Annotated in this window: 66 protein-coding genes (2 of these 66 running past the window's edge); 41 read left to right on the top strand and 25 right to left on the bottom strand. The window is 34.4% G+C overall.

All coding sequences use genetic code 11. From position 1 onward, the window contains the following. Window positions 1-224, top strand: partial view of a cation-translocating P-type ATPase gene (locus tag ACIP9C_RS14400; protein ID WP_401011655.1) — the final stretch only. The gene continues 2380 nt to the left of window position 1, outside the view; only the last 224 of its 2604 coding nucleotides appear in the window; its start codon lies off the left edge, out of view; its stop codon occupies window positions 222-224. Between the two features lie 183 nt (window positions 225-407). On the opposite strand, the gene ACIP9C_RS14395 is transcribed toward ACIP9C_RS14400, so the two are convergent. Next, window positions 408-1361, bottom strand: a complete 954-nt coding sequence (locus tag ACIP9C_RS14395) for an SDR family oxidoreductase (protein WP_401011653.1) — start codon at window positions 1359-1361, stop codon at window positions 408-410. Between the two features lie 140 nt (window positions 1362-1501). Here ACIP9C_RS14395 and ACIP9C_RS14390 point away from each other — a divergent pair, with 140 nt between their 5' ends. Further along, window positions 1502-1663 carry a hypothetical protein gene (locus ACIP9C_RS14390; protein ID WP_401011651.1) on the top strand — a complete coding sequence of 54 codons (162 nt, stop codon included), beginning with the start codon at window positions 1502-1504 and terminating at the stop codon, window positions 1661-1663. Window positions 1664-1885: 222 nt separating this feature from the next. Then, a complete protein-coding gene (locus ACIP9C_RS14385) occupies window positions 1886-2848 on the top strand; it encodes a nucleoside hydrolase (RefSeq protein ID WP_401011649.1) in 963 nt (320 codons plus the stop codon). A gap of 33 nt (window positions 2849-2881) precedes the next feature. Here ACIP9C_RS14385 and ACIP9C_RS14380 read toward each other — a convergent pair whose 3' ends face one another. Genes ACIP9C_RS14380 through ACIP9C_RS14370 form a run of 3 tightly spaced genes read right to left on the bottom strand, consistent with a single transcriptional unit; the run spans window position 2882 to window position 6648 of the window. Further along, window positions 2882-4003 (bottom strand): Ger(x)C family spore germination protein, encoded by a 1122-nt coding sequence (locus ACIP9C_RS14380; RefSeq protein WP_401011647.1) that lies wholly within the window; start codon window positions 4001-4003, stop codon window positions 2882-2884. Further along, entirely contained in the window at window positions 3990-5111 is a 1122-nt protein-coding gene (locus tag ACIP9C_RS14375; protein ID WP_401011645.1) for a GerAB/ArcD/ProY family transporter, read from the bottom strand. The genes ACIP9C_RS14380 and ACIP9C_RS14375 overlap by 14 nt, the downstream gene beginning before the upstream one ends. A 16-nt stretch (window positions 5112-5127) precedes the next feature. Next, on the bottom strand, window positions 5128-6648 hold the full coding sequence (locus ACIP9C_RS14370; RefSeq protein ID WP_401011643.1) for a spore germination protein: 1521 nt from the start codon (window positions 6646-6648) through the stop codon (window positions 5128-5130). 441 nt (window positions 6649-7089) lie between these two features. Between ACIP9C_RS14370 and ACIP9C_RS14365 the strand changes: the two genes are divergently transcribed. The 12 genes from ACIP9C_RS14365 to ACIP9C_RS14310 all read left to right on the top strand — a co-directional run bounded on the left by ACIP9C_RS14365 (window position 7090) and on the right by ACIP9C_RS14310 (window position 15619). Continuing rightward, window positions 7090-7311 carry a transcriptional regulator gene (locus ACIP9C_RS14365; protein WP_401011641.1) on the top strand — a complete coding sequence of 74 codons (222 nt, stop codon included), beginning with the start codon at window positions 7090-7092 and terminating at the stop codon, window positions 7309-7311. Further along, complete coding sequence (locus tag ACIP9C_RS14360; RefSeq protein ID WP_401011639.1) at window positions 7308-8567, top strand: Y-family DNA polymerase; 1260 nt, start codon at window positions 7308-7310, stop codon at window positions 8565-8567. The genes ACIP9C_RS14365 and ACIP9C_RS14360 overlap by 4 nt, the downstream gene beginning before the upstream one ends. Window positions 8568-8578: 11 nt before the next feature. Next, window positions 8579-8920 (top strand): YolD-like family protein, encoded by a 342-nt coding sequence (locus ACIP9C_RS14355; RefSeq protein WP_401011637.1) that lies wholly within the window; start codon window positions 8579-8581, stop codon window positions 8918-8920. Then, window positions 8913-9260, top strand: a complete 348-nt coding sequence (locus ACIP9C_RS14350) for a YhjD family protein (protein WP_401011635.1) — start codon at window positions 8913-8915, stop codon at window positions 9258-9260. Before ACIP9C_RS14355 ends, ACIP9C_RS14350 begins: the two co-directional genes overlap by 8 nt. Window positions 9261-9492: 232 nt before the next feature. Next, the gene (locus ACIP9C_RS14345; RefSeq protein WP_401011633.1) at window positions 9493-10323 is read left to right on the top strand and encodes a polysaccharide deacetylase family protein; all 831 of its coding nucleotides are present in this window, start codon (window positions 9493-9495) and stop codon (window positions 10321-10323) included. 99 nt (window positions 10324-10422) lie between these two features. Beyond that, on the top strand, window positions 10423-10977 hold the full coding sequence (locus ACIP9C_RS14340; RefSeq protein ID WP_401011631.1) for an RNA polymerase sigma factor: 555 nt from the start codon (window positions 10423-10425) through the stop codon (window positions 10975-10977). 6 nt (window positions 10978-10983) lie between these two features. Further along, a complete protein-coding gene (locus ACIP9C_RS14335; protein ID WP_401011629.1) occupies window positions 10984-11877 on the top strand; it encodes a DUF3298 and DUF4163 domain-containing protein in 894 nt (297 codons plus the stop codon). Window positions 11878-12114: 237 nt separating this feature from the next. Then, window positions 12115-12507: a hypothetical protein gene (locus ACIP9C_RS14330; protein ID WP_401011627.1), complete on the top strand. Its 393-nt coding sequence runs from the start codon at window positions 12115-12117 to the stop codon at window positions 12505-12507. Between the two features lie 83 nt (window positions 12508-12590). Further along, window positions 12591-13379 (top strand): hypothetical protein, encoded by a 789-nt coding sequence (locus ACIP9C_RS14325; protein WP_401011625.1) that lies wholly within the window; start codon window positions 12591-12593, stop codon window positions 13377-13379. Then, a complete protein-coding gene (locus ACIP9C_RS14320) occupies window positions 13357-14154 on the top strand; it encodes a hypothetical protein (protein ID WP_401011623.1) in 798 nt (265 codons plus the stop codon). The genes ACIP9C_RS14325 and ACIP9C_RS14320 overlap by 23 nt, the downstream gene beginning before the upstream one ends. Continuing rightward, the gene (locus tag ACIP9C_RS14315; protein ID WP_401011621.1) at window positions 14154-14939 is read left to right on the top strand and encodes a hypothetical protein; all 786 of its coding nucleotides are present in this window, start codon (window positions 14154-14156) and stop codon (window positions 14937-14939) included. Before ACIP9C_RS14320 ends, ACIP9C_RS14315 begins: the two co-directional genes overlap by 1 nt. Before the next feature lie 20 nt (window positions 14940-14959). Beyond that, complete coding sequence (locus ACIP9C_RS14310; protein WP_401011619.1) at window positions 14960-15619, top strand: ATP-binding cassette domain-containing protein; 660 nt, start codon at window positions 14960-14962, stop codon at window positions 15617-15619. Between the two features lie 39 nt (window positions 15620-15658). On the opposite strand, the gene ACIP9C_RS14305 is transcribed toward ACIP9C_RS14310, so the two are convergent. Both ACIP9C_RS14305 and ACIP9C_RS14300 read right to left on the bottom strand, forming a co-directional pair. Next, on the bottom strand, window positions 15659-16180 hold the full coding sequence (locus ACIP9C_RS14305) for a hypothetical protein (protein WP_401011617.1): 522 nt from the start codon (window positions 16178-16180) through the stop codon (window positions 15659-15661). Between the two features lie 124 nt (window positions 16181-16304). Beyond that, complete coding sequence (locus ACIP9C_RS14300) at window positions 16305-17258, bottom strand: TDT family transporter (protein ID WP_401011615.1); 954 nt, start codon at window positions 17256-17258, stop codon at window positions 16305-16307. Between the two features lie 131 nt (window positions 17259-17389). Here ACIP9C_RS14300 and ACIP9C_RS14295 point away from each other — a divergent pair, with 131 nt between their 5' ends. Continuing rightward, window positions 17390-18202: a LysR family transcriptional regulator gene (locus ACIP9C_RS14295; RefSeq protein WP_401011613.1), complete on the top strand. Its 813-nt coding sequence runs from the start codon at window positions 17390-17392 to the stop codon at window positions 18200-18202. A gap of 131 nt (window positions 18203-18333) precedes the next feature. Beyond that, window positions 18334-19074, top strand: a complete 741-nt coding sequence (locus tag ACIP9C_RS14290) for a lysozyme (RefSeq protein WP_401011611.1) — start codon at window positions 18334-18336, stop codon at window positions 19072-19074. Window positions 19075-19808: 734 nt separating this feature from the next. On the opposite strand, the gene ACIP9C_RS14285 is transcribed toward ACIP9C_RS14290, so the two are convergent. Together ACIP9C_RS14285 and ACIP9C_RS14280 are read right to left on the bottom strand one after the other, a co-directional pair. Further along, a complete protein-coding gene (locus tag ACIP9C_RS14285; protein WP_172771354.1) occupies window positions 19809-19928 on the bottom strand; it encodes a YjcZ family sporulation protein in 120 nt (39 codons plus the stop codon). A gap of 191 nt (window positions 19929-20119) precedes the next feature. Then, window positions 20120-20266, bottom strand: a complete 147-nt coding sequence (locus ACIP9C_RS14280) for a YjcZ family sporulation protein (RefSeq protein ID WP_401011609.1) — start codon at window positions 20264-20266, stop codon at window positions 20120-20122. 466 nt (window positions 20267-20732) lie between these two features. Here ACIP9C_RS14280 and ACIP9C_RS14275 point away from each other — a divergent pair, with 466 nt between their 5' ends. Next, a complete protein-coding gene (locus ACIP9C_RS14275) occupies window positions 20733-21212 on the top strand; it encodes a GNAT family N-acetyltransferase (RefSeq protein ID WP_401011607.1) in 480 nt (159 codons plus the stop codon). 140 nt (window positions 21213-21352) lie between these two features. Here the strand turns inward: ACIP9C_RS14275 and ACIP9C_RS14270 are convergent, their stop codons facing one another. From ACIP9C_RS14270 to ACIP9C_RS14260, 3 genes are all read right to left on the bottom strand, one after another. Further along, complete coding sequence (locus ACIP9C_RS14270; RefSeq protein ID WP_401011605.1) at window positions 21353-21679, bottom strand: gamma-type small acid-soluble spore protein; 327 nt, start codon at window positions 21677-21679, stop codon at window positions 21353-21355. A gap of 291 nt (window positions 21680-21970) precedes the next feature. Continuing rightward, complete coding sequence (locus ACIP9C_RS14265) at window positions 21971-22828, bottom strand: manganese catalase family protein (protein ID WP_401011603.1); 858 nt, start codon at window positions 22826-22828, stop codon at window positions 21971-21973. A 38-nt stretch (window positions 22829-22866) separates the two neighbouring features. Then, a complete protein-coding gene (locus ACIP9C_RS14260; RefSeq protein ID WP_401011601.1) occupies window positions 22867-23376 on the bottom strand; it encodes a DUF3231 family protein in 510 nt (169 codons plus the stop codon). 157 nt (window positions 23377-23533) lie between these two features. Here ACIP9C_RS14260 and ACIP9C_RS14255 point away from each other — a divergent pair, with 157 nt between their 5' ends. The 4 genes from ACIP9C_RS14255 to ACIP9C_RS14240 all read left to right on the top strand — a co-directional run bounded on the left by ACIP9C_RS14255 (window position 23534) and on the right by ACIP9C_RS14240 (window position 25780). Then, window positions 23534-23743, top strand: coding sequence for a hypothetical protein (locus tag ACIP9C_RS14255; RefSeq protein ID WP_401011599.1), 210 nt, complete (start codon window positions 23534-23536; stop codon window positions 23741-23743). Window positions 23744-23942: 199 nt separating this feature from the next. Continuing rightward, entirely contained in the window at window positions 23943-24083 is a 141-nt protein-coding gene (locus ACIP9C_RS14250) for a hypothetical protein (protein ID WP_401011597.1), read from the top strand. Between the two features lie 87 nt (window positions 24084-24170). Further along, a complete protein-coding gene (locus tag ACIP9C_RS14245; protein WP_401011595.1) occupies window positions 24171-25016 on the top strand; it encodes an MBL fold metallo-hydrolase in 846 nt (281 codons plus the stop codon). A gap of 530 nt (window positions 25017-25546) precedes the next feature. Further along, window positions 25547-25780 carry a hypothetical protein gene (locus tag ACIP9C_RS14240; RefSeq protein WP_401011593.1) on the top strand — a complete coding sequence of 78 codons (234 nt, stop codon included), beginning with the start codon at window positions 25547-25549 and terminating at the stop codon, window positions 25778-25780. 517 nt (window positions 25781-26297) lie between these two features. On the opposite strand, the gene ACIP9C_RS14235 is transcribed toward ACIP9C_RS14240, so the two are convergent. From ACIP9C_RS14235 to ACIP9C_RS14215, 5 genes are all read right to left on the bottom strand, one after another. Further along, window positions 26298-27296: an NADP-dependent oxidoreductase gene (locus ACIP9C_RS14235; protein WP_401011591.1), complete on the bottom strand. Its 999-nt coding sequence runs from the start codon at window positions 27294-27296 to the stop codon at window positions 26298-26300. A 38-nt stretch (window positions 27297-27334) separates the two neighbouring features. Next, window positions 27335-27628, bottom strand: coding sequence for an ArsR/SmtB family transcription factor (locus ACIP9C_RS14230; RefSeq protein ID WP_401011733.1), 294 nt, complete (start codon window positions 27626-27628; stop codon window positions 27335-27337). Between the two features lie 344 nt (window positions 27629-27972). Then, window positions 27973-28164 (bottom strand): hypothetical protein, encoded by a 192-nt coding sequence (locus ACIP9C_RS14225; protein ID WP_401011589.1) that lies wholly within the window; start codon window positions 28162-28164, stop codon window positions 27973-27975. A gap of 17 nt (window positions 28165-28181) precedes the next feature. Then, the gene (locus tag ACIP9C_RS14220; protein WP_401011587.1) at window positions 28182-28724 is read right to left on the bottom strand and encodes a hypothetical protein; all 543 of its coding nucleotides are present in this window, start codon (window positions 28722-28724) and stop codon (window positions 28182-28184) included. Window positions 28725-29216: 492 nt separating this feature from the next. Continuing rightward, window positions 29217-29654: a general stress protein gene (locus ACIP9C_RS14215; RefSeq protein ID WP_401011585.1), complete on the bottom strand. Its 438-nt coding sequence runs from the start codon at window positions 29652-29654 to the stop codon at window positions 29217-29219. A 622-nt stretch (window positions 29655-30276) separates the two neighbouring features. Between ACIP9C_RS14215 and ACIP9C_RS14210 the strand changes: the two genes are divergently transcribed. Next, a complete protein-coding gene (locus tag ACIP9C_RS14210) occupies window positions 30277-30534 on the top strand; it encodes a RusA family crossover junction endodeoxyribonuclease (RefSeq protein WP_401011583.1) in 258 nt (85 codons plus the stop codon). Then, window positions 30522-30689 carry a RusA family crossover junction endodeoxyribonuclease gene (locus tag ACIP9C_RS14205; RefSeq protein WP_401011731.1) on the top strand — a complete coding sequence of 56 codons (168 nt, stop codon included), beginning with the start codon at window positions 30522-30524 and terminating at the stop codon, window positions 30687-30689. Before ACIP9C_RS14210 ends, ACIP9C_RS14205 begins: the two co-directional genes overlap by 13 nt. A gap of 32 nt (window positions 30690-30721) precedes the next feature. Here the strand turns inward: ACIP9C_RS14205 and ACIP9C_RS14200 are convergent, their stop codons facing one another. The 4 genes from ACIP9C_RS14200 to ACIP9C_RS14185 form a co-directional block, all read right to left on the bottom strand. Beyond that, window positions 30722-30985 (bottom strand): hypothetical protein, encoded by a 264-nt coding sequence (locus tag ACIP9C_RS14200; RefSeq protein WP_401011581.1) that lies wholly within the window; start codon window positions 30983-30985, stop codon window positions 30722-30724. A 1146-nt stretch (window positions 30986-32131) separates the two neighbouring features. Continuing rightward, window positions 32132-32338: a hypothetical protein gene (locus ACIP9C_RS14195; protein WP_401011579.1), complete on the bottom strand. Its 207-nt coding sequence runs from the start codon at window positions 32336-32338 to the stop codon at window positions 32132-32134. A 330-nt stretch (window positions 32339-32668) separates the two neighbouring features. Next, complete coding sequence (locus ACIP9C_RS14190; RefSeq protein WP_401011577.1) at window positions 32669-33901, bottom strand: MFS transporter; 1233 nt, start codon at window positions 33899-33901, stop codon at window positions 32669-32671. Between the two features lie 80 nt (window positions 33902-33981). Then, window positions 33982-34611, bottom strand: coding sequence for a LysE family translocator (locus ACIP9C_RS14185; protein ID WP_401011575.1), 630 nt, complete (start codon window positions 34609-34611; stop codon window positions 33982-33984). A 700-nt stretch (window positions 34612-35311) separates the two neighbouring features. On the opposite strand from ACIP9C_RS14185, the gene ACIP9C_RS14180 reads away from it, so the two are divergent. The 6 genes from ACIP9C_RS14180 (at window position 35312) to ACIP9C_RS14155 (ending at window position 40812) form a co-directional block, all read left to right on the top strand. Next, complete coding sequence (locus ACIP9C_RS14180; RefSeq protein ID WP_401011574.1) at window positions 35312-35911, top strand: undecaprenyl-diphosphatase; 600 nt, start codon at window positions 35312-35314, stop codon at window positions 35909-35911. A 359-nt stretch (window positions 35912-36270) separates the two neighbouring features. Continuing rightward, the gene (locus ACIP9C_RS14175) at window positions 36271-36726 is read left to right on the top strand and encodes a hypothetical protein (protein ID WP_401011572.1); all 456 of its coding nucleotides are present in this window, start codon (window positions 36271-36273) and stop codon (window positions 36724-36726) included. A gap of 302 nt (window positions 36727-37028) precedes the next feature. Then, window positions 37029-38729 (top strand): hypothetical protein, encoded by a 1701-nt coding sequence (locus tag ACIP9C_RS14170; protein ID WP_401011570.1) that lies wholly within the window; start codon window positions 37029-37031, stop codon window positions 38727-38729. A gap of 389 nt (window positions 38730-39118) precedes the next feature. Then, window positions 39119-39532 carry a hypothetical protein gene (locus ACIP9C_RS14165; protein ID WP_401011568.1) on the top strand — a complete coding sequence of 138 codons (414 nt, stop codon included), beginning with the start codon at window positions 39119-39121 and terminating at the stop codon, window positions 39530-39532. 163 nt (window positions 39533-39695) lie between these two features. Beyond that, window positions 39696-40121 (top strand): acyl-CoA thioesterase, encoded by a 426-nt coding sequence (locus ACIP9C_RS14160; protein ID WP_401011566.1) that lies wholly within the window; start codon window positions 39696-39698, stop codon window positions 40119-40121. A gap of 223 nt (window positions 40122-40344) precedes the next feature. Then, window positions 40345-40812 carry a GNAT family N-acetyltransferase gene (locus ACIP9C_RS14155; protein WP_401011564.1) on the top strand — a complete coding sequence of 156 codons (468 nt, stop codon included), beginning with the start codon at window positions 40345-40347 and terminating at the stop codon, window positions 40810-40812. A gap of 150 nt (window positions 40813-40962) precedes the next feature. On the opposite strand, the gene ACIP9C_RS14150 is transcribed toward ACIP9C_RS14155, so the two are convergent. Both ACIP9C_RS14150 and ACIP9C_RS14145 read right to left on the bottom strand, forming a co-directional pair. Further along, complete coding sequence (locus ACIP9C_RS14150; protein ID WP_401011562.1) at window positions 40963-42582, bottom strand: hypothetical protein; 1620 nt, start codon at window positions 42580-42582, stop codon at window positions 40963-40965. Window positions 42583-42584: 2 nt separating this feature from the next. Continuing rightward, complete coding sequence (locus ACIP9C_RS14145; protein WP_401011561.1) at window positions 42585-43367, bottom strand: ABC transporter ATP-binding protein; 783 nt, start codon at window positions 43365-43367, stop codon at window positions 42585-42587. A gap of 202 nt (window positions 43368-43569) precedes the next feature. Here ACIP9C_RS14145 and ACIP9C_RS14140 point away from each other — a divergent pair, with 202 nt between their 5' ends. The 9 genes from ACIP9C_RS14140 (at window position 43570) to ACIP9C_RS14100 (ending at window position 52911) form a co-directional block, all read left to right on the top strand. Continuing rightward, complete coding sequence (locus ACIP9C_RS14140) at window positions 43570-44286, top strand: nucleotidyltransferase domain-containing protein (protein ID WP_401011559.1); 717 nt, start codon at window positions 43570-43572, stop codon at window positions 44284-44286. Window positions 44287-44399: 113 nt separating this feature from the next. After that, entirely contained in the window at window positions 44400-45719 is a 1320-nt protein-coding gene (locus ACIP9C_RS14135) for an SPFH domain-containing protein (RefSeq protein ID WP_401011557.1), read from the top strand. Between the two features lie 14 nt (window positions 45720-45733). Continuing rightward, window positions 45734-46837, top strand: coding sequence for a TFIIB-type zinc ribbon-containing protein (locus ACIP9C_RS14130; protein WP_401011729.1), 1104 nt, complete (start codon window positions 45734-45736; stop codon window positions 46835-46837). Between the two features lie 208 nt (window positions 46838-47045). Next, on the top strand, window positions 47046-47942 hold the full coding sequence (locus ACIP9C_RS14125; RefSeq protein WP_401011555.1) for a DegV family protein: 897 nt from the start codon (window positions 47046-47048) through the stop codon (window positions 47940-47942). A gap of 154 nt (window positions 47943-48096) precedes the next feature. Next, a complete protein-coding gene (locus tag ACIP9C_RS14120) occupies window positions 48097-49302 on the top strand; it encodes an EAL-associated domain-containing protein (protein WP_401011554.1) in 1206 nt (401 codons plus the stop codon). Window positions 49303-49646: 344 nt separating this feature from the next. Next, entirely contained in the window at window positions 49647-50399 is a 753-nt protein-coding gene (locus tag ACIP9C_RS14115; protein ID WP_401011552.1) for an SDR family NAD(P)-dependent oxidoreductase, read from the top strand. 244 nt (window positions 50400-50643) lie between these two features. Next, entirely contained in the window at window positions 50644-51375 is a 732-nt protein-coding gene (locus ACIP9C_RS14110) for a class I SAM-dependent DNA methyltransferase (RefSeq protein WP_401011550.1), read from the top strand. Between the two features lie 220 nt (window positions 51376-51595). After that, a complete protein-coding gene (locus ACIP9C_RS14105; RefSeq protein WP_401011548.1) occupies window positions 51596-52015 on the top strand; it encodes an NUDIX hydrolase in 420 nt (139 codons plus the stop codon). Window positions 52016-52059: 44 nt separating this feature from the next. Then, window positions 52060-52911, top strand: a complete 852-nt coding sequence (locus ACIP9C_RS14100) for a leucine-rich repeat domain-containing protein (RefSeq protein ID WP_401011546.1) — start codon at window positions 52060-52062, stop codon at window positions 52909-52911. Between the two features lie 88 nt (window positions 52912-52999). Here the strand turns inward: ACIP9C_RS14100 and ACIP9C_RS14095 are convergent, their stop codons facing one another. Next, entirely contained in the window at window positions 53000-53959 is a 960-nt protein-coding gene (locus tag ACIP9C_RS14095) for a TRM11 family SAM-dependent methyltransferase (RefSeq protein WP_401011544.1), read from the bottom strand. A gap of 351 nt (window positions 53960-54310) precedes the next feature. Further along, the gene (gene csaA / locus ACIP9C_RS14090) at window positions 54311-54640 is read right to left on the bottom strand and encodes a chaperone CsaA (protein WP_172771390.1); all 330 of its coding nucleotides are present in this window, start codon (window positions 54638-54640) and stop codon (window positions 54311-54313) included. A 323-nt stretch (window positions 54641-54963) separates the two neighbouring features. Here csaA and ACIP9C_RS14085 point away from each other — a divergent pair, with 323 nt between their 5' ends. Together ACIP9C_RS14085 and ACIP9C_RS14080 are read left to right on the top strand one after the other, a co-directional pair. Continuing rightward, window positions 54964-55386, top strand: a complete 423-nt coding sequence (locus tag ACIP9C_RS14085) for a MarR family winged helix-turn-helix transcriptional regulator (protein WP_401011542.1) — start codon at window positions 54964-54966, stop codon at window positions 55384-55386. A 73-nt stretch (window positions 55387-55459) separates the two neighbouring features. Continuing rightward, window positions 55460-56809 carry an MATE family efflux transporter gene (locus tag ACIP9C_RS14080; RefSeq protein ID WP_401011540.1) on the top strand — a complete coding sequence of 450 codons (1350 nt, stop codon included), beginning with the start codon at window positions 55460-55462 and terminating at the stop codon, window positions 56807-56809. Window positions 56810-56855: 46 nt separating this feature from the next. Here the strand turns inward: ACIP9C_RS14080 and ACIP9C_RS14075 are convergent, their stop codons facing one another. After that, window positions 56856-57671: the 3' portion of a serine hydrolase domain-containing protein gene (locus tag ACIP9C_RS14075; protein ID WP_401011538.1), read on the bottom strand. It continues 222 nt past the right edge of the window; only the last 816 of its 1038 coding nucleotides appear in the window; the start codon falls outside the window, past its right edge — the gene reads right to left on this strand; the stop codon is at window positions 56856-56858.

Raw genomic sequence — 57671 nt, 5'->3', positions numbered from 1 at the left:
AACAGTCGATCTTTGCCATCGGTGTATTTTCGAATAAATATACTTGGTTAGCGTTTTTAATCGGCTTTGTTGCTCTACATGTAGTATTATTTGTGCCATCTTTCACGGATATATTTGAAGTTGCCACATTAACTGGCGCACAATTAGGTTTTATTTATAGCTTATCGTTCTTACCGTTTTTAGTTAATCAATGGTACAAGCTATTGTTTGTAAGAAGTAAATAATGCACTTAATAAAAGTGCCAGGCACCGACATCAAATTCTTTATGCTCGCTAATCAAATAGCGGGCATTTTTTTATGTTGAAAATGATTTTAATCGCTTTATAGCATTTGTTGTATCGACCCAACAACGCATGGGGCATCCGATTGCAAACAAATTGGAATACTACATATTAGCAAAGCTTCAATTAAGAATTTGTTGATTCACCACCATCTACATGTAATACTTGCCCAGTAACATGTCTAGAATCATCAGATGCTAAATATACAAATGTAGGAGCAACTTCAAAAGGCTGGGCCATTCGATTAAATAAATTCGTTCCGTGTAATGCGTTTTCATCAGAGGAAAAGCTGGAAGGGATAAGAGGTGTCCAAATACGACCAGGTGCTATTGCATTTACTCGAATCTGCTTTTTTGCAACGCTTTTTGCTAAAGATCGAGTCCACCCTACGATGGCCCCCTTTGTAGCAGAATAGTCGATTAATAAAGGTTCTCCTGCATAAGCTACTACCGAAGCAGTTCCAATAATCGAGCTTCCTGCCTTTAAATAAGGAAGAGCAGCTCTTGTAGTATAAAAATGAGAATAAATGTTAAGTTTAAAAGTTTCGTCGAACTGTTCATCTGTTATTTCTGTGAGATCATTTTGCTGAAATTGAATACCAACATGGTTACATAAAATATCTAAGCGACCAAAAGTATTAACAGTTTCTAAAACGATGTCTGCACATTGTTTTTTATCACGAAGATCCCCAGGGAGCAGTAAACACTCCTTTCCCAACTCCTCAATTCTTTTTTTTGTTCTTAAAGCATCTTCGTGCTCATCTAAATAAGCAATTGCTACATTGGCTTCTTCTTTTGCAAAGGCAATGGCAGCGGCTGCTCCCATTCCACTATCACCCCCAGTAATTAGAGCGACTTTCCCTTTTAGTTTTCCACTACCCTTGTAATGAGGGTTTTCAATAATTGGTTTAGGCACCATTAAATTTTCTAACCCTGGTTGGCGGAATTGTCTTTGTTCAGGCTGAGTAATAGGCACTTCTTTATATTGAGTGATCTTGCCATACACAGGATATTGGGGATACGGGTCTTCTTTCTTGTTTTCTTCAAACCATTTTTGATATGTTCGAATTTGTTCAATCAATTCATGATAGTTTTTAGAATTCCAATCATTTGAATAATCATTATTAATAACGAATCACTCCTTATATTCATATACTATGTATGCTTGATTTTTTATGTGAAAACATTGAATTTTCAAGGGTGAAAGAGGGGAGTTATAGTATGATGATTGAGTTTTTTCCACAAATCACTAGGCTATTAGAAAATAAAGCGGGGGAATTGGAGGTTTATTATTTAAATTATTCTTGGTTAGCACCGAGTATAGGCGTTCGACCACCGTATTATTGTTATCCAATCTATCAGCCATATTTTGCACTGCTATAGGGTGTGTTTAGTTAACCTTTTCTGAAAATACGATTGCATTTTATTTACTATTAAATAAAGGTTGTAGGAGGCTTTAATAAGCACCCTCTATGTTAAATGGACTGCATGTAATACTTTCCTAATATACTTTGTACTATTTTTGATAAAAAGTTCAAAATAGGTGTCGCCTTAAGCATTTCAAGCCTTCTATAAGTGAGCTTTATTGGAAATAAAGGGGGCTCTTTGGTGAAAAAAGTGCTTTTATTTGGAGATATTGGCATTGATGATACAGCTGCGTTAATCTATGCTAGACTACATCAAGAAATCGAAATTGTTGGATTAGTTGCAGATTACGGAAATGTTTCTAGAGAAGTTGCAGTTGCCAATATTTTATTTTTGATGAAATTGTTTAATTTTCCTAAGGGAATCCCTGTTATTTTAGGGGCAGAAGTACCTTTAACTGGCGAACAACCAACATACTTTCCGGAAATTCATGGAGAACACGGGCTTGGACCAATCATACTAAATGAAGACTACGATTTTAAAACTGAAAATTTTTTGGAAATCGTAAATATCATTAAAAAATATAAGGATGAGCTGATCATCGTAAATATTGGTCGGCTCACCTCACTTGCCACGATGTTTATCTTCTACAAAGATTTAATGAAAAACGTGAAGGAATTTTATATTATGGGTGGCGCTTTTGGGGTTCCAGGAAATATAACTACTGTCGCTGAGGCGAATTTTCACGGAGACCCTTTTGCGGTAAATATTGTACTCACATCCGCTACGAATGTGACAATTATTCCTTTAAATGCAACACAAAAAGCTATTGTTACACCCGGCATGGTTGACTATATTGATCATTTTGGGAAGGCGAAAATCTTTAAACTATTAATGGAATATTATACGCGTTTTTATCAAAAAAGGGACCCCTCACTTTTAGGGAGTCCTCTCCACGATGCACTAACCATTATGGCTATCATTAGTCCTGACATGTTCACGTATGAGTCCTATCCTGTTACAGTCGTCGATAAACTAGATGGTCCTGCACGGGGGCAAAGTATTGCGGAAACCCGCCCCAACGAAAACCTAAAGAATGGGAAAAAAATGCATCGTATTGCATTTGATATAAATTATGAAAAGTTCTTTCATGATTTTTTGTCCGTTATGACTGGCCATCAAGTAAATAGGGAATTAAAATAATTTTGCTTTAACTACTGAACAACAACAATACAATTATTCAAAAACACCATTCCTTACGATAACAAAGTCGACCTTCACATTCACTTTGATGTCTTTATACATCTCATGCCATTTTTCTTTTGTTAGATTCGAGTTTCGCACTGTGCTTCTATATTTCTCTCCAAAACCAAAGACATCTGACTGGACTTCCTGACTTTGTGCAATTACTCTAGATATTTCCTTTGATAATTTTTTACTAATGGCCTTTTCAAGTTCTGCTACCTGTTTAGGATTGCCTAGATTTATTTCTTTGTGTATTTCTAATACTCTTGCCTTCATTTTGATGTTTAGGTCAAACTCTGTTTTAGAAGCATTAACTAATTTAATGTCTCTTTTAGATTGAATGGCATCAAAGGCTACAGGGATTTTTTCAGCTTTTTTCAATAATGTTGGGGTCACATCATCTTCTTGTAATGTTGTTTCAAAAATCCCTACCTTAAATGTATCTCTGACAACCTTGATGTAAAAGCTATCTTTCGCCGAGAGTTTGCTGACCATTTTGCCTTCTTTAAATAGGGCTACTCCACTTAATTCAACAAGTTCTTTATCTCTTTTTAATATAGGCATAGCTATATCTTTACCGGTCGTATAATAATCGTGCGCAATCTCATGAAGTGTTGGGGATATCATATACTCTTGTTTAATGTTTTGTTCTAAAAGCTTATATATATGCTGACCAATATCATCAATATTTTTATATTCGTATTTAAGTAATGGTGCTGTTTCGCCTTCTACGACAGCCATATACAAACCATTGCTTACGCTCGCATTTTCAAGGTTTGTATTAATGTAATAATGAATATCATCTTTCGCCACTTCTTCGCCAAACAATATGACCCTCATTTGACCGACCATAATCTTTTTAGCTAGCTTTCGATTAGATTTCATCCGACTCCCTTTACTAGTGGTATCCTCTGTTGTAAGGACTTCTACCTTACTCTGAAATTCGGGATTCACTTCACGAATAACGGCAGTCGTGGCTATTTTCTCTTCCTTTCCTACATCGTAGCCAACTAAAGTCGTTAAGCCCACTTGATCTAGAATATTGGTCTCTGCACAGCCATATAAAAAAATAAATAATAAAAGAAGAATAATAATGTGTCTAAGCTTTTTCATTTTTATGCTCCTTCTTTGATATGAATTTTTTTTTAAGTATGGCGATGAAAAATAAGAAAATCGGATAAACAAAGATGATATAAAAAGCTACTTTTCCGAAATACGTATTAATCGTATTGATTTGGGTGCGCGTTTGAATGAGTAATGAGGCTGTGAAAATAAGGATAGAGAAAATCCATACAAATTTCGTATTGCTTATATTTACTAGGCGTAGGGCTCCACGATAAGTAGCCCATAAATAAAGACAAAGATTTGGTAAAATAATCAACATCCAAAAACAAACCGCCACAAATTCAAATCTCTCCATAAAAGGAAAGCTGATAAAACTAAATAATGTCAATGTTGCCCATATCGTTTTAAGTAGCTTTCCTTCACTGTAGTAAGTAATGGAAACCAACATCACAGCTAGGTATATGGTGGTTGTAGCAAATAAACCCATATGTGTATACTTGCTGACGTTTTTTTTGTCTTTTATGAAGGGATAAATAATATTAAGTATTTCAAAGCCAATAATTGTAAACGTCATTGATTGTGCACCTTTTAATATTGAACTAAAGTTTGTCTCTAAAATAGGGAGTAGACTATCTACTGTTGAAAACTTCATTGGAAATATTAACATAGGTAAAATCCATAAAGAGAGTACGATACTAAAAAAAGAAACACCAACAATCACTCGAAGTCCACCAGTGAAGGCATATATAATGATTATTAGTAAAGTAGCTGATAGAAACCATGTACCTATACTAGGAAAAATCCATGCTTGAATCACTTCGATATAATTACGTAAAACAGACAAGAATGCTACAAAACAATAAGCTATATAAATGGCATTCAAAAAATTGCCTATCCACTTGCCAAAGATATCTTGTTGAATCCCATATAAATCATTTGAACCGTATATTTCTAATGTTTTTATCATACAAAAAGCAACGATATGTGTGGCAATACCAGCCAATAGAACTGAAATCCATGCATCATGTCCCGCATCTTTATATATAATACGTTGAAATCCCTGTATACCGACTCCTATTTGAGCACCATGGATGACAAAAAAGAGCAAGTAAGCATTTATCATATCTTTAGGACTAAGTTGTATAGGATTTTTCATTCATTTCACCTTCATTTCAACTTTCTTCCGGTTTTACAGGTTCAGGGTCGAATTTTTCTGGGTCAGATGGCCTTGTTAGGGCAGGTCTTTTTGCCGTTAATGGCATAGGCATTCTAATAACACTATCCCGCATTTCTCTCATTCTAGGCGGATAAAGTGGAGACATATATGGTGCACCTAAACTAGATTGACGTAAAAGGTGAATTAAAATAAAGCAAAAGGCCAGCATTATACCATAAAAACCCCAAAATCCTGCAAGTATAATAATTGGGAACCGAATAAGCCGAATAGCATTACCCATCATATAACTTGGTGAAGTGAACGATGCCAAGGCGCTTAATGCAATAATAATAAGTAATATATTGCTTGTAATACCTGCCTGTACGGCTGCCGTTCCAATTACGATACCACCCACAATACCGATTGTTTGTCCGATTTTTGTTGGTAATCGTGCCCCAGCTTCTCTTAGTAATTCAATAATAAACTCAAGAAGTAATGCTTCAAATATTGGTGGGAAAGGGACTAAAGCTCTGGACTCACTTAATGGAACTAAGAAAGCTTGAGGAATTACCTCATAATGAAAAGTTAACGCTGCAACGTAGATTGGTGTTAAATAAACAGATATAAAGAATGCAGTAAGGCGCAATATCCGAACAAAGGTAGCAATTTGCCATCTTAAGTTTTGATCTTCCTGACTCTGAAAAAATTCAGTAAAAGATTGAGGACAAACGATGGCCATTGAACTACCATCCACGATAATGCCTAGTTTTCCATCTAATAGACAATTGCAAAATCTGTCGGGCCTTTCAGTCAACAACATTTGAGGAAAGACGGACATTGAGTTATCGTCAATCATTTCAGCTAGAACCGCACTATCGAGTAACGCATCTATATTAAGATCTTTAATTCTTTGATGTAACGTATTCACCATTTGCTCGGAGGCAATACCATTCATATAGATAAGCGTGATGGAAGTATTTGTACGTTGTCCAACTTTTATTTTTTCAATACATAGATCAGGGTTGACTATGTAGCGACGAACTAAGGAAATATTCGTAGCAAGGCTCTCATTAAATCCAACCTGTGTTCCAATCACTTGTGATTCATTTTCAGGTGCCGACAATGACCGTGATTCTCGGCTTGCAATATTTGCTACTATTAGTTGTGCGAACTCATCTACATGGATAACAACAGACCCATTTACCATTGCTTCTATTGCTTCCTCTAGGAGACTGGTTACATTGACTTCAGGGATTGAGAGGTTATCCTTTATGCTTTCTGGTGTTTCATTTGTTTTGTTTTGTAAATTAGCTATAATATCATTGTTTAATGTCTGTTTATCCACTAAATTATCAATATAAATAAGGGTAATGTTAAGTGGAAGAGATTTTATAATTAAATCAGATGGATTATTCGTAGCGTCTTTTATTGACTGAATAAAACAATCTGTTGATTGGGCAATTCTCTCGGAATTTTCTTTAGGTATATGCACTTCTACAGGAGTTTTCTTTTTCCAGAAAGGTAGTTTAAATTTCATATTGAATTGTAGGCTCCTCACATTTCTTGCTTAGTTTTTAGAATAGACTTTAATAGGATGTTCTATACTTATTTCAATAATTTTCAATCATCCTATTATTAAGTAGGGGAGCACTTGAGATTAATTAGTATTGTGTGAATCCACATAACAAACATCTGAAAATGAGATTTTAGATACCGTTTAGTCATTTTACGCATGTCTACTATATATGGATAATCCAGGGACTTATTTGAGTAACTGGTCTTTTTTTGTTTCCAAAAATTTAATCTTGCCAAGATACAAACATTTGTTCTATCATGTATACAAACAAGTGTTCTTACGTAAGATAGGTAAAGGGGAAAATTATTGTGCCAATACTAATTAGGTAACCTGAAGCGAACAAAAATGGTTGCTATTGGATACAAAAATTTTTGAATGACTGGCACTGAGGAGGAAACTAAGATGAGAGAGCAACTGATTAAAGCTATGCACCGCAATCAACTAGTGAACATGATGTATATAGCGAAAGATGGTTCCGTGACAAAAAGGCGTATAAAAGTCATTAAAATTGTTGGCGATTCATTTCAAGCATTTTGTTTTACAAGACATGCAAGGCGTACTTTTTTAATCAGCAATGTTCTAGCCATTATTCCTATTGTTAGTAAGGGACGTGAAGTTGTATGAATTATGAGGGTATGCCAAATAAACCTATTATGTGTATCGATATGAAATGTTTTTATGCCAGCTGCGTAGCAATGTTACATGGGCTAGATATTCTTGAAACTCCAGTTGCAGTAGTAGCCAACTTTGACCAACCAGGCAGCGTAGTACTTGCCGCATCACCATTGATGAAAGAGAAATTTAAAATCAAAACTGGAAGTAGACGCTATGAGATACCAAAGCATCCTGATATTAGATTGTTTGAGCCAAAAATGAGCTTCTTTATTCAAATGTCGATGACGATTACAAAATTGCTTTCTAATTACGTACCGGTTGATGCTATACATGTGTATAGTGTGGACGAAAGCTTTGTTGATTTAACTGGTACTGAAAAACTTTGGGGCTCGCCTGAAGAAACAGCTAAGGAAATACAAAAAGCTATTCTTGATCAATTTAATGTACCTAGTGCAGTCGGAATGGGACCAAACATGTTAATAGCTAAATTAGCTTTAGACCTCGATGCCAAGAAAACTGGTTTTGCTAAATGGACGTATGAGGATATTCCAAAGAAACTATGGCCTGTACGACCTCTATCGGAAATGTGGGGCATAGGAAAACGAATGGAAGCAAATCTAAATGCTATGGGAATACAAACAGTTGGTGGTTTGGCTCATACAGATTTAGAAGAATTAGAAAAGCGCTTTGGTGTAATGGGCAATCAGCTCTATTACCATGCATGGGGAATAGATTTGTCCAAATTAGGAGAGCCGTTAATAACAAACGGCGCTTTAAGTTTTGGGAAGGGTCAAATGCTGATGAGGGATTATCACACACGAAAAGATATTTCGGTAGTGCTCCTAGAAATGTGCGAAGACGTAATGAAACGAACACGTGATGCAGGGTTTGTTGGCCGTACAATCAGCTTAGGTCTTTCATATAGTCATAATGCCATGACCAAAGGGTTTCATCGGTCTAAAACAATTGTAGTGCCAACAAGTGAAACGCTTGTGATGTATAAAACTTGTATTGAATTACTGGATGAACATTTTGCTGGAGAGCCAGCACGACAATTATCAGTCAGAATATCCAACCTAGAGAAAGAACATAGCATTCAATTGGATTTATTTGACGAACGTAAACCACAACGTCAAATCATTGGTCCTACAATGGATGCAATACGCAATAGGTTTGGAGCTACCTCAATATTAAGAGCAGTTTCTTATACAAAAGCTGGTACAGCTATTAAACGAGATCGCTTAGTTGGTGGTCATTTGGCATAGGAGTGATTGGAATGATAAAGGATAGAGGGAATATTAAATGGGCATCGATGATGTTACCAGAACATTTGGAGCTGCTTAGAGCGTGTAAACAAATAGAATATGTAGAGCCACCAAGAGAGCTAACGGATTGGGAGCTAGAAGAATTACAACAAACAATAAATCAAGCCTATAATCAGCAAATAAATATTAAGTTAGAAGTATGGATGGACAGTAAAACTACGCAATGGATTGGATTAATAAAATCGATTAATTTCAATACCAATGAACTTATACTGGAAACACTTATAAAAACTAAACGCATTCCTTTACAACATGTACAATCAGCACAATTGGAAGCTGATTATTATGATTAAAGCTGATGAGAGACAGTTATTACACAAATATTTGTTGCTGGAGTTAGCTGTGAAGTCATTGCAAATCGATTATAAAAAAACAGAACAATTTAAAATGAAAATAGTCTTTCTACCTTTAATGGATTCATTGCTTAAGGAACTACGTCAAGAATATTTCAGCCTCAAACGTCAGCTTGCACACCATCGCATACGAGTAGTAGGATGGCAGCCTGTAGATGAATACTTTAGTGATGTGCAAGTCGCGACGGCAGGTAATGATGTAGTGCTCCGTTACGCTAATCAGGCCCTTAAATCGCAAGTGGAAAAGTTGTTGATTAACCATATAAGCAATAACAAATGACAGGTACTCATTAGAGACCTGTTTTTTATAATAAAGAAGCCATTTAATTAGTAGCATTAACGGAATGGTACTATTTTTAATGTGTTATTTATAGATTGGCTGGGTAGAAAAATACTAAAGCGCAATTGCTACAAAAAAATTATATTTTTTTAAAATTAATTGAAACTTTTTCAACTCTCTTATTCTCTTCTATTTTATAAAGATTAATTTAAGAAAAGAAAGGTGTATTGGAATGAAAGGAAGGAAAAGAATTAGATGGGCTAGAATTGTGGCGGTTATTGTGTTCTTTACTATAATGCTAGGAACTAGTTATTACTTATTAGGTGGAAAAATCGAGGAGCATGGACAAGCTGAAAATTTTGTAAGTAATGAGGCAAGTTTTGTAGAAACCGAAGTAATAGCAGAAGAAATTGAACCTAATGTGGAAGTAATAGAAGAAGAAGAATCAATTGCATTAAATCCAGATGGAAAATACATAGCCCTTACATTTGATGATGGGCCGAGCTCAAAAGTAACACCACGGGTATTACAAACTTTAAAGCAGCATGACGCAAAAGCAACTTTCTTTATGTTGGGGAACAGAGTTGAAATGTATCCAAATATTGCGGCACAAGTAGCTGCTGAGGGTCATGAAATAGCAAATCACACTTTTAGTCATCCAAATTTAAAGAAATTGACGCAAAAAGAAATGATAGAAGAAATAGATAAAACAAACAATATTATTGAAATGGCAACAGGTATAACATCAACTTTATTTCGTCCTCCATATGGGGTATACAATCAAGATATTTTAAACTATACAACGTCAAATAATTATACTACCATTCTATGGTCTGTTGATTCACTAGATTGGAAAAGTCGTAATCCAACAACGATAAAAAAAGAAATTTTAAGTAATGTCACAAATAGATCTGTCGTATTAATGCATGATATTCATACAGCAACAGCAGAGGCTTTACCAGAGTTATTAATGTCACTAAAAAAAGAAGGATATGAATTTGTAACAGTATCGGAACTTTTAACGCTAAAAGAAGAAAAAGTCGATCCCTATTTTGGCAATTGATTGTGCCAGGAAACGAAACTAATCAATTAAAACATTCAAGATGTTTGTTCAATCATTCGTAGATTGCATTCCCTCGTATCATTAAAGGGAGGTGAGTCTTTGGATACGCAAGTAGTCGAAGAAAAATTTAACGAAATTTATGATAAAACTTATCATCAATGTTTAATATATGTCATTAGTAAATGCAATCATACGAGTGTTATTCCTGATATTATTCAAGAAACATATTTAGCGCTTTATCAAATACTAAAGGAAAAGGGACTCGATTACATTAAAAATCCAGAGGCCTATGTAATACGAATCGCTAAATCTAAAATCTACAACCATTATTCTTTAAAGGAAAAAGTAAAAAGTATCATACCGTTGTTTGATATAAATAAAGAAGATAAAGAATATAATCAGGCGGATATAAATAGTGAGCTATACGAAAATGAAATAGAGATTACATTAGAAAATAAAGAAGTGCTAGCGGATATTTGGCGCTTTTTGCAAACAAAACCACAAAAAGTGCAAAAGGTATTTTACCTATTTTATTATGCTGAACTATCAATTCCTGAAATTGCTCAATTACTGCATTTAAATCAATCCACGATAAAAAATCATATTTACCGCACCACTCACGAAATACGAAAAAAGTTTGGGAAGGACGGTTGAAGCTAAATGAAGGAGCATGAACGAAAAGTATTAAAACGTATTATTGAAGAAAACTTAGCAAATAAGGAAATGATACGAAAAAAAGTACTATCGATGGCAGAAAATAAAATAGGACCGAAGAAGAGAGTAACAATTATGAAAATGAAATCTATTGTAATTCCTTTAACGGCATGTCTTATATTTATGTTCTTTGTAAACTTAAGCCCTACATTTGCACTGGCGGTGTCAAAGGTTCCTGTACTAGGGGCTGTAGCTAAAGTGATTACAATTGATGAATATATAGAAAAGACGGATTATATTGATGCGCATATTAAAATTCCGCAATTCACTGATATAGGTAATCCATCAATAGAAAATCAAATCAATACGATGATTAAGGAAAAAATGGAGAGCCTTGCGGAGAAGGCAAAGCAAGACTCAGCGGAATTTAAGAAAAACTTCCTTGGGGAAGGGGAGGATGCCGAGGATATTGACTATACGCCTAGCGCATACAAATTTAATTACGAAGTGAAAAGTTCAAATGAACAGACTTTGTCATTTATCATTAATGAAACAGAAACAACGAACGGACTAACGTTTGTCACGAAATATTTTTATAATATTGACCTGAAAACAGGAAAAGAACTAACACTCGTTGATATACTTGGTCCAGATTACGAGAAAAAAGTAGATCCAGAGATTGAACGTCAAGTGAAAGAACGTGCGAAAGATGATGCAAATCTATTATGGTATTATGAGCAATACTATGCTTCTAAAGGAGCTGGCGGAATAGATGAGTATACATCTAAAAACTTCTATATCAATGAACAAGGGAACCCTGTCATCTTTTTCTACGAATATTACATTGCCCCACCATATGCAGGGCCGCAAGAATTTGAGATAAAACGCAAAGAATATTGAAACATATAGAGGAAGACTAGCTACTTATAAATAAAAAGTAGCTGGTCTTTTTGTATAACACGAAACAGTATAAAATGGAAAGAATAGTAACTTTATATCATTTGTTAATAAAATGTTAATTAAATATAGCGATTTTAACAAAAAATACTTTACTAAATAAACTGAATAATAGTAAAATTATAATAATTGAATGACCGAAAATAGTGAGAAACACATTACAATCCCAAGGAGAGCAAAATGAAGAAATCTAAACTTTTTGCTAGTATTGTAGCTGTTAGTTTGTTGACTATAGGGTTTGGTTCATTTGCAAATGCGTCCCCAACTTATCACGAATATTCAGGGAAAGTTCAAGTAATAAGTGATTTAGAAACTAATGATGCCGTTAAAGAAAATACGGGCAGTGCTTACAATTTAGTGTCGTATATACAGAGGGGCAAATTAGTGTCATGGGTAGAAAAGGGGACTAGAAATGTAACAACAAAAGAAATGTACTCAGAACGTAAGACTGTTCCAATGGATTATTTAGGAAATGCGAGTTCATTAGTAGGAGAAAAGGTTTATTTAAATATATCTACTTCAATAGGAACATTTGAATCAGTTGATACAGCAGGAACGTGGACACCTAATTAATCTAATAAAATATAAGATACTCAATTTTTGGTCATTCAATCAATTGATTGGAAATGGTGAAAGTTGAGGTGTTTGAGATGATTATGTATATTAGGCAAGAGTTTAAAAGAGCGTTGTTATCCAAAATGGGACTTATCACAATGGTATCCTCTATTTTACTAGTGTTTATTGGTATGCTGGAAGCATTAATATGGATTAATAGCGGGGTGATTTCGATTGTATACGCCTTTTTACAAGGCTATAACGCTGGTACTGCATCCTATATTGTCATTACATTTCCAATTATCGCATGCATGCCGTTCGTGAATTCCTATCGAACAGATATACAAACAGGATTCCATCATTATATACAATACCGTATGAAAAAAAGCCGCTATATGACAATTCGTTTAGCTGTCAATGCACTTGCCGGAGGGATAGCTGTTGCAATTGGCCCTATTATTGCTTTTACGTTTTTAATGGTTTTAAAACTTCTATTAAATGTACCAATGCTAAGACCCAGAGATCAATTAGAACCAGTACGTTTTTTTCAAAGTATGGGTGTAAGTTCACCAATTCTCATGATGATGATAATGATTGGAATTATGTTTTGTTGTGGGATGATCTTTGCAACACTAGGGTTAGGAATATCTGCGGTAATTCAAAATAAATATATTGCGTTATTCATACCGTTTATTTATTTAATTGTTTCAGTGACAGTATTGGCGAAAATTCACCCCGCATTAAATGCGATGGCATTGTTTGATGTGGATGTCATCGACAGATATAAAATTGGACAAACTTTTCTATATGGCGTAGTGCTTATTATAGTAGGGATGACACTATTTTTTATAGGAGGGGCAGCAAAGGTTGAAGAGCGATTTAAAGAGTAAAATACAGTTAAAGCTCCATGTATCTAAAAAGAGTATTATTTTCGTTTATATTGTGTTGATGTTATATTTCTATAATTTATTACTATCAACAAAATTAGTCGAAGGCAATATCTTTGATTTATTACTTCATCTCACAGAGTTTCATCCTCTTTTTTATGTTATCATGCCTGCATTTACATTGATGCTAATTTCATACTTATCAATAGGGAATGTGCAAAACTATTTGCTATTTCGTTTTTCTACAAAACGGCATTGGTATCATGCAAACCTTTTACGAGTAGCAAAGTCAGCTACATATTTCTGTCTAATGCTTGTTGCCATAATGGTACTTGAAGCTGTATTTATCTTAGATTTTAAGAATCAATGGAGTAATTATAGTGTTCAATACTATAAACATCATACTGAGCTATTAAGAAATAGCACACCTATTTTCTTAACTACGTTGTCAGTCATTCTGTTATGGTTGTTTTTAATATTTTTTGGACTGCTTTTTTACATAAGCTATGTATTTACAGGAAGGATATTATTAGCTTGTTTAGTCGTTCTTTTAGTCAACATGTTGAATATAGGTGTGTTTTTATCAAAAATAACGGCGATATCTGCCTATTTATTTTATGACCATATCAATATTTTTCAATATACTAGCACAATGTCTGAAATAGGAGAAGTTCCCTATATAATTCTACAGTATTGGATTGTGTTAATTTTAATACTATATTTCATTGGATTTTACATTATCAATAAAAAGGATATGTATATTGGAGAGAGAAAATAATGCTGAATAAATTGGTTTCCTACTATTTACGTTCTTTCTTTAACCTTACGTATATTCTATGTATCGTTGGCGTTTTTGTACTGAATGGTATTCTTGTTCATGCCTCATATGGCGATCTCATTCCAAATGGCTATGCAAATCAGATTGTATTTATGTTCTATATGCCTTTAAATATCCAATTCGACTTATTACGTTGGTTATTGATTTTTATACCTATCCTCCTATTTCTTAGTTCGTTTATTTTACGTGAGATGCGTGATCATCCAACATACCTCATTCTAAGAATGAAAAGTTACCGTCATTGCTTTCACAGTATGTTTATTGCCATTTGCATTAGTTTAGTTGGAACACTTGGAATAGGTTATGGGGTTACGGCAATAGTTGTTTTCTTATTAAATAATCAAATAGGGAATCAAAGTGACATAGGCTTATCTTTGTTCCTAAACACGAATGGATGGCAACTACTGTTAAATCATTTTACGCTATTTATCTTGACGTTATTGTTATTACTTATTGTCCACACTATTTTTTCGTTTATTATCCATAATGCTGTCTTCGCAATGTTCACCGTTATTATTAGTATGATTTCATCGGCTACTATCGGTTATTTGTTTCCATCCTTACTAAAGTTTTTACCGTTAACGTATTTCTTGCTCGGTTTGAGAGATATGCAGGAGGTAACCTTTACTTGGTCTAATAGTATAATCCTGCTATGTATCATTTTGTCCTATTGTGTGCTTTCTATGCTTTTTATTAATTTACGAGAAAAAATAGTTGGTGTTTGACTGAAAAGGGGGTTGTATAAATGACAATACTCGAAATACACAATTTATATAAAAAGATAAAGGGCCGTGAGCTGTTGAAAGATATAAACTTAGTCATTGATAAACCTGGAATATACGGGATTGTTGGAAGAAACGGTTCAGGCAAAAGTCTATTATTTAAGACGATTGCAGGGCTATTTGTTCCGAGTAGTGGCACTGTAAAAGTGTTCGGTGACATGATCGGGAAAGGCAATTTTCCAAAATCCTTTGGTGCACTGTTAGATACGCCGGGATTTCTGACACATTATTCAGGTTTTCAAAACTTAAAGATACTCGCCTCGATTCAAAACAAAATCAATGATAAGGATATTGAAAATGTTCTGACATTAGTTGGCCTCGATTTTAATGATAAAGGACCGGTTCGTAAATATTCGTTGGGCATGCGGCAAAGGTTAGGGATTGCACAAGCTATTATGGAAAAACCACAATTACTATTGTTGGATGAACCGATGAATGGACTGGATGAATCAGGTGTATCGGAAATGCGCGATATGATTCTTAACTTTAAAAAGCAGGAAATAACGATACTTTTAGCGAGCCATAATCCAGAAGATATTTCTTTACTTTGCGATGAGGTTTACAAAATGGATGCAGGGGAGCTAGCTCGTCATACTATTAATAAGGGGACACAGCTTATTTAAAAATACAGCATCCAGGAAAAGGATGCTGTTTGGGGTCATCTAATCTATCAATTCAACAAATTCCTGTATGTTTTTTTCAATACGGTCATTTATCTTTCTAATTGTTAATGGTGTTATTTGGTCAAACATAGTATGGAGCGGAATAATAGAAGCTTGAATTTCTTTGTTTTTGTCTAGGTCTTCACGGATAACAGTAAAGTTTGCTAAAGTGTTCGGATAATTATTTAGTAGAAATACTCGTTCAATCTTTTCAAAAAGCGCTAGCAAGGGCTCATCCTCAAAATACTTAGTACTGGCTTTAAGTGCTAGCCAACTTTTAGGTTGGGCGTAATAATAGGCACTCCACCAATAAAATTCAATAAGCGATTTACTGGCATGGTTATAATACGTATAAAATACAAATAACGCCTTTTGACCTTGGGATAATTGCATGTAAAATTGTTCTTTAAATTGGGTAGTATCCGTTTCATTCGATATGCCCTTTTTATAAAGATGAATAAGTGGCTCAAAGCATTGGTCGCTTAAGTCAGAAGCAGTTAAATTAAAACCTTGTTTTTTCATTTTTACCAACAAAATATTATCACACTCCCTACTTAAATTATACTACATTTGGAAATTACATATGAAAATAAATTAAAAGCAACCATATTAGGTTGCTTTCTTCGTTAGGATTCAACTGAACTAGTTAAATCGAATTTGCTCTAGCATCCATATATTGTTTTGTAAGATAAATAACATATTTATATAAAACATAAAAGACAATAATAAAAGCAATAATCGATTCCAAAATGGCAACCCAATGGAACAGTGCTGAAGTAAATCCTAGTTGGTTATAAAAATTGGTAGTTGCAGTAATGGCGGTTGCTGAAATGACTAAAGGAAATGTGAATCCAGCGTAGCTTGGATAAAACTCAATAGCTAGTAATTTTGGAAGCTGAGTCAAAATGAGAAAATATAGTCCTTGGGATAAGACAAATAGCAATGTGACAATTAGGACATTTTTATTATCAAAAGCATTTAAATAGCCTGTTAAACAAAGAGATCCTGGTGCCGCAATAATTGTAATAAGGGGAAGCGTAGAATCCTCCATATTTTTTATATTAAAGACACGGTGCAAAATTATTGGTAATAACACTAAATATAAAGATAATGCAATCCAGAAAATCCAACGGCCAAATGCAGGATAAAAATTACATGATGTAACAGTAATGACGCCTATGCCTACATAAGTAATAAACCAACTAGGATATACGTGATGGAGTTTTACTGATTTTGTTATTAAGAAATAGTGTGTGAAATAAGCCATTAACATAAAATGCATGATAACAATACCTAGCCATATATAAGACAAATAAGGTGTTAGCCAATCGACTTCAAGAAAATAAGTGCAAATAATCATCAATCCCATTGTAAAAGTGGGAGCTACTGAAGCCACAATCGGATTTTTTAAAAGAGAAAGTGTATGTTTAAATGTAAAGATGAGTTTAAATATTATTAAGCACATTAATACCATTCCAATAAAGCCAACTAAAATGCCAAATCTCGGCATTCCATCAGTTTTTATAAGATTTCCTAAAGAAACTAGTGCTAAAATTAAGCCACAAATAGGTATAGGAATGTTTTTAAGAAAGTTTTTCATTATGTTCCCTCCGGTTAATTAATTCAATTTTATCTTGTATAAACATTGTAAAGCGGATTATACTATTTGTGAAATTGATAATTTGGATACCAATTATTAATAAATCCAATAATTGAATCGGAGTGTTGAGTATGTTTCAAAGTTTAAAAACATTTGTGAAAGTATATGAAATGAAAAATTTTACAAAGGCAGCGGAAGAGTTATATCTATCACAACCAACAATATCCACTCAAATACTTAATTTGGAGAAAAAATTAAATGTGACCCTATTTACTAGAAAAGGGCGACATGAGATTATTCCAACTAGAGATGCTGATTTTCTATATAAACGAGCGCAAAGTATTTTAGATAACTGGGAAGATACAATAGAAACACTTAATAACAAAGAAATTGTCAGAACAAAATGCCGTATTGCCTGTTCTAATACATGTGGGATTTACTTTCTTCCAAATATAATGAAGTCTATTCTAGAGAACTTTCCGGATATGGATTTTTCATTACAATTGATGAATTCAGAAGAAGTAGTAAAACGCTTAAAACAAAATGAAGCGGATTTAGGGTTTATTGAAAAAATAGTGGATACAGGCAGCTTGAAGCGAAGTCTATTAAATGTAGATCAACTTGTATTAGCTGGTGATCCTGAATCTAGTTACTGGTTAAACCGTGAAGAAGATTCGGGGACGCAATTTTACTCGGATATGTATGTAAAAGAGAATAATGTAAAACCGATACATATTTATCTAAATAACAATGAAATGATAGCAGCGTTGTTAAAGGCTGGAATAGGACAAACCGTAATTTCTCAAAAAATTGTACCTGAGGGTGTTAATTGGCAAGCATTGTCTCCAAAATATACTCGAAACTTTTATTTTTTGGCGAAAGAAAACCAATTAAAAACAAGAATCAACGAGTTAGAAAAGTTTATTATGGATAGAAGTGCCTGACACTCGAACAATTCAGAATTGTTTGAGTGTCAGGCACGTGGGCTCAGTATATATGTGAACGTTCATTACATCGGGAATTGAATATGCTAGAGAAGGTGCAGAAATTTAAACTAGAGAGAGGAGGATATAATATGGAAATTTCAAATAATGCACTAACGCTCATTGCAAAATGGGAAGGGTTTCGCGCTGATGCTTATGTTGGTTCAGATAATGTTTGGACAATTGGCTATGGTACAACAAAATGGCCAAGTGGAAAATTAGTAGAAAAGGGGCAAACAATTTCAAGAGAAGAAGCGTGGGAGCTACTGAGAAAGCAAGCACAAGAGCATGCAAATACAATAGAATACTATGTTAATGTTCCTCTTAACCAAAATCAGTACGATGCCCTTGCAAGTTTCCAATATAATTTAGGACGCTACATTTTAAGAAACAGTACGCTATTAGAATACTTGAATAATAGGCAATGGGAACAAGTAACCAAAGAGATGTTATTATACATCTATGCCGGAGGGAAAAAACTCCAGGGGCTTGTTAACCGTCGTATGGACGAAATTGCACTTTTTTTAAAGCCTGTAGCCACAGTTGATGTAAGTAAAAAAATCGAATATGTGGAGATTGACAAGGAGCCAAAGAAATTTCGTATTCAAAGTGGGAGATACAGTAGTCAAGAAGCAATGATGGACGCGATGAACGAAGCAATAAAACAGAAATATTTATCGTACGTAGAACAAGTGAAAGATAGTTCTAATGAGAATGGTTGGCGGTTTATTAGCGGTTGGTATAACACGCAAGAAGAAGCAAAAATAATTGCCGAAAGAGCAATTATAGCAGGGAAATTAAACTACGCAACGATTCGTGGTACAGCGCAATAGTAGTGTGACAGGCACTCAAACAATTCTAAATTGTTTGAGTGCCTGTCACCTAAAAGACCAAGATCGCTTAGTTTGCTGTCTTGGTCTTTTTTTATCTATCATATTCATAGTCGTAAGGAACATTTTTATTACCACATCCAACAAGTAAAAATGAAAATGATACTATTAAAATTGAGCAAAAAAATAATTTCTTCATATAAAATATTATTCCTCCGTTTCACACGAGCCAGTCCTATTGTTTACATTTTATTGGAACCATTCTATAAAGTATATAATAAAAATTTCTTTAAAACTGTAATTTTTCCGTTTATTAAATAAGAATTTACAAGTGAAGTCATACAAGTAGGTAAGTGTGCACGAATTTCATTTAAAATTGAATATTTACAGAGTTTAAATTCATACCTCAATAATTGTACGCAAGAAGATAATACCCTGTTGGTTAAATATAAGCGGGAAAATAAGCCAGCCGATATATAAATGGTCCGTATTAATTATGTATTATTTTGAACAGCGTTTGATATGTCAGTTGTTATATCCGTAGATAGCTAAGAATACGGCTAACTGGACGGTAAATATAAACATGATCACATTTCAAAAGCAGCTCTAAGAAAGAAAAAGGCCACAAAGAAAATGTGACCTTTAAAAGAAAGAATGGTAGGTAAAGGATAAGTCTACGCTATCCAAAAAAATTATGGGCTCCAAAGCGAGCGCAGAATCAGTGAGCATTTTAAACATTAATATGAGATGAAAGTAGCTCCAACAATAATTAAAAGGATAAATAGTACTACAATTAGCGCAAATGATGAACCTGATCCATAACCATTACCACTACCACCATAATATTCTTGAGACATAATTACTTCCCTCCATTCATAAATTATTTCTTTCTAAAATTAATATATGAAAAGTTGTGAAAATGAATTGCGATAAATATCTAGAGTATATAAATTATAATTTATATATAGAAAATATATGTTACTATTTGGAGGTTCAATTAAGAGAAGGGTAAGAGACTTAGCCGATTTTGATTTTAACTAAAAAAAGATTAATAGACGATAGTAGCTCCCACAATAATTAATAAAATAAATAGAACAACGATTAAAACAAATGTAGAACCATAACCTCCACCTTCATTGCCGCCTCCATAATAACAACTATTGTTGTAATTTCCAACATTTACTTGGTATCCCATGACTATCCCTCCTTTCTAATTATATAATATGTATAGTTTTAAAAAGTGTAGAGGTTTTTATCCAACCATTTAGAGCTAACATTGTGAAAATACTAATCGTGATACATTTTGTGAACAAACAAGTGTTACCTGTAAAAGTAAAATAGAAGGTTGCGACGGACAACAATAATAAAACCTATAAATGCGATAAAAAAGTCCTCAATCTTCTGTTACTACTTCTTTTAACTGATATTTGTCTTAAACCATTGTTTGTCTTCCTTTGTGTTATAATGAATTGACTAAACCATTTAGAGCTGTAGCGTGTGATGACGCTGCAGCTTTTTTCAGTTTTAATGTGTAATTCAAATGTAAATGCATTGCCCCCAATACTATCGATTATCAATTTTTAAATATTTCAGAAAAATAATGACCAAAGCCTAAATGGATAGTAAAATATAGGAAATGAAAATAAGTGGGGAATAGTCATATGGAAAAATTTAAACAAGTTGAATTAAAGCATTTTTCAAGTGAATATATGGAAGAACTGAATTCTTTTGTACTTACAGAAGAACAAAAACAATTTTCTGCACTTCCAAGCAAATTTGAAGAAATTAATGAAGGACAGTATCGTGTTGTTATTTTAAGTGATAATACACCTGTTGGTTTCTTCCTCCTTAATTCAAATGAAAGAGTAAAGAAATATTCGAGTAATTTGAACGCTTTGTTATTGACTGCATTATCCATTAATCATACAGAGCAAGGAAAAGGGTATGCAAAACAAGGAATGACATTACTCGGTGAGTTTGTTAAAGCGGAATTCCCGAATTGTGATGAAATAGTTTTAGTTGTAGACAAAGATAATATACCCGCACAAAAACTATATTTAAAAGTGGGGTTTGAAGATACATATGAGAGGTTAACAGGTCGTATCGGCGAAGAAATTATCATGAGACAATTACTAAAATAAAAAAACGTACGAGTATCATTATCAGAGTTGATTTTACATTTTGTAGATCAACTCTGTTTTTTTATGTGGAAAGTTTAGTAAAACAATCAAATGAAGATAAAAGTAAAAAAACCGACAAAAAATTTGTCGGTTTTAATAGCTTAATTTGAATTGTTTTCATTTGCAAATCGACCAGATGCAAATTTTTTGTTGGCTTCAGCTTGTTGAATTTGTTGTTTAATTTGATTAACATCAGATTCCATCCCGAATTCTTGACTCATTGAGTTTGCAGATCCAGAAGCTTGCTGTTTGTTGGCTTCAGCTTGTTGAATTTGTTGTTTAATTTGATTAACATCAGACTCCATCCCGAATTCTTGACTCATTGAGTTCGCAGATCCAGAAGCTTGTTGTTTGTTGGCTTCAGCTTGTTGAATTTGTTGTTTAATTTGATTAACGTCAGACTTATTCCCAAAATTTTGGTTTGCCATTGTAAATCACCTCCTGAATATAGCTTGTGCAGAAGGTACATTTGTATCCTACAAATATTTTTAATTTCAGATCTTTTTAATGAAGCAATTTAACAGATCGATATAGCTTAAGCACAAAAAAAGGGTCACAATGCAAAGAAGTGACCCTAAGTAAGAATTGAGGGAGGTAGTGACGGTCAACTAGCGCCACAACCTAATAAGTGCGTGCGATACACTCCATAATAATGTGTGCAAATTAAGGTTACTTATACATTAAAAGCTGCAACGTCGTCACACGTTACAGCTTAATGATTAATTATTCATATCTTTAAGACCAGGACTGTGTTCATTTGGCATCTCTGGCATAAGTGGCACTGGGAATCCTTCAGGTGGTGGAGTCACTTCTAGATCTCCGCCATTCCTACTTGGAGTTTGTCCTTGAAAGATTTCACCGATACGTGTTGGATCTAATCTAAAGTTAAATTGAGCATTATGATAACCCATTTCAACGAACTTCCTACACTCAGGATATTTGTTAATATCGTAGTTCGGTACAGGGAATAGTTTTCCCCAATCTACACCTAAAGTTTCTAATGCTTTAGCAAATGCATTTTGATGAGCGTTGTCACGCACTATTAGAAAAGCTAGTGTTTCCCTAAAGGTCTGGTTAGAACTCATTTCATATATCCGTGTTTTTTGAAGAACTCCGGTTGACTCAAGTACTAAATTATCTAATAAATCTGCTATTAAGTTTCCATGTGCATATACCCACGAACCATTCCAAGGATTACCTGCAGCATCGACAGGTAAAGATGATTGTGCTCCCACAATATAATGGTGTGGATTTGCATGTTTAACGGCATCATCCAAAGGCGCTTGGTCTATACCATGATTTCCTGGTGCAGAAGATTCGCCAGAATCATTTAGTAATTGATTAATTGTATTTTGTACTAGTTCTACGTGAGCAATTTCTTCTAAGAAAACACCACGAAGCAAATCACGGTATTGTGTTTCTTTGCCTCTGAAATTTGAGCTTTGAAAGAAGTATTGCATCATGGTTCTCATTTCACCATAATGCCCACCGAGTATTTCCTGCATTACACGTGCAGCTTGAGGATCGGGTTTGTCAGGTTTAATAATATTAATTAATTCTTCTTTGTAATAATACATTTTTACACTCCTCGAATCGATTCAGTGGGGAAGTGATTTTATTTTTCCGGATAATCAACATGTAATGGCGGTGGCACAAGCCAGCCTTTATTTTTATTAAGACGGAGTAATTTAGAACCTAGTAGAGCTTTTGCTGTGTGGAATTGACCATACATTAAAGCTATATCTTCTCGCGTAGAAGTTCCCATTGCTTGGCTACAAGCAACTAATCCAGCAGCTAAATCAGCAGAAAGAGCAGCACTTATTTCTGGATCATTAAATTTTGCGCCTGGAGGAATATCTTCCATTCTTGCAACAGGTCGTTCAGGTGATGCGGGTGGTAAAGCAATACCATTCGTTTTAAGAATTTTTTCTAATTGCTTTACTTCTTCTCTACAAGCTTCAATGATATCTTCAAGTATCTTTTTAAGATCTTCATCACCAGCGTGATTATAAAACGTTTGATAGCCAGAAATCATACCGTAGTCTGCAATTAGACTAGTCCAAACACTAAATACTTCACCATAATGCAATGGTTCGTCCTTTGGGTTTCCACCTAATATTCCCATATTTACACTTCCTTTTAGTTTTTTTCAAACAAGGATAGTATGAAGTAATGCTATGAGAATTATGTATATAACACAGTAAGGTTTTTCAAAACAATATTAGAATAAAATATAACCTTTTTACTCACGATAAGCTGAATATTTTAAAGGGGATGAGTGGATGTTCAATCGTTTATCAGCACAAAATGGTGTATTTAGATTACCACCAATACAGCGGAAAAATAATAAAGAGTTAGATATTGCTATTGCTGATCTCGAAGCAAGAGGATTTCGTTTGGTAAGGCGTGGGATTCAAAATGAACGAGTACAAACGGTTAAAAATCCAACTTATAATAAAGTCTGGGCTATAATGGAAAAACTTATGTTCTGAAATTAAACTACGTGCTTTTATGAACAACACAAAAAAGCTACAGTGCTTATTATCACTGTAGCCCTATAAGTAGTGAAACACTACGAAATATTATTTTGGCTATATGTTGTTTATTTATACGTTATTTCAAGTACTCGTAAAGTAAAAAGTATAAATCCTGCTAATAAGGATAGATTAGTATCTATTGGAGGTGAGTCTCATGACTAAAGAAAAGAAAAAGAACGAATTAGAACAAGAAGAATTTGCAAATGAATTTTTACCTGAAGAGTTTGAAGAAGAAAAAGAAGAAGAAAAACAACAACAGAAAGAACAACAATTTAATAAGAAAGAAAAGAAGTAAGAAAATAGTGCCACAATCTTCGGGTTGTGGCTTTTCTTACATTAAAATACCAGTTCTAATGCACGAAAGGGAAGGAAGGGGTTTAATATGGACAATGATTTGAATTATGGTGAAGATTATAAGTTTATACCTGCTACTTCGGTAGGAAGTGGCGTCGGTATAGAAGTAATGCCTGATTTATATCAGTATACAATTCAAATTGTAAATATTGTGCTTTATGGTAATAAGAATACAAATGAATTTGTACTTATTGACGCAGGTATGCCAAAATGCGCGGATGAGATAATTTCAGTAATAGAGGAACGATATGGTCCTAATTCTCGTCCTAAAGCAATAATTTTGACTCATGGCCATTTCGATCATGTCGGAGGAATTATAGAATTAATAAAGCGTTGGAATGTCCCTGTGTATGCACATTCTTTAGAAATACCTTATTTAACAGGAAAACAAAACTATCCAGAACCTGATCCTTCTGTAAGTGGTGGACTAATTGCCAAAATGTCCCCTTTATTCCCTAAAGAAGCTATTAACTTAGGTGACAATATTGAATCGATTCCTTCAGATGGAAGTATTCCTTTTATGCCGGATTTTAGGTGGATACACACACCAGGTCATTCACCAGGACATATATCGTTGTTTCGTGAAAGGGATCGAGTGCTCATTGCTGGAGATGCATTTGTTACTGTCAAACAAGAATCTCTTTATAAAGTATTAACACAAGCAAGAGAAATTAGTGGCCCACCTCAATATTTTACAACGGATTGGCAAGCTGCCAGAGAATCTGTTGAGAAGTTAGAAGCGCTAAAACCTCTCATTGCTATTACCGGTCATGGATTAACGATGAAAGGAGAAGAACTCAAGAACAACCTTAAGAAGCTTGTAGAAAATTTTGATCAAATAGCTCTACCAAAGCACGGGAAATATTTAAATTAATGCATACACTAATCAAGTGGAGTAACAATACCATAATAAAGATAGTACCCTAACGTGAAAAGCCTTTACCTTGCACGGTAAGGTTTTTCAACTATTCCCTATGAATAATTAATGGTCTTTAAAAGGTTATTACCCAAAATTGGAAACATAAGTTCTTGTATTTCCCTTTTATAGATACTAGTCATTTTTTGAATAATTACGTCGGAGAAAACATTGTTGGCAAGAAAGTGTTACTTTAATCCAACTGCTGTCACCCGGTGATTGAACAAGGGCAAGATGCATTAATCATTGATCAGGAATTCTGCTGGTAATGTAAAACTTGTCGTTTCTTGCGCTTACCCGGGAAATTATTTTATATTTCCTAGCCTAAAAACATTTCCAAATAGGGAAATACATAATAAATGATAGATTTGCTTAATTTGAAATAGAACTATTAGGTTAGTTCGAAAGGGAAAGACAGAGCGAGTGCCCATAGTGAAAATAATGATTAAGTGATAAAATTAAATTATTATCGATAGGAGGTGTAATGAGTGGCATTTTTTATTGTAATGATATTTTTGATTATATGTATTGGGATTGTAACTACATTGAAAAATAAAGGTAGTAATAATTTTAAATCTCCTAGTAATTCGGGCTATTCAGGTAATAATGCAACTGACTTTGGTACAACAGGTTCTGTATTTTCGTTACATAACACGGATAATAATAATTGTTCGGACACCACTTCGAGTAGCAGTGATTCTTCAGGGGGTTCGTGCGATTAAGTATGAGAGTCATTTCTAAATCGGAGATGGCTTTTTTATTTTACTAATCAGCTAGTATTTGGGATGAACCATCGATTGAACCAATGACAGGCTCGGGGGAGTATCTGTATCTTGGAACGGAAAAGTAATCCAAATTGGTCACACCTTGAAATGTATATTCTAGTTTCTAATACTAATGACGCTGACGAGAGTAGTCCAAAGTATGCGAATTTTACCTATAGAGGTAACGATGGTTTCGGTGATTTGCACAGTCCAGGAACAAGGGTTTCATACACTTTATTCTATTATGAAAGATGTTCTAAAACTGTTCAAAAAGTTACTGCTACTGCTCTGCTTCTTAATTGAAGCGAAAGGAAACCTCCCTATTTCAGTGAGGTTTCTATTTGACCATAGATGGGGGCTAACACAACAGCTTAATAGGGCATGAAGGCATTGTTAGAGGACAAAGATCATGCCCTTGGTCATAGCTATTTGATATAGTGCAAGTCATATGGAAAGTAAGCAGTTGTTGTTGGAACTATTTGATCTTTAGAATTACTTTCCCTTTAGCTCTTCCAGATTCTACATATTCCATTGCCTTTTGTGCATCTTCGAATAAAAAAATTCGATCAATTACAGGTGTAATTTTACCTGACTCAATGAAATCTGCGATAATACGTAATTGATCGCCACTTGGCTTCATAAATAAAAACGAATATTGAGCCTTATGCTTCTTTTCAAGAGAAGTAAGTTTATGACTTGCTATGGAAAATAACAATGTTTTGAAAAGCCCTGAGCCATTTTCTTTAGCAAAACGTGCATTCGGCGTACCCGAAACGGAAACAATTTTCCCTCCGTCTTTAATAATATTAAAAGATTTTTCAAGTGTCTGTCCTCCAAGCGTATCAAACACTGCATCATAATTGTTAAGTATATCTTCAAACTTTTCTGTTTTATAATTGATGACTTCATCTGCACCAAGAGATGTAACTAAATTTGCGCCAGCTTCACTAGCAGTTGTTGCCACTATGGCACCCATAACTTTTGCCAGTTGAATAGCAAATGTACCGACACCACCGGATCCGGCATGAATTAAAATTTTTTGCCCTTTTTGTAATTGCATGATGTCATGTAGAGCTTGGTATGAGGTTAGACCAATGAGAGGGATCGATGCAGCTTCCTCAAAGCTCAAATTTTTAGGCTTTAGCGCAATATCATCTTCATGAACAGAGATATATTCCGCAAAAGTACCGATTTTAGTCTTGCGTGGACGTGCATATATTGCATCTCCAACTTTAAAACGAGTCACTTTTTTGCCAACCTTAATCACAACGCCCGAAAAATCATTTCCGAGAATTAACGGCATTTCATATTTGAGTAACATTTTCACTTTTCCATCACGTATTTTAAAATCAATAGGATTAATACTAGCTGCATGAATTTCTGCAAGTACCTCGTAATCATTTATTTCAGGCGTAGGTATTTCCGTTAAACGCATCGGAGCTTTCCCATATCTGTCAATAACCAAAGCTTTCATTGTGTTCATTCCTCCATAAAGTGTATTTATAAGCTATTTCAATCGTATTGCTTTAACAATGTTTCAATATCCAAAATAAGCGTTTTTAATAGGCTTAATTTTGTACGTATATCAATATAATAAAAGTTTTTTGTACCTTCTTTTCGCATTAAAATAATTCCTGCGCCTCGTAAAATTTTTAGATGATGTGACACTGCAGGTCTAGAAAGGTGTGTTTGTTCAGTAATTTCACCAACTCGTAATCCTGTTTGACAATCGGTTCCCATTAAAACTAGCAAAATTGATTGACGGGTTTCATCACCGATTGCCAATAGTACTTTTTGACAATTCATAAAATCTTCTTTAATAGTGTTTAGTTGGTCTTTCTTATTTATCAAATTAAATACCTCCGATGATTAGTTGAATAGTTTAAGTTATTGAACCATGTTATTGATTACAACAATATATTAATGTTATAACCTGTGCAATATTGAGAAAGTAAATCGAGACGAATGCCATTTAGAAGAAAACACAAAATATAATTGTCCATTAAGAGTTGGTTACTAGATAAAACGCTCAGAATTCAACCACCATAAAAAAATACCCCGAGAGCAGAACCCTCGAGATATTTTGTCAACAAACTGAGAGTAGCAGTAATTGCTACTCTTTTCTCATTCTATTGAAAGTAAACTACATATTAGTCTTTTTTAGCTCTAATCTGATAAGTAATGCCAAACACTATGTTAAAAATTAAACCAAAATTTAACGGATTCAAAAAAACCCAAAGTAAATTTGTTTCTAATGCTAAAAGTAATAAAATCCACAAAATCATGCAAACATAATAAGCAAATATCATCGGCCAACAAAAAACTTTATCTATATCAAACATATAATTCCTCCTATTCGCTAATCAAAACAAGAGGATGATGCACCAGACATAGCTCCACCCGCTGCACCTATAATAGCTCCTCCGACAGCACCAACCGCATTTCCAATACCAGGTAATACAGTTCCAGCACCAATACCTACGCCTAAACCAGTTATTGCGCCAAGGTAATAACCACCAAGAACTCCTAATGCACATTTCCATTTAGAACGAGCTAAAGTAGTCGTTTGAGTCGGTTGTTCACCGTTATGTAATTCTATGAGCAGTCCATTATCAACTGATTTATATATTAAATTAACCTCATTACCATTACTATCTATTGCTTGCGTTGGCAATACTTCTGTATAATCACCTTTTTTAATAACTATATTCCCAACTGCATCGTTTTCAAATGTTGTCTCTGCATTTAATAATTCTAAACGCATCGTACTTTCATTTAAAATGGTAATGGCAAAATCATTATGCTGTTCAGTTGCATATACAGTTGAATTATTAAAAGCCATATTTCCCGTGAAAAAGAATAAAAGAACCAAACAAGTCAACATAAAAAATAATTTTCTCATTTGTAAAACTCCTCCTTTAATATTCTGATTCTTCTTTTATTTTAAAAAAAATTAATAAAATAAAAAATATAAAACACAAAATTGTAACAAAAAATCCGTTATAAAATGTGAGAGAGTCAGTGTGAGAGAGGTTATTATGAAATACTAAATATTAGGGGAAAGACAGATCTGCCCACTAGTGCTTGGCAGACTTGTTCGGAGCGTGTACAAGCTGCATAAATTAAAATCGCAGGTATAAAAAAATTACTGATAGGACAATTAAGAAGTCACTCGATACTCGCAATTGAAAAGCACCCAAACAAAAAAGTTTCTATGTTTGTACAAAACCCATACAAACATAGAAACTCACTAATTTTCATCTGTACTCGGCAGGAATCAAACCTGCATCTTCAGAAATGGAGTCTCACGTGCATTCCATTTCAAGTGATTTAGCAATTTTTAGCTAAAATAATTACGTGTTATTTATGCGAACATCGAGCATTCCATCCGTCCTCACTCTTTGGGGTGAAGAAATACTAGGAATTTACCATCCTGAGCCTCATTAGAATAGCGTTCTGCTTCATCATCTGGGACTCCAATTTCCATAAGAGCATGCTTTAATCCACCAGCACCAGAGCTAGCACCTACGACTGCTCCTCCAATTGTTGTAATAATAGGACCTGCAGCCAACACAGCGCCAAATCCGGGAATCAATACAGTGGATAATCCTGCTATCATGCCTGCTATGCCAATTGCAGCTCCAGTTGCAGCTCCGGCAAGGGCACCATCCATAGTAGAGGGTTTTAATTCCTGTGTGTTTTCAGATAGTTCTTTTGCTTTTTTAGTAATAACTGAAATTTCCTCAGTTGTATAGCCTTTCTCTTTTAAATCTTCAACAACTTCAGCCGCTCTTTGTTCATTATCGTATACGCCAATAACTTGATTCTTCATTAAATATTACCTCCTGTTTGCTTCAACTATGTATTCTTTACCCGTTTGTTAGTATCTCTAGACACATTTCACCTTCAAGCCTCATTCCTTTTAGAATTCCGCTCCTGTTTTGCAGTTCCGGAAAAGTTGCTTTTTTAGCTCTTTCTAGGATTGTTTTCTTTCACACATGAAAGAAAGTGTTTTAGTTCTTACTCAGAGTAAAAGTTATCTTTATCACCAGTAGGTGTAGCACTAAAGTTCATTTTCTTAAAGAGATCCTTGGGCAGGATCGCTTCGTCGATAGCATAAGATAAAGCAGATTTAAAAACTCTAAAAATTCCCTGTATGGTTGCACGTTGTAACTTATAAGATACTAATTCATCAATTAATTCTCTTTGAAGAGTCATATTAGTTAGTTTTTGTAATTTGTAATGGCCGATAAGCGGTTAAATATGATTATTATAGGACTCTTGATAAGGGACATACGTGCCAGGATAGCGGAGGAACGGGGCGTTAAGCCTAGAACAATTCAAAAATAATAGATTACAGCTCATTAAACTTGAGGATTAATTACATGCCGCTGGTAGAACGTCATTAGGTTTTTTATCAGCATGTTAATAAGAGTGCTAAAAGGAGGGCAAACATGAACGTGCTCAAAATTGAAATTCCTGGTGAGGTGCAGGCACAGCAACGACCTAAGTTTAGTCGTTATGGAAATAACGTGTCTGTGCTTGATGCAAAAGAAGTGAAGGATTATAAATCATTCGTAAGGTTGGTAGCTTCACAGGTGGCACCAGATACACTTATTACCGAGGAAAGAATGCTAAGAATTGATGTTTATCGAAAGATTCCAAAATCATTTAGAAAAGAAGCATCAGCAAGCTGTAGATTGGCGAGTTAAGACCTACAACTAAGCCAGACATCGACAATCTAGCAAAGGTTATCAAAGACTGTCTTAGCAAGGATATATGGTATGATGGTAGCCAAGTGATGGAGTTGTTTGTTCGTAAGTGGTATTCGGATATTCCGAGGGTAGAGGTGACGATTGAGTATTAGAAAGGTATTTTAATTTTTGTAACGAAAGATGTTCATTTTCTTGATGAGTATTTAAGTTTATTTAGTTCCTTTGTTAAATATTGAACTTGCTTTTCTAATTTATCTATTTTGTTTGAGTTGCTATCGTTGCAGTTATTTGATTCCTGTGCTTCCTCTAATGCCATAATTGCTGCAATAGTAGCTAGGCCATCTCCTAATGTAGTAATAATTCCAGCAATTACAGCAAGCTTAGCTGCATCATTTTCAATACCCGATAAAAGATCCGTAATATTAAACTCACCTTTACTTTTACTCAATTTTTATCCTCCCTAAGATAATTCGTATTATAACTTATTCTGTATCGGAATATATAATTCTGGAATTTATCCAGAATTATATATTAGTAGTAAATTGAAATGATTTTTTGGAACTTTGAGTAGTGCAGTAAAAGAAACAGAAGAAATCTAATGGAGAACAAAAATATCCATGTTATTCTTTATTTCTGTAAGACTTGAACAACATGTATATAGAATAGTTATCTGCAAAATTAATTACTAAATGTGTAACCTTCAAACACTTTTAAGCCGTCGACATTAAATACTTGCTCAACTATAACTGGTTTGTGCGGGCTTTTTTCGATAACTTCTTTACTTGAAATCATAATATTACTTCCTGTACGCTCTAAAAAAATCATAGAATCTCATATCCATTGGAATAGCCCAGATAAAAGAAACCGAGAATGGCAACAGGTATAAAAAATAATTTAAATAAAATAGGCGAGAGAATCTTTATGAAGGTTACTACGTAGATTCCCATGCAAACTATAAATACCACTATTAATAAAATCATTGACGGTAAGCAGTATAGAAAATCTATACCTTTTGATAACCAAGAGAATATGTTCATAGCATTACCTCAGTATGTATTTTATAAAATAAAAATATGACTGCTATGACTAGTGACCCTATTCAATAAAATAAGGGAATAAGGTTATAAGGATTAGCTTTATATACTATTATCCTATTATTAGGATGGGATACGTATTTGAGATAGGTGTTTATCTATGTAATTGAAAGAAATGCTACGGCACAAGACGCTACAAACTTGATTTTGTGCGATTTTTGTTAATTAAATTACTTCATCCAACGAAAAAATAAGTAAGAAATTATTAATCATGAAATAGGAAAGGAATTATTAAAGGGTCACTGGACCAGAGTGACCCTAAACCAACAAATCAAGAGGTGTCAAACTAGGAAACTAGCTTAACACTACTATTAATATGATTGGATAACTATGTTTGTATAGTTTAAGGCCTTTAAAACAGAAAAAGCTATAAAGGCGAGGTCGTTATAGTAATTCAAGGATAGTATGGGTGAAAAAAGAAATATCATTCGTTTTTTTAGAATTAAAAAACATTTACTTAGTTGGAAGTGGACCTTTGAATGAGGGTTTAATTGAATAAGTTAATTGAATTTTTCAGGTTTGAGAACTTTGATTGAATTCACTTCACCACATTTTTTACAAAATGACAAAATAAGTGGAGAACCAGAAGCGATTAAAGATCCTAAGGGCCTAACATTACTATCAGTCGATAATTTACCATGACCAAGTTGACCGGAAGTAAAAGAGTCATTACCACAAGACTTACAAACTAAATTTTCATTTAACATAATATCACCCCATCAGCTATTTAAGAAAATTGTAACATAAAAAGTCGCAGCGTCGTCACACAGAATATGAGCAAAAGATTGCAGAAGTGCAGTACCGTCTTCATTATGTAGAAAGTGATAGAGAGGTTAAAGTGCTTCACAGATCGCTTAGATGGAGATAAATGCGTGCTATTTGCAAACATATGAGATTATCTAGTACAACAATTTTAGAAAAAGAAATAATATTTTGAGTCAAATGATGAAGTAGCGAATGAGCTACTTCTCTTTCTTTTAACAGGCCCATTAAAGGAAAAGGGACCTTCAGCCTCAATAACTGTCAGGTCCATATTTTTATGTCATTTGATTGGTTTTTTCAATATCTTCTACTTTGATAAACTTCAAGACAACAAACAGGAGAATGAATCCCAATAGACCTGCCGTAATATAGCTGGCATTAAGATAGTTTTGCATGACAAGTGACATAATAGGGGGGCCTGCTGCAACGCCTATAAAACGGGCCGAGCTGTAAAAAGAGGATACTGTCCCTCTTAACTCTTTTCTAATATTGTCAGTTATAATTGTGTCAAGTGCCGGCAATAGTGCACCGATAGCTATACCCACTATACTCGTGACAACTAATAAAAAAATCAATTTTTTGCTTGTGAAACCAACGAAGACAATACTGACAGACATTGCAATCAAGGAAGAAATGATTATTTTTTTAATCCTTCCTAGATTTCCTTTAATTGTTCTACCAGATATAAATGAAGCTATACAAAGTAATAAAAGCGGGATGGCTAGGACAAACCCTTTTTTAATACCTTTAATATCATGTACTTTTTCGAGATTTTCTGACAAGAAAAATAGCATACTAAATAATATGAGCATTACAAGGACCCCGTTAAGGAATACGGTATACAACCATTTTCCTTCCTCCTTGAAAACTATTTTAGTATTACGTAAAAACTCTTTGAACTTCAATGGTTCATCATCATCTTTCGGAGCTTTAACGAAGAAAAAAATAAGAACAATCGAAATCAGACTAAGCGCTGAAATGGAAAAGAAGGGCAGGAACCATAAAAAAGCAGCAAATATTGAACCTAAAATGGGACTTAACACTTTCCCAAACGTGTTAGACGTTTCAATTATCCCTAATGTGGAACTTATTTTTTCATCATCATCTTGATAAAGATCACCTACAAGGGGCAATACAATCGGCATGGCACCAGCCGCCCCTATTCCCTGAATTATTCTGCCAGCAATAATCATTGCGTACGGGTCATTCATTTTCCACGAAGCAAATCCGGCAATCAGACCACCGATTAAAGCTAAAATTAAGCTTGGTAATATTACTATTTTTCTGCCGAATCGGTCCGATAAATAGCCAGCTACTGGGATAAGAAAGATAGCTGCGACTGAATAGCTTGTAATAATCATGCTCGATTGAAATGATGTGATTCCAACCTTATCTTCCAATATTGGGAGCACGGGAATAAACATCGAATTTCCCAGTGTCATGATGAGTGGAATAGAAGTCAAACTTACAATACACCAGAAACTTACCTTAACCTTCTCTTTGTCCATTACCACACCTCGACTAATAACTAATATTCTTTTAAAGGTATGGTTTCCTTTCGTGTTCATTTTATGCGCTGTTGTTGAGTTTATAGGAATAACACTTGGTAAGCCTGCTTGCCAAAGTAAATTCCAAAACCAATCATTAATAAGGCTGAGATAAAAGAGATAGTTTTCAAAAGCTTTGTGGACAATAATTTTCGAGCAACACTGGATAAAAAGGCATAAATAAAATCTACGAAAATAATACCAATTAAAATGGAAGTACTTACTAAAATGATTTCATACCCTGTAGAGATATCAGACGCTTTTGCAAGTATGGAGCCATATATTCCTAGCCAGAAAAGGATGGTTAGCGGATTCAAAAAAGACATGAAAAAACCGGCTACGATGGATTGTCTCAGTCGTGTTCTTTTACCAGTTTTAGAATCCATCTCAATTTTATGTAGCGATAGTAAACTTTCGATGCCGGTGTACAAAAGCACAAAACAGCCGAAAGACCAAAGTATTGTTTTCAACCAGATGGAATTGATAAATTGTCCAATTCCAAAATATACGATAAACATATATATAATGTCGGTCGTTATGGCTCCCAGACTAAAAAACCATGCATGAAAAAAGCCATTTTTTAAACCTGTATTTAATAGGACAGTCTTAACAGGTCCAATTGTTGCAGCCATTGATATGCCTAAAAAGATATAGGTAAATATAGAATCCATAAAATAGCCTCCAATTATCAAATGTACTTGCATTTTATTCAAAGGCAAGGACTTTTAGGACAATTTAAAACGGCAATTCTAATAGAATTTTAGGATTGGTATTTTTGTTTATTAGGATAATTAATACTTGTCTAAATATATAATTGTAATTTCACAGAGCAGGTTAGATTAAGAGTTGTTCATTCAGTAGTTACAAGTAAATAATGAACAGTACTCAAAAACAAATAAAGTAAAATAAGTATAATTTTTAGTTAGCGATTGTGGAACAAAAAGGAAATGTAAAACATGTACGATGGTTTGTGATTGGAAATTTGTATTGTAAACTCGGAAGTAGGTTCGGTGCGGTAAAGGTTTTCTCCCTGGTATTTATAAAGAACCTAAATATTAGGGAAAGACAGACCTACGACCGACCAGCGACTCGTAAACTTGTTCGGGCAAGACATACATGGCCTGCCCATATTTTTTTAAGATAATAGGCAAATAAAATAACATCTACAAAATAAACCCGTTCGCTTGTACGTGTATGTCAGAAACCAATCAATTGAGACTACTAATTTGGTAGTCCTTTTTTAATCATAAAGAGTCTAAAGTCAACGTGACAATAATGTTAGATTCCATTATTAATTGTCACCTTTTTCAATGGTTTATAGATATATTTTTGTTTAACATAGCTCTATAAAGCTATAAAGGAGTGAGTATCTTGAATATATCGGAAATAAATAATGACTTATTCAGAATGCTTAATAGTCTGGGGAAAGAATTTCAATTCTTCAATTTACCAATGATTATTATTGCTGAATACACAGTTATTTTCTTAGCTACTTTTGTTATACTATTCTGGTTTACCAAAGATAAAGAAAATAAAATAATGCTCATTTGCGCAAGTATTGCTTTCGTATTGGCTGAAATTATAGGGAAATTTGCAGGATTATTGCATTTTAATCACCAACCATTTGCTGTCCTTTCTAATACGAATCAGTTGATAGAAAAAGCAATAAATAATTCTTTTCCAAGCGATCATACTATATTATTTTTTTCATTCTGTATGTCCTTTTGGTTGTTTAAAAAAGGTAAATGGATTCTGTGGATTTTGCTTGCGATATTAGTCGGAGTTTCGCGCATTTGGGTAGGAGTTCATTATCCTTTAGATGTAATTGTGGGTGCTTTTATTGGAATTACATCTGCAATAATAATTTATTTCACAGTTTCGAAATTGGAGTTAATAGGAAATGGAATTACCAAATATGAATCCATTGAAAAAGGTATCTGTAGAAAATTTCAAAAAGCTAAAAAAATCTAATGTAAACCAAATTAAAGGTCACAATTAACAAAAGGTGGCTTTTTCTTTTGTTTTGAAAACTGCATCAAACAGTAAAAACACTTTGTGATGAGAGAGCGGAGGCCTCGTTACTAACTCAATATGGATGGGGCTTAGAACGTGTAAAAAAACATCAAGATTGGAACGAAAAGGGTTTTAAAGTAAAAAATAAAATTTTGAGTCAGATGATGAAGTAGCCGAAATGCTGCTTCTTTTTTGTTATTTCTATAAGTATTGTTTAACCATCTAACGGAGTAGTTTAATAGGGAGAGAAGGAATTTTCTTATCTGTATAGAAATGGTAGTTAAAGTTGAGTAATACTATTGAAAAGGGGAGGAAATGTGGAAAAAAATATAGGGAAAATTAGTTATTTGTTAATACTAGTTCTTTTTTTATTATTTATGGAGTTATCCCATTCGATAGCTAATAAGGATGAAACCGAAGACAATAATATAACTTGGCATTTAAATAATATTGTAACTTTTGCAAGTACAGAAGAATTTGTGATAAGTGATTATGTTAATGAGCTGAAATTGAATAAAATTAAACAAAGCACAGCTTCTGAATCAAAACGGGTAGAAGCAAAAATTGAATATCGTCTTTTAAAATTGGATAGTAAAGGAACGTTTATAGATACAGGAATTTATAATGTTTTGGAAGGTTCAAAAGGGAAAAACAAAGCTGATGGCAATCTATACGGTTCGATTAGTCCAGGTACCTATAAAATTAAAATCACCAATTTAAATGGTGAAGATTTACAAGTTCATACGGAAAGAATTTTGGTTATTAATAATTAAACTAATGAGGTGCTTTAATAAAATTAAAAAGTAACGTTTGGAACAAATGTAACAAAAATAACAAATGTAAAACATGTATGATAGTTTGTGTTTGAAAATATTTAATGTAAACTCGGGGGTAGGTTCGGTGCGGTAAAGATTTTCTCCTTAGGTATTTATAAAATCCTTAATATCAGGGAAAGCAGACCGACTACCGACCAGCGCCTCATAAACTGGTTCGAGGCAAGACATACATGGCCAGCCTATATTTTTTAGGAGATTAGGTATCTTAAGAGAAAAATGAAAAATTGGAGTGATTTGATTTGACTAAATTTACACCATTGCAAGAAGCTCAAGCCTTCGCAGAAGCTTTTCTACTACCTATTGAGCAGTTATCTATAAACCATCCTTATAAGAAGGATAAAGGTCGATATCCACGAGTGAGAAAATTCATCCAAAACTATTTATTAAATGGTTCAAGTGAAACATTCAATTCTTCTCCAATTCAACAAGGTGTTGGACAATTAATGATGTTCTGTGCTCAGTTCGCCCAACAAAAGGCTCAAGCTGGAGAACATGATGCAGTTTACAAAGAAATTGTTAATACTGTTATTCCAAAACTTATTGATAAAGCTTTTAATTTTCCGACGAATCCAATTGATCAACTAGCAGGTTTAATTTATCTTGGGGCAGCAATGCTTAAGAAATTAGATGAATCTCAGAGCGATGTTTCATTTTCTAATGTAGATACATTGTTAGAGCAATACAGAGAGCATTTTGCTAATGAAGTATTAAGTTCCAGAGAATACAATATTTTAAAGTATTATCGTACTCCGTCTGCTTGGACATACGATGCTTCAGAAAAAGTATATCGTTTTGCTGCTGGGCCATATGAGGGGCAAATCGGATATTGGATTACTACAGCGGACTTATCAACTGATCCTCAGAATGATTACTTAGATAATCCAACTGTTCTTGATGATTCGGGAAAGGTTACGTTCGCTGGTATTCAACCAGGTACAAGCGGTAAAGATTATATTAATCATCATGCATATTTTAATACTAAAAACGAACGATTTATTCTTAATTCCTCACTAAATGCTGTTGCTTGTTGGATGGCTGCGCATGTATATGATGTAAAGGTTAATGAGACTGGAGCTTCATTAGATCCTGCACATAACCTGAAAAATGCAATCCGAGATGTTCTTAGCTATACTCAATGGGGTTCCAATACTTCAGTGGCTAATGCTTCTAAAGGTAGTTTCCAGCAAGAGCCCTATAACAATTCATTATCTGCAAAAAGAGTTCTTCCTGTTCACGGGTTTTCTGATGTGAACCTGACAAATAATATGCTACGTGCTCGATTCGATTCTCCTGCATATAATGCTTTTGCAATAACATTCTTGCAAATTTATGCAAGCTTAATTGAAAACCCAACAGCCTCATCATGGCACAGTCTTGTTCCGAATATAGAATCGGATTCTGGAGTTATGGTTACTCAGTTAATTAATACCTACAAGGAGATTTTTGATAACTATTCAACTATTAAAAATAACTTAGTTAGTAATTCGTTTAGCCAAGCGAAATATTGGGGAATGTACATTCCTGAAAATGCCATGTTAGGTTCATCCGAGTTGATTAAAAATCCGTGGCAAATGCCTAATAAAGGCGAGGGAATCAATCAAGCCATGGTTGGATTATTTAATGTTTATCCTGGAATTACAGGACAAGGAATAGCAAGTATGGATAATAAAGTATCAAAAGCAATTAAACTTCAACTTGATGTTGGTCAAGCTTTACACGGTCAAAGTAAGTTTCCATCGCACGGTCGTTCTGGCCTTTGGGATTTGGCTCGCTTAGATATATTAGCCGATACTTCAAATACAAGTGGAACTGTTGATTCTGCTACAGACCTTACTACCACTGATAAAGAATCTCCGAACTGTGCTGGAGTTCGTCGAGCATTCTACGCTTTAGCTATGGCATTAGCAGTTGATGGTTCTAGTGGTTTTACATTAGATTAATAGGAACTTAGGCTTCCTTCTTCCAAACTTCTATGACCTGAAGAGTGAGCCATCGACAATTATCACAATAACTAAATAGACGAATGCAAGACCCCTTGAGCGGATTCGAGGGGTTTTTATTTTGCTTTGAAAACTACATCAAACAGCTGTATTACTGCTTTCACAAACTTCATAAGTGGCGTCAGAATTTGATCCATTACCCAAATACGAAAAAGCATTCGTTATAGCTGCTGTGCTAATTAAACTTGCTGCTGATGAAAAGGCTGAAAAGGAGGCTAAACGAAGTGGTAATGGCAAGGGGAAGAGAAAGCGATAAATTACCCATTATGCAAAATTGATATAGTTAAATCCCTCTAAATTCTGTATATTTGTGTATGGGAGGGATAATAGTGAAATTTTTCTTGCGTCTTGTATCACTATTTTTATGGTTTTGGGCATTTATTTTTACTATGGCTGGAGTTATAGCTGTCATTCAAACTAATGACTTCATAGGACCGATATTTATTTTACTAATATTTATTAGTATATTTATATACTTAGGAATTTACTTATGGAAAAAGCCAATGAAGTATAACAAAACTATTGATCAAGGAGAAACAGCAGCTGAGAGATTTGAAAGGGAAAGTGAAATTCCAGGTTCAAAGGCTCGTCAACAAAAACTAAATGATACTATTGAGTTGGATATTTTGAAAGGGAGCGATGTAGAGATGGTTAAAGCTTTAAATTGTCCAAATTGCGCTGCAGCATTAAACCCGAAAGAAAACCATTGTGAATACTGTGGTACATCATTATATCAGAAATAACGCAAGTAACATATATGTGTTTATATGGCGTAGAGTATTTATTGATATTTTAAGTTAATTTCAAAATTTATTAACCTTCATTTTTCAACCTATCGAAATCTCCCAAGCCTAAACCCCGCCAAGTCAACATTTTTACGCTATAATGTAGGACGAGGTGAAGAAAATGTTTGTGAGTGAAAAACAGATTGAGATTCGATATGCGGAGACGGACCAAATGGGCGTTGTCTATCACGCAAACTACATCATTTGGATGGAGATTGGTCGTACACAGTTAGTAAGCGATGTAGGATTTGAGTACGCAGCATTAGAAAAAGAAGGCTATGTATCGCCAGTAATGGATTTATCTATTTCTTATAAGGCGGCTATGCACTATGGCCAGGTGGCAACTGTACGCACTTGGGTAGAAAAACATGATCGACTACGTACAACATATGGTTATGAAATTTTACATGAAGATGGCACGATTGCTGCTACAGCACAATCAGTACATATTCTAGCGCACAAAGAAACGTTACGCCCGGTTTCTTTAAGTAAAATTGACCCAGCTTGGGATGCGAAATATAAAGAAATTGCTATTGAAACAAAATAGAACAAAGGCTGTTGTCGCTCTGCGTTTTAAATACTCATAAGAGCATCAATTACGAAGGCAGTACCAGAACAAATAGCTGGTGCTGTCTTTTATTTGTGCTAGTTTCTTCCTTATAAAGATGTTAAACAAATTGGATGATATACCACAATAATACATTTTTATATTGAATATCAAACATAATATTGATACAATAGGAACAAACGTTCTGAAAAGGGGAGAAACCATGCAATTATACATATTTGAAGACAGCTTTATGGCATTAATTGAACAGTATCAATTAACTGAAGAACAACTTGAATTTACAGGAACACCGCAGGAATGTCTTGAGCTTTCTAAAGCGGATGCAAATCGTCACTCAATTTTAGCTATCGATGAAGGGAAGCTTGTTGTTTTCTTTGTATTACATCGAAAAGAGGGTGTAAAGCCATATTCTAATAATGAAAATGCGATATTAATAAGAGCCTTTTCAACTGATTATCGTCATCAAGGAAAAGGATATGCCAAAAAGGCTTTAATGCTATTGCCTGAATTTGTGAAAAAGCAGTATAGCGGGATAAATGAAATTGTATTGGCTGTAAATGTAAAGAATGAAGCCGCACAAGGACTATACAAGAAGTGTGGTTATAGTGATAAAGGTGAAAGAGTATTGGGGATAAAAGGGGAGTTAATCGTAATGAGTCATGAATTGTAAAGCATAATACTTACGGACTGCTCATTAAAAGGATACAAATTATAAAAATCCACCTTGCACTAGTGGAAACAGCTTACACTGTGATCACTAGTAGTAAAGTGGATTTTATTAATTATTAATCCGAATAGTGCTTATTGAAGCTCCTTTGTACTAATCCTTAGATCGTTTAAACATGAGCTTCCAAGAAATGAAATTCGCGATTAGAAGTACAATCAAATAAAGAATTGTACCATAGGATATGCTTGTCGCCATGTAATAGTGCAGACCTGCTAGAATACCTAAAGGAATAAATAATATTAGGGACTGCCAGCTCTGTCCATCACCGATTTCGTCATAGGGTTTCGTAAAAGGAATCTTCCTTCCAGAGCTTACATAACAAATAATCGTGTACAAACAGCTTGCTACTAAAACAGTCAATAAATCTGGGATGATTCTTGGGCCATAAATAAAGCAAAATACTATGCTGAGGACAATATACAAAGGAAAATACAACTTTATTAGAAAAGCTTTTAGACTGCCTTTTTGTAAGTCTGTATAGTCTTTAATTGGGAAGACTTTATATATCCAAGCTGCTTTAAACTTTGCAGAATGGCCTAGCATAATCACGGCTGACGGAATGATTAGCATACTAAAATAAATATTTAAATAACTCATACTGACAGAATAATCAACATCTTCTGCACGAATCATATTAAATATAAAAATAAAAGGAATGACGAAAGAAAAACCTAAAGATGGGTAAACCTTCAATTTAAACTCTCGCTCTTGTTTCATCATAAGGGAGGCAAAACGGTAAAATGCTCTCTCCTCAGTTGATCGGCAAATGAACGTTAATAAATAATCTTTTAGGCGACTTTTCTTTTCTTTTTTTGATTTGCTTGTGCCTAATAACTTTTGTAAATTACGCTCAAATGTTGGGATAAGCCTAATATAAAGCCATATTGAAAAGAGTGGTACGATGACAGAGAAAATAGTGCATAAAATAGTGAAAAATGAGTTATTTCCATTAAGGAATAGCTCATAAGGTGCAGCAAACCACATCGGGATGATGAAAATACTCCACCAATTAAACGTTACGACTATATTAAAATCGACAAATTCAAAGGATCTGATTAGTACTTGATAACCAATCATCAAAACCAATGATAAACCGATTTGCACATAATTGATGATATCCTTTAGTTTTTCTCCATCAAAAAATCTCAAAATCACAATATATAAAATCGACGTTAAAACGACAATGAAAATATTAATAAAGATAAGTTCTAGTACAGTTAATAGAAAGAATAATACCCCTTGAGTAAATAAGCCGACTAAAAGCGGAATCGCTGTTAAGGCAATTGTTAAGTAAGTTAAGTAGATAAGTATATGCATACATTTGGCAGCGTTCGCCGTTTTAGCAGTGATGGGTTTAGTTAAGAGGATGCTTCGATCACGTACATCCAAGAGTACGGAAGAAAAGTCAGAGATTAATGTTGTCATAATGATAAAAATTATCATACCAAAAGCAATACTCATCTGAAAATGATAGTTTTGGCCAAAGACGATAAAAGGAATTAGCACAAGGCCGTATAGTGCATAAATCCATAAAGACTTTATGTAACTATTTTTCTGATCTTTTTTGTTTTGGTTAAAGATGGTCGGTACTTTTCGTTCATCCATAGTTAGTTTAATATGAAGGATTTGTCTCATAATCTGATAATCAATGCCCATTTTCTGAAAAATAAAATGCAATTTATCAAGCAGTTGCAGGATTTTGAAATCTTTCATTTCTACACCTCCTGAACTACTGATACGAATTGTTCACCAATTTCCTTATGATTATGGAAACCTGTAAGTTGATTGAAAATCCCTTCTAAAGTGCCTGCCATATTAGCTGTTTGTAGTTGGGCAAATGTTCCGTCAGCAGCGATTTTTCCATCGTTCAATAAAATGATGCGACTACTGATTTTTTCGACAACATCCATGATATGAGAGGAATAAAAAATTGTTTTCCCTTGGGCTGCTAATTGCGTTAAAATCTCTTTGAAAATCATTACACTATTTGCATCCAAGCCATTAATAGGTTCATCCAAGAACAGTAGATCTGGATTATGTATAAGGCTTGCGATAATTAATAGCTTTTGCTTCATGCCCTTTGAATACGAGGATATCCTTGCATGATATGCTTCTCCAACACCAAACAATTCCATTAATGATTTAGACTTAGTAGCGGCAAACTCAAAATTTAAACCGTAAAGCTGGCCGATAAAGGTCAAATACTCATAACCAGTTAAATTATCATAAACATCAGCTATTTCCGGCACATAGCCAATTTTTCGTTTATATTCAATGTTATTTTGCCTAATATCTTCTCCAAATAGCTTTATTTCTCCACCGTACTCGGCCTCGATTCCTAAAATAATTTTAACAGTCGTACTTTTGCCAGCGCCGTTCGGACCGATATAACCAATAATTTCTCCTCTTGAAACATGTAAGTCAATTCCTTTTAATATTTCCTTGCTGCCATAACTTTTTGTCAAATCCGTAATCGTTAAAATTTCATGATGCTCCATGTTATAGCTCCTTCCTGTTTGGAAAATTACCAATAAAATCACTATCGAGGAAAATGGTTCCACATAGTTATTATACATGATTTTGACAATTTGTTATTATTTACAATTTTTTCTTTTCTTACAGGAACCTCTCCATAAATGTCGAATGTTCATCATAGCCAATTATTTTATAGAAATTGCATAGAAAATTAGAGGTGGTAAAATGGATTATTTAAAAAAGGGCAATGCAATCGATGCAGCACAACTGTTTATTACTAAGCATTTCCCTAATTGCGATGGAGCGTTATTAGCTGGCAGTGTAGTTCGAGGTGAAGCAACAGATACATCTGACCTAGATATCGTAGTTTTTGATAATAATCGCATGACATCTTATCGAGAGTCTTTTATAGCGTTTGGTTGGGCGATAGAGGTGTTTGTACATAATTTGACATCGTATAAGCAGTATTTTGACGAAGATTATAAAAGAGCGATACCTTCCATGCCAAGAATGGTTTCAGAAGGGATCATTTTAAAAGATAACGGGATAATTGATGCTATTAAAGAAGAAGCGAATCAACTTTTAGAAATAGGGCCAGAAGAATGGTCACAACAAACAATTAAAACAAAACAATATTTTATTACCGATGCATTGGATGATTTTATAGGTTGCTCAAATAAAGCAGAAGAATTATTTATAGCGAATGCACTTGCTGAATTGGTAAGTGAATTTGTGTTAAGGACGAACCGTCAATGGATTGGTCAATCGAAATGGGTAGTACGTGCATTATTGCAATATGACGAGACATTTACGCAACAGTTTATTAATGCTTTTGATATTTTTTATAAAACGGGTGCTAAAGAACAGATAATAAATTTAGTGGACAAAGTACTTGAGCCGTACGGTGGGAAATTTTTTAATGGTTTTTCGATAGGGAAATAACATCCGAGCAAAAATTTTGAAACAAATTGTCCTTTCCTGCGTAATACAATAGTGAATACAAAAAATTTAATGATAAAATAGTAAGAAGTATTTATTTAAAGGTGGGAAATAAAATGGGTTTATTAAAAGCGGGTATTGGTGCATTAACAGGTGTATTAGAAGATCAGTGGCGAGAGTATTTCTACTGTGAGTCTTTATCAGCGGATGTGCTTGTCACTAAAGGTGTAAAACGCTCTTCAAAACGCGGCTCAAATAAAGGAAATAATAATATTATTAGTAATGGCTCTATCATTGCAATCAATGAAGGGCAATGTATGATGATTGTCGAGCAGGGTAAAGTGGTGGAGTTTTCTTCAGAATCTGGTGAATATGTCTATGACACATCTACTGAGCCTTCTATTATGTATGGCGATGACCTTTCATCAAACATTACGGAGACGTTTAAGCAATTTGGAAAGCGTTTCACCTTTGGTGGAGAGCCAGGAAAAGATCAGCGTGTGTATTATTTTAATAAGAAAGAAATTGTCGGCAATAAGTATGGGACACCTGCACCGATTCCTTTCCGTGTCATTGACCGCAATATTGGCTTAGATATTGATATTGCAATTCGTTGTCATGGTGAGTATTCATATAAAATTGTAGACCCATTGTTATTTTATACAAATGTCTGTGGAAATGTAGAGAGTGAATATACTCGTGACGCAATTGATAGTCAATTAAAAACAGAGCTTATGACAGCTTTACAGCCAGCCTTTGCTCATATTTCTGCAAGTGGCGTACGATATAGTGAAATACCTGCCCATACAGTGGCGCTAGCTGATGCCCTTAACAAAGTATTATCAGAAAAATGGCTAGCAACACGCGGTTTAGCTGTTGTGTCTTTTGGAATTAGTTCATTAAAGGCATCTGAAGAAGATGAAGCGATGATTAAACAACTACAGCGTAATGCAGTAATGCGTGATCCAGGGATGGCTGCTGCTCACTTAACTGGTGCTCAGGCTGAAGCGATGATTGCTGCTGCACACAACGATGGGGGTGCGATGGCAGGATTCATGGGTATGAACATGGCAACACAATCAGGTGGTGTCAATGCAAGTCAACTATTCCAAATGAGCGAGCAAAATAAACATGCGCAAGCAACTACGCAAACACAATCAAGCCCTTCTAATACTTGGACATGTACATGTGGGCAGGAGAATACAGGTAAATTTTGTTCTAATTGTGGGACATCAAAGCCAGTAGAAGAGGGCTGGACATGTGTATGTGGCACGATCAATAAAGGTAAATTCTGTAGTGAATGTGGGGCCAAAAAACCGACAGGAGCATTGCAATATGCTTGTGATAAATGTGGGTGGGAACCAGAAAACCCTGCAAATCCTCCAAAGTTTTGCCCTGAATGTGGCGATATTTTTGATGATAATGATTTGAAGTAAGGAGATGACTGATGATGACGACGCAAGAAGCGGAAAACGTCAAAGAGGCAAAGCTAGAATTCGATGCTGAATGTCCATCATGCAGTGCATCAATTGAATTTAATCCAGCAACTGGCAAGCTGACTTGTCCTTACTGTGGCTTTGAAACAGAGATTGCTACACCAGAAATGGAACAAGAAAAAGTGGCGCAGGAAATGGATTTTACAAAAGCTGAGGAACGAGGAAACTTTAACTGGGGCGTAGAGAAAAAAACAGTTATTTGTAAAGCTTGTGCAGCTGAAACAATTTACGATGCATTACAAGTAGCGGATAGCTGTCCGTATTGTGGCTCAAATCAAGTAATGGAAGCCAGTGCTGAAAACACACTTGCTCCAAATGGCGTTTGTGCTTTCGAAGTAACAGATAAACAAGCAGGGGAAAATTTTCAAAAGTGGATTAAAGGAAGATGGTTTACGCCGAAAGCAGCAAAAATTAGTGCAAGACCAGATTCTTTTAAAGGTGTTTATCTACCATATTGGACATTTGATACAAAAACAAGCTCACGCTACTCAGCAAGCTATGGCAAACATCGTACGGTAACGGACAAAGATGGCAATCAAAAGACTGTAACAGATTGGTATTCTACAAGTGGTTTTTACCAGGAGTTTATAGATGATCATTTAATAAGTGCAACGACCCGTTATGATCGTCAAATGATGCGTAAAATTGAGCCATTTAACTTACTGAATAATAAATCCTATAAGCCAGAATATGTGGCAGGTTTTCTGTCAGAGCGATATAGCATTGGGTTACAGGATGGATGGAGTCAAGCAAAGAGAGAAATTCACGACCACTTAAATGCGCAAATTACTTCAAAAATTCGTATAGAGAAGTTTGCAGATGTTGTGTCCAATGTGCGCTTTTCTACAACACATGATGACATTACCTATAAATATTTAATGTTACCAATTTGGCTTTCTTCTTTCCGATATAAAGATAAAATTTTTAGATTTATGGTGAATGGTCAAACGGGGCGTGTAGGAGGAGATGCCCCGATTTCCCCACTACGTGTAACGATTGCAGTTCTTTTATCGTTGATGGTCCTAGCTGTAGTTTGGTATTTCTTTATGAATGAATAAGCGATAGCAGTATTCTAAAAGTGTGAACACTACATACTTTTTGGAATACTGTTTTTTTATTGCGAATATTGTCGGAATAATGTCGAACAATGTAAATAAATTTTCTGATTATGATAAATGTCACTATTCATCACGGTTCTGTCTATGTATAGTTGCATAAGCTATAAGGATAATAATATTTTACAATAGACAAGGAGCACAGCATTTAATGAAAAAGAAAATAGCATGGGTTACAGATACAGCAGCATTGTTAGATGAAAAATTCATACAGGACAATCAAATTCACGTTTTACCACTTAATATTGTTTTTGACGAAGGTGTATTACGAGAAACTGTTGATATGACACATGATGAATTTTATGACAAACTTCGTACTACTAAAACACATCCAAAGACATCTCAGCCTGCCATTGGTGATGTGGTAGAGTTATATAAATCGTTAAAGCAGCAGGGCTATGCCTGTGCTATTGCTATTCATACTTCGCAACATTTGTCGGGCACTTATTTAAGCGCTTTCACGGCAGCACAACAAGCGGAATTTGAGGTATATCCAATCGATTCAAAAATCGGCTCATTTCCAATGATGAAAATGATTGAACTGGGTCAGCAATTAGAGCGAGAAGGTTTCGAACCAAATCAAATCGTTGAAAAGATAAATGAACTTGCTGATCATAGTGAGCTATCCTTTATCCCGGCAAGCTTATCACAATTGCATAAAAGTGGTCGCGTTTCAGGAACACAGGCATTTTTGAGTCACCTATTAAATATAAAGGTCGTTATTTCTTTTGAAAATGGGAAAGTTGTTATGAAAGAAAAAGTACGCGCAGCAACAAAAGCAAAAGCGTATGTGGAGAGTCTTTTAAGCAACGATTTGGAATCAAGTATTATCCCAGAGGTGGCAGTTATTCACTGCAATAATGAAGAAGGCGCGATTATTTGGAAAGCAGCTTTAGAAAAAGCTTATCCTCTTATTACTTTTCGTGTTCTGCCATTGAGTGCTTGTGTGGGCGTTCATGCAGGAGAGGGTACGCTTGGATTGAGCTGGGTGCGTCTGCCAGAACTTATAGCACCGAAACGGCAAGAAAAAGAATTAGTGACCATTTAAAGTGATTGGCTATTGGCCAAAAATTGTGCATGTGAAGTTGCGAAATTCCTATAAACACACTATTATACAGTCAGAGAGCTTTTTCATAAAATGAACTGTAGATGTAATGTTATTTTTGAATAATAATCATTATTCAAGTATGGAGGTTTCGACAATGGACGCAATTGAAGTGTTAACTAATTTAGATCAAATACATGGGTATTTTCAACCTATATTTAGCGCTGATGCGCATACGGTGATTGCCTACGAAATTTCCGGTCAGTTACAAATAGAAGGACAGCAAATTAACTTAAAAGACTTTGTTAATAATGAAGATATTCCAGAAGAATATCGTATTGATATGGAACATAAAATTTTGCACGCAGCACTAACCCAAATAGACACAATAGCATCTGACATTGATATTTATATTCCTAGTAATCCGAATTTGTTAATGCAAGATTTCGGTGAAAGTCATTTTAATATTATTCAACAATATATTGGCGAAGATGACTTACACCGCATCGTATTGGTAGTTTCCGAGCATCGGTTTTTAGGTGATATCAATAAACTACACCATGCACTTCGTTATTTTACTACATTTGGTGTAAAAATAGCTGTACAGGAAGTAGGAGCTGAAAGCCATTTAGAGCATATCGCATTATTATCACCTCAAATTTTAAAGGTAAATATTCGCGATTTGAATTATGATTCGTGGTCTGCCCAATCCGACATGATTTCTGCAATTGGAAGTTTGGCTTATAAAATAGGCGCAAACCTATTGTTTGAAGGGATTGGCACAGTTTATCAATTGCAATTTGCTTGGAAAAATGGAGGACGCTTCTATCAAGGTTCTTATTTAGCAAATGCTGCAAAGACATTTGTGGAGAAAGATATATTAAAGGAACGTTTTAAGGAAGAATGCCAGCAATTTATTACTTCTGAAAAGAAAATGCTTGAGGCCCAATATTTCGAGTTAAAGAAATTAAGAGAAGAGCTAGAGGCAATTGTTCATCGTGTAAAACCTTCTAGCGATAATATTTCACAATTAGAGCATTTAGCAGAACTATTAGATCATTATTCATTCCGATTATACATTTGTAATGAAGATGGTTTCCAATTAACGCCCAACGTTATGCGTTTAGAAGGGAATTGGGAATTACAACCAAACGCTATTAATAAAAATTGGAGTTGGCGACCATATTTCCTGCAAACAATTATTAAAATGCGTAATGATCAAAATGGGGAAATTTCAGAACTGTATCGAGATATCGAGACAGGGGAAATTACTCGGACGTTTTCGATTGCCATCAATGAACACGAATATTTATTCGTCGATCTTTCTTATGATTTTCTCTATGAGCATAATATATTTCGATAGAGTGATAAATGCTTATATATCAAGTGTTGTGGGGTACAAATTTAGTTTGTACCCCGATTTTGTGTTGCTCCAAATGTAGATGAAAATGTGTTTATTCTATTTGTTAACTAGTCATATTGAATAATCGCAAAAAGTGAAACAAATTTATTCCTTTTACCGGTCTTTTCCTTTTTAAATTTTATGATAGGTGAAAATATGAAAAAACGGGACTCAAGCCTTTTAATCGTTTCTGGTAATGGTGATGATTATATAATCCCATCTCAGTAGAATACTTAATATTCCCTTGTGGTAAAATTTATCATATAGAAAATGAATATCAAGTACCTAATACTAGGAGGGAAACTATGCAAAACTTACTTGGAAAAGTGGTTTTAATAACAGGAGCAAGCTCAGGAATTGGACGGGCTACAGCGGAATTACTCGCGTCTAAAGGTGCGAAAATTATTGTTAACTATCTTTCGAATAAAAAAGGTGCTTTAGCAACAGTACAGTGCATTCAAGAGAATGGTGGAGAGGCGATAATCATTCAAGCTGATGTCACAATTAAAGAGCAAGTGAATGCAATGATAGATCAGGCTTTAGCCTCTTTTGGGAAAATTGATATATTAATTAATAATGCTGCGGGTGGTATCCGACAGAGTAAATTTATGGATGCAAGTGAAAAATTGTGGGAAGAAACATATAGACTAAATATTGTTAGTGTTCTTTTGTGTTCACAAGCGGTATTAACACATATGATTCCAAGAAAAGTAGGCAAAATAATCAATATTTCTTCAACGGCTGCTCGTATCGGAGGGGCTGGTGAAAGCATCCATTACGCTGCTTCCAAGGGGGCCTTAAATACAATGACCATTGGCATGGCCAAAGAACTAATCGAATTTGGCATCATTGTAAACGGAGTAGCACCTGGGATGGTGGAAACTCCCTTCCATGAAAAGTTTGCGCCAAATGATGATCGACTTTCTCGCATGTCTGCAACTATACCTATTAAACGAGTAGCACAACCAGGTGAAATTGCAGAAACTATAGCTTTTCTTGCATCAGATGCTTCGAATTATATATTAGGTGAAATCATTAATGTTAGTGGGGGGAGATAGTTTTTTATTTAAATAATGTAATGAATAACTTATTCTAACTATTGGTTTCATCATTACCTTAATGATGATGAAAATTAAAAAGGTTAATGAGAAGCAAGATAATTATAGAAAAAAATAGATATCTCCAAATAGTTGCGCATATTAGTGAGTACTTATATGTGCTCTTTTTATTTTTTATTTTTAAACAATATATTCCAATTGTGAGATATGATAATTAGTGAAAACCTACTAAGGAGTGAAACGCATGGAATACAATGGTGCATCTGCATACAACGATGAAAAATTTTTCAAGGATTACATGTCCAGAAGAAATCGTGTGGAAAGTCCGAACAATATCATTGAAAAGCCAATATTGTTAGAACTTATCAGTGATGTTGCGGGAAAAAAGGTGTTAGATTTAGGATGCGGTGACGCTCAGTTTGGGTTGGAGCTTCTACAAAAAGGGTGTGTCCACTATGATGGCGTTGATGGCTCTGAAAATATGGTTAAAAAAGCTACTAAAAATCTTAATGAAACAAAGGGAAATGTGCATCATTCTTCAATGGAAGCATGGAATTTTCAAAAAGAAAAGTATGATTTAGTTTTTTCACGATTAGCTCTACATTATTTAGCAGATTTAAAAAGTATTTTTATGGATATTCATAAAACCTTATCATCTAAAGGAAAATTTATATTTAGTGTTCAACATCCTATATTAACTTCATCAATAAAAAGTGCAGCCACTTCCGCCACAAAGACAGATTGGATCGTCGATGATTATTTTTATAGTGGCAAAAGAGTAGAACCATGGATAAATAAAAATGTTGTTAAGTTTCATCGGACTGTTGAAGAGTATTTTCAACTTTTAAAGTTTGCTGGATTTACAATTAATGATATTCGAGAAGGAGTGCCTAAAAGCGAAAATTTCAGCAGTGAAAGTGAATTTCAACGAAGAATGAGAATTCCGCTTTTTTTAATATTTTCATGTGAAAAATAAAAAAAGAGAGGAAAATAAAGGATATTAAAACGTTTGGTGAAAAAGAAGAAGGTAAAGAATACATATGGAGACCTGCTATCTAATGAAGCAACTCGCTGCTCCAATAGAAGAAGACCACTTCCTTAAATGGATTAAACCAAATAAAAAAGGGAAATTATTCCATTAACAACAAAGCTAGACGATAAGGGAAGCATTATGACGCAATTAAAGGTGGAGATTTATGTTGCCGATTAAAAAAGCTTATGGTTATATAACCCGTGTTAAAGAAGGTATAATTCAGGTGTTAGTTTTTCGTCATTCGATTACAGAAGCAGGGATACAGATTCCGAAAGGTACAGTAAAACCTAAAGAAAGCACCTATCATGCAGTGATAAGGGAAATGAAAGAAGAAACGGGATTGAAAGATTTCAATGTCGAAAAGCTACTTGCAGAAGATTTTTGGGAAAATGATGATGGCGTTTTACATAATAGATTTTTTTACAAAATAAATGTAAGCGATACGCTAGATGAGTGGGATTACGAACCAACAGGCGGAGGGGATGAGGCAGGGCTAATATTCCATTATTTTTGGATGTCATCAAAAGATGAGATTAAACTAATTCGGGGTCACGGAGATTATTTACATTTAATCTTTAATTAATTTATACTAAACGAACAAAATGCATTTTACGAGGAGTAAGACAAATGAATTTAAACTTCCCCCATATGAATTTAGACGCTTTCCCAAATACAGACGCACCTATAAATGAAGTAACAAACGTAAACTTATTTGATAATGCGTTAACTGCTATTCCTTTTGAAATATACAAAATGAAAAATTTAAAAATATTAAATATATCCGTTAATAAAATCAGTCATATGCCTGCTGCGATAGGTAATTTAACAGAACTAACAATGCTGGATGCAGGGCATAATGATATTGATGTTATCCCATCTGAAATTGGCCAACTACATAATATGGAGGATTATTTATATCTTCATAATAATAAATTACAATCCATTCCACCTGAAATTGGCAAGCTAGTCAAAGTAAAATATTTAAATCTTAGTGATAATCAATTATTACAGTTACCAAATGAGCTTGGACAATTAAACAAACTAATAGAACTTCGTGTCATGAATAATCAATTGAAAGAGTTGCCGACAACTATTGGATGTTTAAGTAATTTAAAAGAATTGCATTTAAAAAGTAATCAAATTACAATGCTTCCAGACAATTTAGGTGAGTTAGCATTATTACGGGTTTTAGACATGGAAGAAAATCAATTAAAGGCTATTCCTCAATCGATAAATAAATGTTTAAAATTAAGACGAGTAAATTTAAGACATAATCAATTGACAACCTTGCCTGAAGAGCTTGGACGATTAAAAAATTTATTGGAAATTGATTTAAGAAGTAATCTTCTAACAGAGCTACCAAAATCGTTGTTGGAAATAGAAGGATTAGAACGTCTGGATCTTAGATGGAACCACAATTTACAAGTGCCAACTTGGTTAGGCGAATTACAAGAAAGAGGATGTACCGTGTATTTATAGTTAGAGGGCATGTACAAGATTGCCAATTGGCTGATGCAAGCGATTTTGGAAATCATTATGCAATCAGCCTTTGTGCAATAGTACGATTTTAGTTTTGTTCACATAATAAAATCTGACGTAAAAATGACTGCTTTTTCGCAATGCTTCTGTCTACTATAACCAATCCAGCATCTGCTACTAAGTCATCAATTGTTTCAATAGTAACGATAACTACTTTATCAGCAATTCGACGAGCATGTTTTATAATATCAAATTGATCTTCGCGTGTTGAATGCGTAAATAAGTTATATGGTAAATCAATTATCGCTACATCATAGTGTTCCGTTACTTCTGAGATGGGACCTAATGTTATTGTTCCCTGTAATCCAAAATAGGCAATGTTTTCGCGTGAACCATTACATACAAGGGGATTCATATCTCTTCCTTCTATACCAATTCCCATAGAAAGGGCCTCGATTATTACCGTCCCTATACCACAACATGGATCAATCGCACGAATGTTTTGAGGCTGAGGAACTGCAATGTTCGCAACAGCTCGAGCGACTCTTGTGCTCAGCGCGGTTGAATAGCTATGTGGCTTGTGTAAATGCTTACGCCAAATGGATTCACTTTTGCTATGTATGCCAAAGTACCATCTATCATCTATAAATAAAAGACCAAAGACAACCTCAGGGAAATCAAGGTCTGGTTCTCCCTCTATACATAATCCTATTTCACGTTCCATCAATCGACGCTCTGATTGAGGGATTTTTTTTGTTTCACCTATATCAAAATTATTTAAACAAATCACTTTATAGGTTTTTGCATTTACTATTAGATTGGTCACTAATTCTTTGATGTTATCTATGCTGTTATCTTCATACAGCACTTCAAGTCGATCTTGTATAAAAGGACTACGGCTAGGGTTGACCTCAATATTGCTTATAAGAAAATTTGATTGGGAATCAACACTAAAAAATGAACGCATCTCCATTCTACATAGATCGTACTCGTCTACGTGATGTACATATGTGTATATATATTTACTCTCACTTTGTATGTTACGCAATTAATTCATCCTTTTCTAATTACTATTGCTCTAAATCCTTAATGTGCACTAAATTTTAAGTCTAACATAGTTTCAGTAATAATTGAATTCTTAGGAAGAAAGTAGGTTATGCTGTCTAAATTTTGACCGATTTTTTCCACCATAATAATAGTTGCAAAACGTGAGACAAAAATAGAAAAAAGAGTCACTTCCATATAGAAAGTGACCCCAAAACAGGAGAGTTTTTGTAAGGCTATCTAAGCTTTACATTACTATTAATATGCAGATGAAGCTATAAAGAAATAGCCATTTGCCTGTGAGATAGATTAAAAAAATCCTTTGTAATCGTTAGAGTAAAACTAGATAAGTTACTTAACTAATTTTAGTGCCATTTGGTACTGCTTGATCAGGTGTTAATAAAATAACATCTCCCTCTACAGGCACACCGCCGATAACTAGAACCTCTGATTTAAAGCCTGCTACTCGACGGGGCGGAAAATTGACAATTGCTACTACTTGTTTACCAACGATTTCATTTGGTGTATATCGTTTTGTAATTTGTGCGGAGGATTGCTTAATTCCTATTTCACCAAAATCAATGTTCATTTTTATCGCTGGAACACGTGCTTTCGGTAGTTCTTCTGCTTGAAGAACTGTACCAATTCGAATATCAAGAGCAATAAAGTCTTCAATGGTCGCCATAATTGTACTCCTTTTATATGTGTTTTTGTAAATGTTATCATAAAATGGTTTAATATCCAAAGGAAGATATTTGCGTGAAGTTGTTTTGATTGTACTTAAAAACGCCGATAAAACCTACAAAAACGCCGATAACTTCGTGTGAATCGCTGGAAGAACGCTAGAAATCGCTGATAAACTATGTGGAATCGCCGATAAATTTCGGAAAATGATCCTCGAAAAAATAGTTAGATTTCTAACTAAAATGATTGACTTCTGTATATCGATAATTTATTATTAGTTAGAAATCTAACTAAATAGAAAATCTAATTGAAAAAGGTGATACGATGAAAGAAGTCAATTATCAATTTCAAATTCGTATGATTGGTCATCAAATGAAGCAGCGTGGAGACAAAAAGCTCGAATCGTACGACATTACGATTGAACAGGGGCATGCTCTAGATTATTTAGTTTCACATATGGAAGAGGGCATTACGCAAAAACATATGGAGAACGTCTTTCAACGTAGAGGCTCATCTATCTCAAGTATTGTAACGAATCTTGAGAAAAAAGGATTAGTTGAACGGAAGACGGATTTAACGGACGAACGTCGTAAAATTATTCGACCGCTTCCTAAGGGCATAGCAATCGTTAAGGATTTTCAATTGTTTTTTAAAGAGCTAGATGACGAGATGACAAAAGGCTTCTCAAAAGAGGAAAAAGAACAGCTTGTATTATTGTTAAACCGCATAATTAAAAACTTAGATTAAGAAGGCTGATTGATTCAGTTCTTCTGCTTATTTAGTTAGATATCTAACGATTTATCAAAAAGGAGAATTTTATATGGAGAACACATATTATTTTGAGAAAGCGCCCATTGCAAAGGCTGTGGCTCACTTCTCATTACCAATGATGCTCGGAATGTCTGTCAGTGTCATTTATACAATATTAAATGCCTATTTTATCGGTTTACTACACGACTCAGTTATGATGACTGCCATCACACTGACATTACCTATCCTTGCAGTGTTAATGGCACTTGGGAATTTAATTGGAGTAGGGGGCGGTACATTTATTTCACGTCTGCTCGGAGAAAAAAAGCTTGAACAAATAAAAGAAGTATCATCTTTTTCATTTTACGCCTCTATTGCTTTAGGAATTATCGCCATGCTAGTTGGGATTGTAGCTACTAATAGTATTACAACAGGGCTAGGAGCCAGTGCAGCTGCTTTTGACTACACGAAGCAATATATTTTAGTAATGCTAATTGGTTCACCATTTATTATATTAAACTTTTCACTTGAGCAAATTGTCCGTGCTGAAGGTTCTGCGATCGTATCAATGGTCGGTATGTTTATAAGTGTTGCCATTAATTTAATTTTAGATCCCATTTTTATTTTCGCTTGTCACTGGGGTGTTCCAGGTGTTGCATTAGCGACACTTATTGGTAACATCGGAGCGGTAATTTATTATAGCTGGCATATAATCCGTAAAAGTGAGTATTTAACTTTTTCAATGAAATACTTTAAAATTGAAAAAGCAGTCGTATTTGAAGTGTTAAAAATTGGTATTCCGATTGCACTAATGAGTGCTTTAATGGGATTAACAGCATTGGTGTTTAACAATTTTGCGGCTAGTTATGGAGATGCAGCGGTTGCTTCTTATGGTATTTCACAACGTATTTTGCAATTTCCAGAGCTTATTATTATGGGACTATGTGAAGGTGTTGTACCATTGATTGCCTATAATTTTACATCAAACAAAAAACGTATGAAATCAACGATAAAATTTACGAGTATGACCGTAGCTATTCTCGCAGCAATATTTGCGATGGTTGTATTTTTAACGGGTAATCACTTAGTTGGTATATTTACGACAGACTCACAGTTAATTGAACTAGGAAGTTATGTTATAAAAGTAATTTTCCTTTCATTATTTGTCACTGGTTTTACATTCCTTATCATCGGAATTTTCCAAGCGACTGGGCAAGGAAAAGCAGCGATGATTATGTCCCTTACACAGGGGCTAATCATGATACCAATCCTATTTATTATGAGTAGTATTGCAGGGTTCCATGGGATTATTTGGTCAATTTTTATAGGGGATTTCCTTACTTTCTTAATTGGAATAACTGTTTTATATGTTCTGCGCAATAAATTAACAGTTAATATAGAAGATCTGCAATTTGACTAAAATAAAGATTGCGCATGAAAGAGCAAGTGTTGGCTAACATGCTCTTTCATGTGCAAGACATGAACGATTTATATAGCTCACCAATGATTCCTTTCATTTGATGAACACCTAAATCGGTATTCGTCATAACAATAAATCCCTTTTCTAAATAGGGATAGGCGACGAGCATGCATTGAAATCCTACCCCCCACCCAAGAGAGGAAATTTCAACTTCATGTTCTGTGCCATCAAGAAATATACCTAAACCAGTCCATGCTTTGCCGCCTTGTGGTTGAATAAACTGTTGGGCAAGCTTTGCAGAGATACCAATTTTACTAGACCCCTTTATAGCATTCATAAATTCTAGCAGTAATTTCGTTAAATCAGTGGGGGAGGTCCATAAGCCACAAGCAGCAGGATAAGGATATATTGGAAAGTTACCTGCAACTAATTCTCCATTTGGATGATGACCACTAGCGATTGTTTTTTCTTGTGATTTTATAATAGCTGTAGAGAAAGTGCTATTTTCCATGTTTAACGATTTAAAAATAAGTTCGTCCATAATAGCGTCAAATGATTGTTCCATAATGTCTTCTATTAATTGCTGAATTATACAAAAGCCCGCATCCGAATAATGAAATTCATGCCATGGCTCATATGACACTTCAATTCGGCTTTGACAGTATTGAGTTTTACCATTTAACAAGTCTACAATTGAAGGACTCGCTTGAAGAGCATGTAATGGAGGAAAGCTATTAGCAGGGTCAATAATCCCTGATTGATGACATAGCAAGTTACGTAATGTTACTTTTTTGTGCTTCGTAAATGGATTTTCGGGTACCTTCCACGCTATTAGTTTTTCATTAACATCCTCATCCAAATT

This window comes from Lysinibacillus sp. NPDC093210 (assembly GCF_044753985.1).
GTDB lineage: Bacteria > Bacillota > Bacilli > Bacillales_A > Planococcaceae > Lysinibacillus.
This window is presented reverse-complemented; position numbering and strand designations above follow the sequence as displayed.

Excerpts from the sequence above, each read along its gene's own strand:
- ACIP9C_RS14195 (WP_401011579.1), bottom strand. The coding sequence starts at position 32,338 with ATGTTAAATGAAAATTTAGTTTGTAAGTCTTGTGGTAATGACTCTTTT.
- ACIP9C_RS14155 (WP_401011564.1), top strand. The coding sequence starts at position 40,345 with ATGCAATTATACATATTTGAAGACAGCTTTATGGCATTAATTGAACAG.
- ACIP9C_RS14160 (WP_401011566.1), top strand. The coding sequence starts at position 39,696 with ATGTTTGTGAGTGAAAAACAGATTGAGATTCGATATGCGGAGACGGAC.
- ACIP9C_RS14325 (WP_401011625.1), top strand. The coding sequence starts at position 12,591 with ATGTATATTAGGCAAGAGTTTAAAAGAGCGTTGTTATCCAAAATGGGA.
- ACIP9C_RS14345 (WP_401011633.1), top strand. The coding sequence starts at position 9,493 with ATGAAAGGAAGGAAAAGAATTAGATGGGCTAGAATTGTGGCGGTTATT.
- ACIP9C_RS14285 (WP_172771354.1), bottom strand. The coding sequence starts at position 19,928 with ATGTCTCAAGAATATTATGGTGGTAGTGGTAATGGTTATGGATCAGGT.
- ACIP9C_RS14210 (WP_401011583.1), top strand. The coding sequence starts at position 30,277 with ATGAACGTGCTCAAAATTGAAATTCCTGGTGAGGTGCAGGCACAGCAA.
- ACIP9C_RS14335 (WP_401011629.1), top strand. The coding sequence starts at position 10,984 with ATGAAGGAGCATGAACGAAAAGTATTAAAACGTATTATTGAAGAAAAC.
- ACIP9C_RS14145 (WP_401011561.1), bottom strand. The coding sequence starts at position 43,367 with ATGGAGCATCATGAAATTTTAACGATTACGGATTTGACAAAAAGTTAT.
- ACIP9C_RS14215 (WP_401011585.1), bottom strand. The coding sequence starts at position 29,654 with ATGAAGAATCAAGTTATTGGCGTATACGATAATGAACAAAGAGCGGCT.
- csaA (WP_172771390.1), bottom strand. The coding sequence starts at position 54,640 with ATGGCGACCATTGAAGACTTTATTGCTCTTGATATTCGAATTGGTACA.
- ACIP9C_RS14110 (WP_401011550.1), top strand. The coding sequence starts at position 50,644 with ATGGAATACAATGGTGCATCTGCATACAACGATGAAAAATTTTTCAAG.
- ACIP9C_RS14120 (WP_401011554.1), top strand. The coding sequence starts at position 48,097 with ATGGACGCAATTGAAGTGTTAACTAATTTAGATCAAATACATGGGTAT.
- ACIP9C_RS14310 (WP_401011619.1), top strand. The coding sequence starts at position 14,960 with ATGACAATACTCGAAATACACAATTTATATAAAAAGATAAAGGGCCGT.
- ACIP9C_RS14235 (WP_401011591.1), bottom strand. The coding sequence starts at position 27,296 with ATGAAAGCTTTGGTTATTGACAGATATGGGAAAGCTCCGATGCGTTTA.
- ACIP9C_RS14305 (WP_401011617.1), bottom strand. The coding sequence starts at position 16,180 with ATGAAAAAACAAGGTTTTAATTTAACTGCTTCTGACTTAAGCGACCAA.
- ACIP9C_RS14115 (WP_401011552.1), top strand. The coding sequence starts at position 49,647 with ATGCAAAACTTACTTGGAAAAGTGGTTTTAATAACAGGAGCAAGCTCA.
- ACIP9C_RS14140 (WP_401011559.1), top strand. The coding sequence starts at position 43,570 with ATGGATTATTTAAAAAAGGGCAATGCAATCGATGCAGCACAACTGTTT.
- ACIP9C_RS14355 (WP_401011637.1), top strand. The coding sequence starts at position 8,579 with ATGATAAAGGATAGAGGGAATATTAAATGGGCATCGATGATGTTACCA.
- ACIP9C_RS14375 (WP_401011645.1), bottom strand. The coding sequence starts at position 5,111 with ATGAAAAATCCTATACAACTTAGTCCTAAAGATATGATAAATGCTTAC.
- ACIP9C_RS14135 (WP_401011557.1), top strand. The coding sequence starts at position 44,400 with ATGGGTTTATTAAAAGCGGGTATTGGTGCATTAACAGGTGTATTAGAA.
- ACIP9C_RS14225 (WP_401011589.1), bottom strand. The coding sequence starts at position 28,164 with ATGTTTGATATAGATAAAGTTTTTTGTTGGCCGATGATATTTGCTTAT.
- ACIP9C_RS14260 (WP_401011601.1), bottom strand. The coding sequence starts at position 23,376 with ATGGGAATATTAGGTGGAAACCCAAAGGACGAACCATTGCATTATGGT.
- ACIP9C_RS14125 (WP_401011555.1), top strand. The coding sequence starts at position 47,046 with ATGAAAAAGAAAATAGCATGGGTTACAGATACAGCAGCATTGTTAGAT.
- ACIP9C_RS14220 (WP_401011587.1), bottom strand. The coding sequence starts at position 28,724 with ATGAGAAAATTATTTTTTATGTTGACTTGTTTGGTTCTTTTATTCTTT.
- ACIP9C_RS14265 (WP_401011603.1), bottom strand. The coding sequence starts at position 22,828 with ATGTATTATTACAAAGAAGAATTAATTAATATTATTAAACCTGACAAA.
- ACIP9C_RS14270 (WP_401011605.1), bottom strand. The coding sequence starts at position 21,679 with ATGGCAAACCAAAATTTTGGGAATAAGTCTGACGTTAATCAAATTAAA.
- ACIP9C_RS14185 (WP_401011575.1), bottom strand. The coding sequence starts at position 34,611 with ATGGATTCTATATTTACCTATATCTTTTTAGGCATATCAATGGCTGCA.
- ACIP9C_RS14380 (WP_401011647.1), bottom strand. The coding sequence starts at position 4,003 with ATGAAAAAGCTTAGACACATTATTATTCTTCTTTTATTATTTATTTTT.
- ACIP9C_RS14290 (WP_401011611.1), top strand. The coding sequence starts at position 18,334 with ATGGAAATTTCAAATAATGCACTAACGCTCATTGCAAAATGGGAAGGG.
- ACIP9C_RS14330 (WP_401011627.1), top strand. The coding sequence starts at position 12,115 with ATGAAGAAATCTAAACTTTTTGCTAGTATTGTAGCTGTTAGTTTGTTG.
- ACIP9C_RS14150 (WP_401011562.1), bottom strand. The coding sequence starts at position 42,582 with ATGAAAGATTTCAAAATCCTGCAACTGCTTGATAAATTGCATTTTATT.
- ACIP9C_RS14085 (WP_401011542.1), top strand. The coding sequence starts at position 54,964 with ATGAAAGAAGTCAATTATCAATTTCAAATTCGTATGATTGGTCATCAA.
- ACIP9C_RS14300 (WP_401011615.1), bottom strand. The coding sequence starts at position 17,258 with ATGAAAAACTTTCTTAAAAACATTCCTATACCTATTTGTGGCTTAATT.
- ACIP9C_RS14390 (WP_401011651.1), top strand. The coding sequence starts at position 1,502 with ATGATGATTGAGTTTTTTCCACAAATCACTAGGCTATTAGAAAATAAA.
- ACIP9C_RS14350 (WP_401011635.1), top strand. The coding sequence starts at position 8,913 with ATGATTAAAGCTGATGAGAGACAGTTATTACACAAATATTTGTTGCTG.
- ACIP9C_RS14250 (WP_401011597.1), top strand. The coding sequence starts at position 23,943 with ATGACTAAAGAAAAGAAAAAGAACGAATTAGAACAAGAAGAATTTGCA.
- ACIP9C_RS14105 (WP_401011548.1), top strand. The coding sequence starts at position 51,596 with ATGTTGCCGATTAAAAAAGCTTATGGTTATATAACCCGTGTTAAAGAA.
- ACIP9C_RS14245 (WP_401011595.1), top strand. The coding sequence starts at position 24,171 with ATGGACAATGATTTGAATTATGGTGAAGATTATAAGTTTATACCTGCT.
- ACIP9C_RS14365 (WP_401011641.1), top strand. The coding sequence starts at position 7,090 with ATGAGAGAGCAACTGATTAAAGCTATGCACCGCAATCAACTAGTGAAC.
- ACIP9C_RS14360 (WP_401011639.1), top strand. The coding sequence starts at position 7,308 with ATGAATTATGAGGGTATGCCAAATAAACCTATTATGTGTATCGATATG.
- ACIP9C_RS14080 (WP_401011540.1), top strand. The coding sequence starts at position 55,460 with ATGGAGAACACATATTATTTTGAGAAAGCGCCCATTGCAAAGGCTGTG.
- ACIP9C_RS14280 (WP_401011609.1), bottom strand. The coding sequence starts at position 20,266 with ATGGGATACCAAGTAAATGTTGGAAATTACAACAATAGTTGTTATTAT.
- ACIP9C_RS14230 (WP_401011733.1), bottom strand. The coding sequence starts at position 27,628 with ATGAATTGTCAAAAAGTACTATTGGCAATCGGTGATGAAACCCGTCAA.
- ACIP9C_RS14295 (WP_401011613.1), top strand. The coding sequence starts at position 17,390 with ATGTTTCAAAGTTTAAAAACATTTGTGAAAGTATATGAAATGAAAAAT.
- ACIP9C_RS14275 (WP_401011607.1), top strand. The coding sequence starts at position 20,733 with ATGGAAAAATTTAAACAAGTTGAATTAAAGCATTTTTCAAGTGAATAT.
- ACIP9C_RS14255 (WP_401011599.1), top strand. The coding sequence starts at position 23,534 with ATGTTCAATCGTTTATCAGCACAAAATGGTGTATTTAGATTACCACCA.
- ACIP9C_RS14130 (WP_401011729.1), top strand. The coding sequence starts at position 45,734 with ATGACGACGCAAGAAGCGGAAAACGTCAAAGAGGCAAAGCTAGAATTC.
- ACIP9C_RS14315 (WP_401011621.1), top strand. The coding sequence starts at position 14,154 with ATGCTGAATAAATTGGTTTCCTACTATTTACGTTCTTTCTTTAACCTT.
- ACIP9C_RS14100 (WP_401011546.1), top strand. The coding sequence starts at position 52,060 with ATGAATTTAAACTTCCCCCATATGAATTTAGACGCTTTCCCAAATACA.
- ACIP9C_RS14190 (WP_401011577.1), bottom strand. The coding sequence starts at position 33,901 with ATGGACAAAGAGAAGGTTAAGGTAAGTTTCTGGTGTATTGTAAGTTTG.
- ACIP9C_RS14370 (WP_401011643.1), bottom strand. The coding sequence starts at position 6,648 with ATGAAATTTAAACTACCTTTCTGGAAAAAGAAAACTCCTGTAGAAGTG.